Source organism: Microbacterium sp. IO18 (assembly GCF_049099505.1).
GTDB classification, from domain to species: Bacteria; Actinomycetota; Actinomycetes; order Actinomycetales; family Microbacteriaceae; genus Microbacterium; species Microbacterium aurugineum.
In genome coordinates this window covers 1,592,994-1,647,826 of the sequence record NZ_JBMJAF010000001.1, presented here as the reverse complement: position 1 = coordinate 1,647,826, position 54,833 = coordinate 1,592,994, and the positions used below count along the sequence as shown (strand labels likewise).

Below are 54,833 nucleotides of genomic sequence, written 5' to 3'. Positions count from 1 at the left end.
GGCTTCGCACACTGCTACGCGCACCTCTGGTCAGGGGCGCTCGAGGCAGATCTCGATCAAGCCCTCAACATCAGAACGATCGTGTGGCAAAGGAGCGTGTGATGCGCGTTGTAGTTGGCGGGTCGCTCACGTGGCGTCAACGCAAGTTCTCGGTCTTGTTTATTGAGAAGGATTCGGCGATGCTCCGAGATGAGGACGGAAGTGAGGTCGAAGTCGCTCTCGACGAGCTTCGACATGATGCAACACCGGTGCCTAGCGACACTTCAGGTCTGCTGAACCTTTCTCTGCAGGTGCAGGACATCACGCCGGACATGGATCCGTGGCTGCAATCGTGCATACGCATCGAGGCGACCCGAGAAGAGATCGGGGTCGGGAAGGCTGTTGAAGCAGAGCGCGAGTGGCTGGAGGTGCGCCTAAGTAGAACTGTCTCCACGCGCGCCGTGGAGCGTCGGCTTAAAGCGTTCCGAGAGCAGGGGACGACCACTGCAGGCAAAGGCTCCCCACGCAAGAGCACATGGGATCCACGCCTCGTCGAGGCCATCAACCACGTACTCGGAGGAAAGAGCCGCGCCTCGACTGTGAGTCGAACTACAGCGATCGAACAAATCATGAGGCGCGTCGAACGTCTCCACGGCGATGCGGTGAAGCTGCCGAGCCGAGCGACGTTCTTCCGACTTCTCGAAGCAGACGAGCACGGGCAATTCACCTTCGGTTCGGCCAAGACTCGCGAGTCGCTTGCGCTTCAACCCGACGGCACATTCGGCACTCGCACCGCACTGCGTCCCGGCGAACTGGTCGAGATGGACTCCACGCGGATCGATGTCATGTTGCGGATCGATGACGAAACCGTCGGCCGGCCCGAACTGACGATTCTCCTTGACGTCGCAACTCGCTCGATTCTTGCCGCGATGCTGCGCCCCGAAGGGACGAAGAGCGTCGACCTGGTGGCTGTCCTTGCACGGGCCCTGGTGCCCTATGGCCGGCGTATGGAAGGGGTTCGCGAGACCCGACAGCTGATTTCGACGGCATGGGCTGACGATCAACTGATCGATCAGGAGCGATTTGAGCGATTGCGTCTCGCGCAGCCGTATGTGTTTCCCGACACGATCACCACCGACCGCGGACGAAACTATTTGTCGCGGCATTTCCGCGCTGCGTGTGAAACCTTGAATATCTCGCTGATCACCTCGGCGCCGCACACACCAACGGACAAACCGCACGTAGAGCGAGCGTTCGGGGCAATCAACTCAATGCTGCTGCAGCACGTGAAGGGATATGTCGGCCGCAGCGTCGAACATCGCGGTCGCGACACAGACACGGAATCCGACGAATTACTGACGATCGCACAGGCCCAGGAGCTCCTAGAGGACTGGATCGCGGTCGAGTGGCAGAATCGTCCGCATGACGGACTGCGGGACCCGTTGCATCCGCGTATCAAGTTGTCGCCGAACGAGATGTGTCGCGCGTTCCGTGCTTACGTGCCCGAACTCCACGTACCGCTGACGCGAGACGACTACATCGCGCTGCTACCTGTGGACTACCGAGTTCTGAACCGCTACGGCGTGCGCATCGATAACCGCGTCTACAACTCCGAGCGGCTCAAAGGCCTGTGGAGGCGCAAGTCTCCTGACAAAGCGCGGAACGGCCGATGGCCGATCCGCGTAGACCCCTACAATCTGCACGTCGTCTGGCTCGAGCGGGACGGCGAGTTCATCCCTCTGAGATGGTCCAATCAGGTCCATGAACTCCCGATGCTGGGTGATGTCTGGCGGTACGCCCGCACGTCGCGCTCCGGTGATGTCGCTGAGCTCGATGCTGAACGTCGCGAGCTTGCGATGGCGATCAAGGCGTTCGCCGGTCAAGGGAATCCAGCCCCTCGAAGCAACGGTCAGAAGCGAAGCGGGCGAGAGCGCGCTCGATTGGCAGCGATCGCTGAAGATCCGATGAACTTCACCAGTGTGAAGAGCATCGAGGACGAGAAACGACCTGCTGACGGTGACAACTCGTCCATCGAGACCACCTCTACCGAGGAATGGCCTAACAGCGGTGGCTTCCCTCTCATCGGAGACAGGCTCGACGAGGTGCGGCGGAGGATCGACGAATGATCGAGATCGCGACCAAGGAAGGCTGGCGCGAGCACGTTGACACCGCGTATGAGCGCCCGGCGCCGGTCACATCCGAGGAGCTTCGGGCCATGAGCTTCGGGGACCGCGCGTTATACAACCAGGGACGAGCTCAATACTCGCAGGCAGGCGCCTTCGTGCGGACACCGCAGTTCGAAGCCTTCCAGCGAGCCGTTCGGGATCGCGTCATGCTCAACGCCTACCGACGAGTCGGGAAGCTAGGCCTGATCCTCTCGGGGGAGCCAGGCCAGGGCAAGACCACTTCGCTAGTCGAGATCGGTAGAGCACACGAACGCAGGCGGCGAGACACCGGCCACCCGGCTGCGGGGCCGGGCATGCTCCCAGTCGTGTATGTCGCGGTACCCGCCCAGTGCTCAGCCAAAGCTCTGATGCATGAGTTCGCCCGATTCCTTGGTCTCCCGGTTCTCGGCAGGATGACCTACGGGGACCTGCTGGAAGCGGTCTCGAACGCCCTGCGCAGATGCTCCACCGAACTCGTCTTGGTCGATGACGTGCATCACCTCGATCTGAAGTACCGGCAGAACGTCGAGGCATCCGACATGCTCAAGCAGCTTTCTGAGCGATGTGGAGGCACGTTCGTCTACGCCGGAATCGCAGTTGAGGGGACCGGACTTCTCGACGGCTCACGTGGTGGGCAGATCGGGAAGCGATTCGAAGTGCACGTGGCCTTACCATTTCCTTTGATCTCGACCGCGGAGAAGGCTCGCTGGGGTGATCTGCTTCTCGCCATGGAGAGCTCACTGTGTCTAGCAGAGCAACGGCCAGGATCGATTCTGTCCGCGGCGCCGACACTGCACGCGCTGACGGGCGGGGAGATCGGACTGCTCAAGGACCTCTTGCAGTTCGCTGCCCTGAGCGCGATGGACGACGGAACCGAGAAGCTCGATGCGGCCGCATTCGAACGCGACCTTGCCCGCCGTCAGACGGCCGCAACGCTCCACACAAGCAAGCCGCGACGATCGCGAACGCCTGCGAGTGCGGCATGACCTCGCGTCTCGGGCTTCCGATTTCCGTTCGCCTGTATCCGGGGGAAACGGCGGCGAGCTACTGGGCGCGGCTTTGCGCCGCAAATGCAATCGGCGAAAAGGACCTCTGGTTGGCGTTGCGACGCGAGGATCGAACCCTCCCAATTCGGGTGACACCGAGAAGCGCCCTCTGGAAGATCGAGGCGTTAGGTGGGCTTCCGGATGGTGCATTGTTCCGCGAAGCCGGCGGTCGCGCCTGTGAACATGGTGGCGCCACGCGTCAAGTCGAATGCCCGAGTTGTCGCATGATTCCGGCAGCTGTGGCTCTCTGCAGACGGTGCGCCGGAGGCGATCAGGTCACAGTCGCGCGTATGCACGGTCCGGTCTGCGTGCGACACCGGAGGTGGCACGGAAGCGGTCGAGATATTCCCCTGCCGGGGAGGCACAAGCACCTGCTCGCGCAACGCCTGCTGAATGGAACTCTCACTCTTCGAGGTGTGCCGTATCGGTCACCCGAAGTTGATGCGGCCGCGGAGTTGCTGCGACTGCGAAATCTCGAAGGTGGGTGCGCAGCTGAACTTCTGGATGACGAGATTCCTCAATTTCCGCGGCGAATCGCGCTCACTGCGCGGCTCACTGACGCTCGTCTCGCGAACGTTCTGATGTCGCAGGGTCTCGGTGGGTACGCACTGGCAATGCTGTTCGATCGCGTAGTCGCCGCGCACTCTCTAGGGCATCGCGCCGTGGACGGCATCTTCGACAGCCTGAGGATTCAGGGACGGGAACTCTGGATCGGCAGGTCCGCGGTCGCTACGCAAGGCGGCTGCGTGCTTACGCCCGCTGCCAGGCGCATGCTTCCGAGGGTCAAGGCGATCAGGGCGCATGTGCTGAACCATCGTGTGGAACTGAGGTCGAGGTAGGCATGCGAACTTTTCCCTGTCGTGTGATTCCGCTGCCCGGGGAGACGCCTACCGGTTTCCTAGCTAGGTTGGCCGTCGCCAACTCGCTCGATCTCAGCGCGCTCACCCACTATTTGGAGCGGACGGTTGGTGCCAACAGGTCGAGCTCGACCAACGCTCGATTCACATCTGCGACTGAGGCAATCGGTGCGCTGCCTCCCGGATACTTCGCCAAGGAGCGCGCACGCTTCCGTCTGTATCGGCGCTGCCACCACGTTCGGTGGATGCTTCGACGCTGCGCCACGTGCGAAGTTGTTGATCGCGCTCGCTCCGCGTGCTTGGTATGCAGCGACGGAAACCCGACTGAGGTGTTCAGTAGGGGAGGTGGGTTTTGCATTCGCCACCGTCGATGGCACTTCCTCGGTGAAGATGAACTCCTGTCCACCCCGTCGGCGTGCCATCGCGCCGAACAGTCGATTTCAGGAATCCTTTGGAGACGCGGGGTGACGATGCACACGGGCGAATACGACCTTGCCCTGCGCTTGATCATCGACAGCTGGCAAGAGCGACCTGACGCGCGCTGGCTCCGAGCCTCGTGCTCGTATGCGCCGGCAGTTGACCTGCTCGTGACGCTAACGCACCCTGACGTCACGCTCAGCTTGTTTGCACTCGCCGAGAGCGACTCCCAGCAGGTCGAAGGGCTTATCGGGCTCGTCGTAGGCATTGGAGGTGGAAGCCGGACGGCGGAACTGGAATCGACCGCAGCCACGGTCGTAGCGGTTCACCGCGCCGCGATGTACACCGCGATCCGAATGCCGAAATCGAGCGGGGCGACGGTATCGAAAACGCCATTTGAGAAGGGGGTCGCGGAAGCGTCCTACCGTGAGAAAGCGGTTCTCCTGCGCCACGTCACGCGCTCCGGCAGAAGAGCGGACATCGTGGAGCGTGCTGTGCGTGCGGCACCTGCATCTCGGGTCGTATCCCGGCGCATCGTTCCCGGCTGGGCTGACGATGCACCGTGGGTCACGCAGGGGACTGAACAGCGCTCAGCGACTTCGAAGATCGGGAGCGTTCCCCGGGACCAGATCGGTCAAGGTGATGCCGAGCACCTGGGTGAGAGCCAGGAGAGTTCGCAACGTCGGGTTAGCCGAGTGGCCGGGGCGTGATTCGCCCTTCTCGTACTTCTGATACGTGTACCGGGTCAGCCCGGCGCGGTAGGCCACGTCTTCCTGGCTCAGATTGGCTTTGTGGCGAGCAGTGCGAAGGGAAGTGGCGAAGCGCTGCGCGAACGCAGCCCAATCTGCTTCCAAGTCGTCGTTCCGCTGGCGCACCTTCCAAGCGTCTAGATCCGGGCGCTCATGTTTGGCCTAATCGGTATGGCATAATTTGGGAGGCCATACGAAACAATCATCATCTTCGTCGGATTGCTCCGCTACTCCCTGCACGTGTGCTGCCCATCCCGGTGACTGGCGGTCGCGCCGCGGGATCGGCCCGTGCATGCGACCGCGAAATGTGATGGTGTGCGTCATGTGTGAGGCGTTCCCGATCTGGTGGCAGGACATCACGAGTCCGCCGCCTACAGAATGGGTGTACATGTTCGAAGAGTTCACCGGCGATGACACCGCGGAGGAATGGGCACTGGCTGCCGCCATCTTCATCGCGCAGACTCGACGCCGCACGGGCCTCGGTCCGACGTTCGCCGAACTCTTCACCCACCTGCTGCCCGACACCGGTGGATTGCCGGGTCCTTTCCCAGAACTCGAGTTCATGGAGCGCCGACGGGTGGTCACGGGATTTCGAGGTCACGCCGCTATCGAGTGGCGTCGTCGAGGAATGATTAGCTTCGACAGGGCCGTGATGCGCAGTCTGCGCGTAGGGCGCGCGTTCCGTGAGCATTCTCGACTGCGGCAACAGTCCCGAGCGTCCCTAGTTGCCCGTAACGGTTCGAAGCATTCCACACTGGTCCTGCTTGCGGAGCCGCTGGAGGTGGCTGACGAAACGAACGAAGGTACGTAGGCTCCCATCGAGCCGAGGTACCCGTGAGCCACCACTAGCCCGTTCGAGTCGTCTAGAGCGTAGAACGTCGATCAGGAGGGGACGATATGACTGAGAACGCTCCGCCGGGGCTTCGGCGGATCATTGCTCGTATCGAACCTGGCTGGCCTCAGCTCATCGATGTGAGTTCCGGCTGGTACCCGCTTCTCGACCGGCTTGACAGAAAGCTCGCGGCGATCGCTCCGGGCTACGTCGTTCAGCAGGTCAAATCAAAGTTCGGCTCTCTGAGCTTTTACGCTCGGGCATCCGAAGACGTCTACGACTACAACAACGAGTTCAGCGAAGCCATCCTCGCCGCTGAGTGGGAGAGCACGACGACCTGCGAAGAATGCGGGGCGCCGGCGAGGACCTACACGATCCGAATGTGGGTGTGGGCACTCTGCGCTTCTCACGCTCGTGCCAAGGCTGAGGAAGCCGCCGAATGAAGCCCGCAGTGCCCGGCGGGTGTTCAGAGTCCGAGCTGCTCGGCTAGAAACTGATCAATTCGCCCAATATCGTCAAGGGTGACGCCCACGAACTTGTCGGGGCGGACGACCAGCGATGGGACCTCCGTCATTGCGGTTAGCCGTTGCTCAGCGTCCTCGGGAGCTTGATCGTCTGCCCACACGACTGCGTTCGGGCTCGTCTGCCGAATGTGCGAGATCAGGCTCGCCGTCCGCCATCCACGCTTGGGCCAGTTCTGCCAAGGCACGTACGGGCCGATGAGCTTGCCTCGCAACGGCTCGCGGATCAACCAGCCGACCTGATCACGCGGCCACGTCGTCAGCCAGGCGACCTGCACGCCGGGTCGCTGGGCGAGGTCGTCAAGTGCGTCCACCAGGTCATCGTCGACCGTCATCCAGGAACGCCAGCCTTCATCGTTCTGATGCAGCGCGCGCTCTTCCTCGCGGTAGATCCTGGAGATTGTGCCATCGACATCGAGCGCAAGCAGTGCAGTGCGCTGATGAGAGCGCCTATTCACGATCAGACATCTCTGCGTGAGGTTGCGTTGTCGGACGGGCTTGGTGTTCGGCCGTCTTGGTGTGACAAATGGGGGGCTCCGAGGTGGCCATAGCGCGAGCCTAGGAGCATCGTGGCTCAGGCGCGAGTCTCTCCTCGCATGGAGTATGACGGTCGCGGAGGAGGCGATAGCCGCCACGCGCAGTTGCACGCCATCGGCAACAGCAGCGGGGACTGGCTCACCCGCTGTCTGGGTGGGTCGTGCTCGTTGCCGAGGGCTGCGCGCAGCTGCTGCTTCGCTATAGAGACAGGAACCTCGTGGTCGACGGGTTCATTCGTAGGACGACTGTTGCTTCGTTCGAGCGCAGTTCACGGAATACAGTTCACCCATGACCAGAGAGTGGCCCCAATACACAGGTTCCAAGAAATCAGTGCGTCGCGCGGGCGAGGTTCTTCGGTCACCTAGTGCGTCCGTCGAGCAAAAGTCGGAAGCCCGAGAACTCGCAAAAGCGTGGCGCTCTGCACACCAGTATCCGATGAACACTTGGCAGGTGCGGGTACGGAACTACACCAGAGGCGATGGAGACGCTCTAGTCGCGCAGAGGCTGAAGCGCCTCCCGTCGATCGAACGAAAGCTCGCTCGCTTCGAGAACAGCCAACTCGACACGATGCAAGACCTCGGTGGAGTGCGCGCCGTGCTCGCGGACGTCGACCAGGTCCGTGCGGTCGAGAAACTGCTGTTGAGCAGACCGGGCAACCACGTTTTGAAGCAGCACGACGACTATTTATCGATGCCGAAGGACGACGGGTATCGTTCGGTTCACATTGCATACGCGTACGGCACGCGTCAACCAACACCCTGGGACTCCTACCGGATCGAGATCCAGCTGCGAACTCGGCTGCAGCATTTTTGGGCGACGGCAGTCGAGACCGTCGACCTGTTCTCCGGCCAAAACTTGAAGTTCGGGACCGGCGAGAACTGGTGGCGGGAGTTCTTCGCGTTGATGAGCTCGGAGATCGCCGAGCTCGAAGGAATGCCTCTCGTGCCAGGGACCCCTACGGCGCGAGAAGAGCGCCGACAACGCTTGGAAGATATCGATGCAGTGCACGAGGTGACAGCGCGTTTAGCTAGCTTCAAGCAAGTCATCCAGAGATCTACCGCCGAGGACGGGAAGTACATCCTCCTCGACCTTGACTTGGATGATGGAACGCTCGAGATGGTCGGGTACTCCGACGACGAGGCGGCGACCAATGCGTACGCCGACCTGGAAACGCGCACTCGGAGCAACCCGTTCCGGGACGTCGTGCTTGTATCCGTCGATGACGCGAGCAAATTGCAACAGGCTTACCCGAACTACTTCGTGAACATCGAGGTCTTCATCCATCTCGTGAATCGCGCCATCGCCGTCGGCTAGCGTCCGGAAGTGGGGAATCCGCGTTGCGCAGATTCTGACAACTTCGTTAGACAAACGCCCCCGCCGCAACTCACAGCTACCGCGTCATTCGCGGCTCTCGCGTCTCGTTTCGTGACCACTGTCGTGTGGTCGGACACACCTGCTCGTCCTCACGTGGTTTGTCGGATTCTCACGAAGCATTTCATGCACTGTCTGGTCAACGGTGAATCCACGGGCCCCGCCGAGAATGACCGCCGCACGCGCCGCGAGACGGATGCACGACGCCGACTGGAGAGTCGATTGCACGCGCATCGGCGCTGATGTCTGATGCAGGTCGTACATTGAAGCGTGCACGTCCTCTTCCCGACCCGAGGAGACCCGAATGGAAACCCTTCCGACGCAGTTCACCACTGCCGTCAGCAACGTCACTATCAGTGACGACAAAGAACGGCGCGCCATCGCCGCGCACACCGAGGTGCGTGAGCTTCTTGAAGCAGACGCCACGCTGAAGAGCTGGGACATAACACCGCTTCTCATTGGGTCCTATGGTCGCCAGACTGCCCGATACCCCGGCAAGGACGTGGACATCTTCCTTCGGTTCCTCAACCTGGGCATCGCCTTCGACCCTGCAGTCGTCTACGACGAAGTGTCCAGGGTCCTCCTGGCCGAGTACGGACATGTCGACGACGGCGGTCGGGTGACCCCGCAGCCGCGCAGCCTGAAGGTCGATTTCGCCTCCCCGAATGCGCAGGCTGACCTCGCGTTCAGCGTGGACGCTGTACCGGCTGTTCCGTGGGGCAGAGACTGGGCTATCCCCAATCGTGACCGCTCGACGTGGCAGAACGAAGCCGATCGCTGGGTTCGAACGAACCCTGTTGCTTTCGGTGAGGCCTCGCAGGCGCTGTCGACGAGCGACAAGAGCCCCGTCGTCAACGGTCGGAACGCATACAAGCCGATCGTGAGGCTGTTGCGACAGGTTCGCCATGTGCATCTTGGCGAAGCCAAGCCAGGCGGACTCTATGTCGAGGTAGCTGTGTACGAGGCGTGGCAGAACGGACGTGTGACCGGCGATTCATGGGCCGAGCTGTTCGCGTCCTCGCTTTACGAGGTATCCCGCATCTTTTTGACGGCGGCGGGCGACGGGCTCCTAGATCCGATTCTCCGCACGCCGCTCAAGCCTGCACTCGAGACTTCTGACTGCCTGCATGCGAGCCGGACGTTCGGTGCGCTCGCGGCTGATGCAGAGGAGGCACTTCGAGCGACTCCGTGCGCGGCAGCGAAGACCTGGCGGAACATCCTCGGCACGAACGACCGCGGTCAGGTGTTCCCGCTTCCTGACGGCTGCAGCGGGAGTGGTGTGCCCGTGCCGGCAGTAGCCGCCGTGAGCGCCAACGGGCCGACACGCGCTCGCGGTTTCGCGCTGCGATGAGACCGCCCTTCGTATACAGCCAACCCGCGTTTGAGGCCTTCTGTGCGGAACTGGTTATGGCCGGGTTCAGCCCAGTGCCTGGGACGCATCAGGCACGATGGGTGGGCCCATTGCCGGAGGCGCTTCGCCCGCTGACCGACCTCACTGAGATGCGGCTGTCCTTCCCGGACGGGTGGCCGGCGCTAGCGGTACGCGGCCATGTTCCCGGGTTCGTGTCTGACCATGTCATGCCCGACACGGGATACATCTGCCTTTGGGCCGACGATGACCCGGCGCAGGTCGTTGCGCAAACCTGGGGCGTGTACTTGGAGCGACTGGGAGCTTGGGCAGCGAGCGCGGCCCAAGACTTTCGACCGGAAGACCGCGCTCTCGATGCGTGGGTGATGTTCCCCGGGCGCGCCTCCCTCGCTGCCGAACTGGATATCCCGACACTGTTCGACACGCCACGCAACGGAAAGACCCATGTGGTCCATGGACGTGCCGACGGGGTGCTGACACTCAGCCGGCGGCCCGCCGAGAACTACCTGCTCTCAGGGCCGGTCTTCTTCCGAGACGCCGCGCTCGAGACCCCGCGCTCGCTTGACGACTTCCGAGCCGCATTGACACCTCGGCAGCGCAGCAACCTCGACAACGGTCTCCAGCGGCGACGTGACGCGAGAGAGAATCAACCGAGCGGCGGCTACGACTTCGCGGTCCTAGCTTGGCCAAAGTATGACCAGTACGAGGCGCTCGTGCTCACCTTCACCGGCGCGGAGGGCACGCTGGCGGCGTTCGCCAATCCCACCTCCCCCTCGGATACCGAGAGCCGCCTCCGTCGTGCGGGACCCGACGCTCCTCAGTTGCGCGGCAAGCGTGTCCTCATCGCTGGCGTCGGAGCGCTCGGCAGCCAGGTTGCGCGCACGTTGGCAACTAGTGGCGTCGGACGTCTCCGTCTCCACGACAACGACAGCATGCGCTCCACCAACTTGGTGCGCCACATCCTGCTTTCCCACTCCGTCGGGCACTCGAAAGCAGGGTTCACGAGCCTCTACATCGAGGACGTCGCGCCCTGGTGCAGGCCGACAATGCACGAGGACGTTCCGCTTCGGCCGGACGACATTGTTCCTTTATTGCGCGACGTCGACCTCGTCGTTGACTGCACAGGGGTCTTCGCCGCCACACTGGCTATCGCTTCGGCCTGCGATGAGACGAACGTGCCGCTCATCAGCGCGTCTCTCGCACGCGGCGGCGACGCTTTCCGCGTTCAACGCCAGACGGATGAAGATGTGCCGCTCATGCAGCGGACCGCGCCTGAGTTTCCACCCATCCCGCCTGGCGACGAATCAGAAGCGTTCGGGTTCCTCGAGCTCGGCTGCACTGCGCTTGTGCACAATGCGGCTCCGGCAAGCGTCCTGCGTGCTGCGTCCGAAACAACGCTGGCCTGCCTCGACCTCCTGCTCGGCCGGGCTGGGCGCACCGCAGATGCAGTGACCATACTCCGCCCCCTCGACGAAGCACCGTTCGATGTCGTCGGTGAACACAGATTCCCTACGGCGGCGCCATGATCGCGGAGCCGATCGTGTACGTGTCGGAATCGGCCCTGGAACGGCTGCGGGTTAGCGCCGCCCACTCTCACCCTCTCGAAACCGGCGGCATCCTGATTGGCGTGACAGCAGGCGACTCCCCCTGGGTGACCGAAGTCCGGACGTTCGATTCGCCAGGACGAGGCCCTGCCCAGTTCATCCTCCCGCGCGGCGTCACTCAGCGTGCGGTTCGCGACGCACGTCGAGCCGACGCGCGTCTCGGCTATATCGGCGACTGGCATTCCCATCCCGCCGACGTGCCGGCAAGCCGCACAGACCTCCTCACTACTCGCACGACGTCTCTGGCGATGCGTCGCTCAGTACTGCTGCTGGTTGCTCGCCACCGCGGCACAACCTATGCGCTGGACATGTCTATGGCGCGCGGCACCCGCATCGTGCCCTGCCGCATGATTCCAACCGGTGACCTTCCTCTACCTGCACATCAAACCGACACGACCAGTTAACCGAGGCATCATGAACATTCCTGTCAATGACGACGACATCGACGTCCGAGGTCCCCTGTTCCTTTCGTACCGACAGTCAGACGGAACGAAGACCGTCTCCTCGCTCGGATGGTTGCTGCGCGCGGCGGGGATCCCCGTGTGGCGGGACGTCGACGACCTCCCGCCCGGCGATACCGCGGACCGTCTGGAGCAAGCACTGGCCGACAGGTTGTCCGGCGGCGTAGTGGTCATCACGCCCGACATCGCAAACAGCCCCGTTGTGAAGTCCATTGAGGCGCCCGCACTCATCAGGCTAAATCGCGGCGACAATCGATTCCAACTGCTGGTCGCGAACGCCATTGAGCGCTCACCGGGCAAGGTCGACTACAGCGCACCAGACAGGCTCCTCGAACGCGTGCGTCGCGAACTGGAAGGGATCAACCAAAACCCCGTAACCGATGACGGGCTCTTCGAGATTGTCCGAGCGGCCGTCGCGCACCGCATGGCACAGCACCGTGCAATCGTGGAGGCGAACGGGTACTTCGAGCTCACGGTTCAAACCCGCAATATCGGGCAGGTATACGACCGTACGGGCGCGCAGCTCGACGTGCGGGTCCGACGCTCATCCCACGAGCGCCTCCCCTGCGCAGAGGGTCTCGACGACCTGCGGCGAGCCCTCACGCTTCTTCCGGACGCAGTCGTCACGACCGGGGCGCGGAATGTCCGAATCTCCGGCGGCGGACACTTTTCGGTCGGGTTCGCGCTCGGAGCCGCGCTACCGTCGTCACGCGTCGGCAGCATCACGGTCATCGACCAGCGCGACGCCGAATGGGCGAGCACGACCGAGGCCGCCGTGCCCGCAGTGCCTCAGCTCACCTTCGACGCGGTGGATGCTGAGTCCACGGTCGGGGGCCGTCCGCGAGTCGTCGCGTACGTCGACCTGCTACCTACCCGGAGCGACGCTGCGCCGCTGCGATTCCTCGACGACCACGTCGGCGAGTACGTCGCGAGCGCCACGATTGCGTACGCGAATGGAGGCCTCATCGACCCGGCCGATGCAGGCAGCATCGCCGCAGAGGCGATGGCACTCGTACGTCAGCTTTCCGCTCGGCATGGCAACGCGGCGGTCGACCTGCTGCTGAGATGCCCCTTTCCGCTGTCCGTGCTGATGGGCAGACTCTCGAACACGCTGCGCGTACGGCTATTCGAGTGGGATGACAGCGACGTGGATGGCGATTTCACACCGCGGTACGTCGCCGCGCTCGATGTACACGCCAGCGCTCCAAATGGGCCAATCACTTCCGCTCTGCTCCCAAGTGACGGAGGCAGCGTTGGGGGCACGGCTGGAATCGGCGCTGACGATGCCTAGGCGCGCCGTCTTGCGTGGCAGAGGGGAGTAGCGGCCCACCAACCGACAACTTTCGTGAGATCGGACAGCCACTATTGTCGTTTCTCACGAAACCTGTCGCATTCTCACGAAACCTGTCGCTGTTCTCATGAAAGGTGGCGGATTCTCGCGGATGTTGTCACACGGTCTTCCGGGATCGACACCTGTGTCAGCAACGCCGAGGTCGCCTACACATCAACTAGCTCTGGAGAAGCGTCGGAAGCGGCAAGCGATTTCGACAGTGCGGTGGCGTGGTTCGGCGGACGCATAGGGGATCTGCGTACAGTGCGAATGTGCCTCGAGACCCACGCTTTCGTACCGTTCGTGGTGCGGTCGGAGTCATGCTCGCTGCGGTGTTCGCGATCGGTCTGAGCGGGTGTGCGCCGGATCCCGTCAGCGATTCCTTCCTCAAGGGTGAGAACACCGGGTATGTGGCCGCCGACGGCGCGATCGTCGAGATCCCGATCGCCGAGCGGAGCGAACCGGTCGACTTCAGCGGCATTACTGAAACTGGTGATGATTTCGACAGTGCGGACAACGCCGGCAAGGTCACGGTGGTCAATTTCTGGTACGCCGGGTGCGCGCCGTGCCGCATCGAGGCGAAGGATCTCGAAGGCGTCTGGCAGGAATACGGCGGCGAGGATGTAGCTTTCATCGGCATCAATACCCGCGACCAGGCCGACACTGCCCAGGCTTTCTCTGACGAGTTCGGCATCACCTACCCGAGCCTGATCGACGTGAACACGGCCGAGGCGAAACTCGCTTTCTCCAAGGTTGTGCCAATCCAGGCGACACCGACGACTCTCGTGCTTGACAGACAGGGCCGTGTCGCCGCGCGCATCATCGGACCCATCGACGGCACCTCGATCCTCTCGACGCTCGTCAAAGACGCTCTGGCAGAGACACCATGAACGCCGACGCCATCATCGGGTCCGGTGCGCTCTGGCTCGCAGCCCCCATCGCGATGCTCGCCGGTCTCGTATCGTTCCTGTCGCCCTGCGTGCTCCCGCTGGTCCCCGGCTACCTCGGCTTCCTTGGTGGGGCGGTCGCGCCGGGCTCGAAGGGTGGCGCGACGAACGCAGTCGCGCCTGAGCGCCGTCAGCTCGTGCTTGGCGTGCTGCTGTTCATCCTCGGTTTCAGTGTCGTCTTCGTTCTCATCACTGCGCTGGGCGGCACGGCCGGCGTGTTCTTCCTACGCTGGGGCGACGTGGTCACGCGCATCCTCGGAGTCGTCGTCATCCTGATGGGGTTCGTCTTCCTCGGGTTGTTCAGTTTCGCCCAGCGGGAGGTCCGCTTCCACGTCGGCTCCCGGGCCGGGATCGTAGGGGCACCGCTACTTGGAGTGGCACTCGGTATCGGCTGGGCGCCGTGCATGGGTCCGACGCTTGCCGCGATCATCGCGCTCTCGTTCAACGCCGGCGACCCTGTCCGGGCCGGCTTCCTTGGCCTCGTGTATTCGCTTGGCCTCGGCATCCCGTTCCTGCTGGTCGCACTCGGGTTCGGTTGGGCGGCAAAGACGGTCGAGTTTCTCCGACGTCATATCCGGGTGGTGAACGTTTGCGGCGGCATACTGCTGATCGTCCTCGGCATCCTGATGGTGACCGGGCTGTGGACCGACATCATGTCGCGGCTGACGGCGGTGATGGGCAGCGTCATCCTTCCTCTCTGAGATCCCTAGCAGGGACGTCGCGAGTGCCGACTGGAGCAGTCCTCTCTACCCAACTGCTCATGTCGACGGCGCCAGTTCGTGATCCCGTGTCGGAGCCTTAGATGTAGACGCCGCGATCTTCCATGAATCGGACGGGGTTGGTGTAACCACCGTTGATATAGACCTCGAAATGCAGATGGCACCCGAAGGATCGGCCGGTGTCACCCGCGTAGGCGATGACCTGGCCGGAATTGACCCACTGCCCCCGGCCAACGGCGATGCCACCGGGTTTGATGTGGGCGTAACCGGTGCTGACGCCCCCGCCGTGTTGGATGCGGACGTAATTGCCGTAGTTGCCGTTGGCGCCGGCGTAGTCCACTGTTCCGGAGTTGGCGGCGTAGATCGCCGCTCCGCAGCCGTTGGCCATGTCCGCGCCGTAGTGGTAGCTCGAGGAGCAGCCCTGCGATCCGCAGATGGGGGTCCGCGGGCCGTAGCTTGAACTCCGGCCGCCCCCGTGGGGACGAACCCAACCGCCGCTCCCGGCGGAGCCTCCGCCGCCACCGTTGCCGCCTCCGTTGGCTGCGGCTTCGGCGGCTTCGCGTTCGCGACGGGCTCGCTCTTCGGCCTCGCGTGCGGCTACACCCGCCTGGTAGCCAGCGACAGTCTGCGTGGTGGTGTCTTTCAGCGCGGCGAGCTGCGCCTGCATCGTCTCGAGGTTCGCGGCTTGCTCGTCGAGAGCGGCTTGCGCGGCGTCGGCCGCTTCTTGTGCGGCAATCATCTTCTGCTCTGCGACCTGCTGTAGTCGGTCCCGTTCGTCGCGGGCGACCTTCGCCTGATCGGTCAGCGATTGGGCGGTGTTGCGCGCCGAGATTGCGTCATCGTAGACCGATCGGTTGTACTCGAGTAGCTTGTCCATGGTGCCCAGCCGGGACAGGAGCTCATCGGCGTTGGCCGCGGAACCGGAGAAGAACAGTTGCAGTGCTGAATCGTCTCCACCGTTGCGGTACAGCTGTGCCGCAACTTGACCGGCCCTTCGCGCAGAGGTTTCGGCAATCGCTGATTGTTCGTCGGCCTGCGCCTGCAGGCTCTCGGCTTCCGTGATCGCAGCGAAGTATTCCTGTTGTGCTGCGTAGAACTCGTCGGAGGCTGTATCGGCGGCCGCCTGAGTCTCAGCGACCTTCTGCGTCAAGGACTGGATCAGCCCTTCGATCCGGGTGATCTCGGCAGCCTTGGCAGCTTCGTTGTTCTTGGCGCGTTGGACATCGTCCCAGCTCGGGTACGACGCAGCGTACGCGGCTGAGACGCCGGAGCCGATACCGAAGGCAGCGAATGCAGCGACGCCGAGGGCGCCGAGTCCGAAAGCGCCACGTCGAGTAATACTCAGCTTCCAGAATGAGCCGCGTTCGGCGGGCGTGGGTGCACACCCGCATTCTTCAGCCGCCTCCGTAGCAGCCGCGGAGACGCTTCGTCCGTTCACTGTGCCCTCTCCTCGAGCTCGGCTTCGTGGATTCTGCTGCCAGGGGCGCATAGATTGGCGATGCTCGCGTTGCCCGCTGTCTGGTCTATCGTCCGTTCGTGGGGGCCGAAGTCGCGCCGACTCGCCCGTGATCTCTGATCTGTGCCCCATATCTGACGCACCGGGCTTGAGTTCGACTGCTCTGACACGAAGCTCACTCTTTCGGGTCCGTGTGGGCGTCGGCGCTCAACCCGTTGCGTTTCTTCTTCTTTACTTGCCGTACGACAACGGTGGCGGTGATCACCGCGGCACCTATGACAGCAACGGCGATGATGAGCGGGATCGCGATTGAATCCACCTCGTTCTCGCCTGCAGATGCCGCCGGGGGAGGGGTGTCCGCTGCTGGAGGTTCGGTGGTTGGCGCGGCGGAGGGCGACGCCTTTGCCGGTTGGATCCGTGATTGTTCGTTCCCGCATGCGGGTGTGTCCCATCCAAGTCCCGGCTCGATGCCGGTGGGAGCGTATGTGAACGTGAAGCTCTCGGAGATGGGGTGACCGTCGCTGGAGACGGCGTTCCACAGCACGGTGTAGACGCCCGGTTCTCCGAGTGCGACCGGGGTGGTGAGGATATTGCGGTCGATGGTGGAGCAGCTGGATTCGTAGAAGAGGCCGTCGGGTCCTTGCACTTGGGCGAAGCTGGCCTGGCTGAAGTCAATGAGTTCCCCGCTGAACGTGAGAGCGACGTCGTCAAGTTGGGCGACGGTTTCGTCTGCCCCGGGCACGGTGTCCAGGAGGTTGTCGTGCGCGAGAGCAGCGGGGGCAGGTGTAGCCAAGATTCCCAGTGTGATGAGGGCAAGAAGTGTGCTGGCGAGCCAGCGGGTGCGGTGGGTGGAGGTCACAGGTGTGGGTCCTTTCGTACGGCGGGCACGGGGGTGCTACCGGTAGGTCGGTTGTTGCGTTTCGTGTGGAGAACGGAGATGCCGGTGAGGATTGCGAGCGTTCCCGCGATCATCAAGGTGGCGCCTCCGGCGAGGGCCTGGTCCTGGAGGGGGGTGGGTCCCCACGTCCGCCCCATGGCGCCAAACCACTCCGCGACGATGAGGTCGGCGCGGGTGATCGTGGCGATGCCGAAGAAGGCGGCCACGCCTGTGAGCGCAATGAGTGAGGCGAAACGCCACCGCCCCTCGGGGGTCGTGGACGCATCTAGGGCGATCGATCGTGCGAAGAGGCACCCGGTGACGAGGAGCTGGCTGATCATCCATTCCGCTCCGAGCTGGTCGTAGAGCGACCATCGGAACAGGTCGGAGTAGTGGATCAACCACAGCGATGTGGCGAAAAGAGACGCCGCGACGACGGGGCGCAGAGTAAACCGTGCCAGCGGGCTGTGGGCGGCCCAGAGAAGCCATTCCCGCGGTCCTCGGCTTCCATCCTCCCGTGGATGGGTGACCAAGGTTGCGAGGGTGACGGGCGCCGCGAAGACAAGGAGCAGGGGGATTGCGAGACTGAGGAGAGCGAAGGAGAGGAATCGCAGACTGATGAGCGCGTCGTCGTAGGCGGCGAGCGGTCCACTGGTCGTCCACAGAAGCACCCCCATCCCCGCAATCCAGCTGATCGTCCGCCTGGCTGGCCACGGATACCCGCGGCGCCGTGCGCGTTGGACGCCGACGAGGTAGAAGAAGATTCCGAAACCCGCGACGAGCACCCAGAGGAGGTCGGGGCTCCACGCCGTGAACCATCTCTGCAGGGTGATTTCGATCGGGACAGGTGCGTCGGTGAGGATCTCCGCGGCGGTGGTCTGCGGGAGTGTGACCGTATCGGCGGGGGCGGCGGTGCGGGCGAGAGCTGCGGCGGCCCCGCTCGCGATACCCATGAAACCAAGTTCGACACACACGATCATCCAGAAGGCGCCACGGCCCTCGCTGGCTTTCGCGATGAGTCGACGGCGGTAGGCGGCACCCAGGATGCCCATGATCAGAAGCGCGCCGATCTTTGTGCAGAGGATGAGGCCGTACGGTGAGGCCAGGTCCTCCCACCGTCCGAGGGCAGTGAGCGTCCGCGCGTATCCCGAGATGGCGACGCCGAGGAACGCGATGAGCGCCACCGTAGAGTACCGGCGGAGCACACTTTCGAGTTCGTGCGGAGAGCTAATCGGTCGCACGACGACGAGCAGGATGAGACCCCCGAGCCATATTGCCGCTGAAATGACATGCAGGACGAGGGACATGACCGCGGGATCGTGGTTGGCGAGCTCACCCGAATGGCCCTGGGTGGCCATGGGTATCAGGCTGATGACCGCAAGCACGGTCGTGAACAGCACCGCCCCATAGCTGCGCACAGCGAATGCGAGGACTGTCACGACTGAGGCGAGGATCGCGGTGATAAGCCATGATCGTCCCAGCTCCGTGTCGAGGAGAAAGCGGCCGAGCTGCGCACCGAACTCGGCGCCCAAGCTCACTTGCGGATTGAATGACGACAGGAAGGTGAGAAAAGCCACCACCCCGCTGGTGATGGTGAGGGTCGCGGCGCCGGCAGAGGCAATATTTAGCGCGACGATGAAGGGTTTCCCCCCTGAGGGGAGAGCGAACACCGCCAGCACCAGGGGCCCGAGCATCGCCGCACCGGAAAGATTGACGAACAGCTTCGCGGCTGGGAGTCCCCATCGCACGAGCGCTCCAGGGTCACTGGTGAGTCTCGGTGCAGCTCCTCCACCGATTGCGAGCCCGACCACCACAGCGATGAGTGCGGCGACAACGAGAATCGTTGGTCCAACGATCCGGAGAACGACGGGATTCATGGAGTGGTATCTCCCGTCCCAGTGCCAGGAGCGTCCGGGTCTTCCGTCACAGGTGCCGTGCATTCACCGGTCTTGGGGAGCTGCTGGATCGCCCCGGCGAGAGATTCAAGAACCGCGTCCGCCGACAGGGTGGTCGTGTCTACGTACACCTGGGCAGCCGGCTCCCGGCCGTAGGTTGTGAGCCGCAGATTCGGGGTCTCCTCCTCGTCGACGATCCAGTCGACGCCCCCCAAGCTGACACATTGCAGCGTGGTGGGGGCCGGGGGTTCCAACCCGCAGGTGAGGAGCACGCTACTGGGGGTGCCCCATGCTGCGGTGGCCTGAGCGTCCGTCCACACGCGAGCCTGGTCGCCAATCGAGTCCGGTAGTCGCACGGTGACCTCTGCGCACAGCGGGTCATTCGCGTTTGCTGCGGGCTCGAGGTGGACGGTGGGTGCGCAGCTGCTGAGTAGAAGCAGTGCGCACAGTGCCGCGACAGAGGTCAGAATCTTGAGCTTCACAACTTCATCCATCCGTCTTCTTGGGCGTCAGCATGCGACCGCCGCTGTCGGATCGACATGATGAGCAGCGCTAGTACGGTTCCGATACTGAGTGTCCAGTCGAGCCACGGCATCAGCACGACGGCGAGGGTCGTGCCGGTGCGGAGAGGGACCTCGGTGATCTTCGCCGCGGTCGTGTCCACCGCAACCTGAGCCAACACCTGTCCATCGCGGCCGATGACTTGACTGGTCCCGGTGGTGGAGACGTTCACGGCAGTTCTCCCTGTTTCGATCGCGCGCATGCGGGCGATGGCCAGCTGTTGGAGGTTCTCGTCGGTGCCTCTGAAGTCCGCGTTGTTGGTTTGAAACACGAACATCTGCGCGCCAGAGGCCGCGCTTTGGTGGATGACGTCGTCGTAGATGACGTCGAAACAGATCGCCAGACCGATGGGCACATCGCCAACGTTCACGAGGGGTGTGTTGGAGCCGGGCGTGTACTCGCGTTGTATCAATCCGATGAGGTCGGGGGCGATCGCTTCGTAAAACCAACGATCCGGAACGTATTCGCCGAAAGGGACGGGGTTGGCCTTGTCGTGGAGCTGCTGCGGCCCGGCGCTGGTCCACAGCATCGAGGTGTTGAACGTATCGGCTCCACGAGTGGTCGCCGCATTCACCAGTGCCGGAGCACCAGCACCCTGCACGAGTCGATCAAGGCGGCCTGCGACGGCGACATCGCGCAGGGGATCTGCGTCAACGGCCCCTTCTGGCCAGACGAGAAGGTCCATCTCACGGTCCAGAAGAGGAGCGGTCGCTTCTTCCTGCGCGCGCATGATGTCACCTGTTGTCCTGGTGTCGAAGTAGCCGCTAGGGCCGTTGCCCTGCACCCATCCGACGCGCATCATTCCCGCTTGCTCGGTGGGGAACAGAGGGACGACTGTCGCGGCAACGACGATGACCGCCGCTGCTGCTGCTGGCTCCCATCGGCGGAGGATGAGGGCCTCCACGACGCTCGCGCAGACGAGAACCGTCAGGAAGGACAGCCCGGTGGTCCCCACCCATGAAGCGGCCTCCGCGAGCGGGCTCTCGGCGAGGCTGAAACCGACGCGCGCCCACGGGAAACCGGTGTACGGCGTACTCCCCATCAGCGTTTCTCGCAGCACCCACACCCCGGCGACGAGCACGGGAGTGATCGCGCGATACCCGTGTCGCGCCCGGGTGGTGGCGACACGATAGGCGAGTGCGATCAGCGCGCCGCCGGCACCGAACAGCAGGGATTCCAAGCCAGCCAGCGCGACCCACGGGATGGGGCCCAGAAACCGTGACACCCATACCAAGTGGGTGAAGTAGAAGGCCGCGCCGTAGACGAGGGAGATCAGGAACGCCCTGGGGAGAGAACGTCCGCGGAGCGTCCACAGCCCGATGGTTACGCTCACGAACGTTGCAGGCCACCACCCGTATGCGGGGTAGCCGAGATCCAGCATTCCTCCTGCGATGGCGGACGCGACAATCGCTACGGGGAAGGGCACCGCAGCTGACAGGCGCGCATCGTGCTCTCTGGGGTTACCGCGCCTTGTTCGGCCGGAGAGGGCGTTTCTCACTAACGGGTCAGCGGTCACGGTCATGAGAGCTCAGTTTTTTGAGGTAGGCGTTGTAGGTGTCGAGGTCGGTGTTCCCGTGCACGTCGGCGTACCGGTCGTCCGCGGCAGCACGAGCGGTGTCGCTGCGGAACCAACGATGCATCACGTAGATCAGCATCAGCACGGTCGGGGCTTCACCGTAGGACCATGCCAGAGCGCCGGCTAGCTGCTGGTCGGCGAGGGGATCGATGCCCAGCGCCTCTGTGGGGGCGACGAATGAGCCGACCAGGATCGTACTGGCCATCATGAGGAACACCCCGAAGAACGCGTGCAGCGCGGCTTCAGCAAACACGTCCAGTGCACGCGCACCATGACCCAACCTGACCGGCAGAGGATCGGAGGACAGGATGGGGATGGTGAACAGCATGCCGGCGAGAAGGAATCCGACCTCGAGCGCGACGTGACCTCCGGGCGCGGTGAGGATGACATCGGCAGCACCCGCAAGGTAGATGCCGTAGAACGCGAACAGGTAGAGCGGGACAGTGGCCCACGGACTGAGCACCCACTTCGCGGCGGGGTTTCGAAGAGCGCCGTGCGCTGTTTTCAGGACTACCCGTCCCGCTCCGTGATGCGGTGTTGCTCGCAGAAGAAGGGTTCCGGGTGAGCCGAGGACCAGCAGCGGCGGCACCATCATCATCAGAGTGAGCTGCTGGAACATGAAAACGGACACCAGCGCCTGGCCATACGTTTCAACGCCCAGACCGGTGACCGCCGCGAGGAGAATGCACCCGAGCAGAAAGCTGACCGTCCGCCACACAGGCCAACGACGCCCGTGCGTCCACAATCGGATCGCTCCGACGAGATACAGCGCAGCGAGAATCCCCGCGACGATGGGTAGCACCGGAAGCGGGATGTCGGCTGGTGCGAGGAACGTCTGCAGAGACGGGGGACTGCTGGGGATCTCGCCGCTCACACGCATGGTCGTGACACGAAGCTCATGCCGCTCACTTCCGGATCACCTTGATCGTCGCACCCGCTGCCAGGAACACCACGGCCGCGATGGGCTGTGCTGTAGTCCACACGACACCGGAGAAGGGGAATGGCATTACCGGATTCCAGAGCACGGCGATCGCGAGGAAGACCGGGATCCACCACCAGTGGCGTGCCTGCAGCGCAAACCACGCGACGATCAGCCCGAAAATTGAGGCGATGAAGAGGACGAGGGGTGCCCAGTTCGCCTGGAAGAGCACCGGAGCCAGGAACAGGATCGCGGCGGCGACGAGGCTGGGGGCCAGGGCGTTCCGCTGGTAAGTGGAGGGGACGCGTTCTTTTGGACTCATGGGTGAACCGTTTCTTCGGTGGGTGCAGGGCCGACGGGATCGGGGTCTGGCCGTCGACGGCTTGTGCGCAGACCCGCGACGATGAGGAATACGGCACCGATGCCGAGAGCGACGTCGGCGAGGTTGCCGATGAACAGGTTTCCGTAGGCGAGGAAGTCGGTGACGTGCCCGATCCCGAACGTGGGCGGCGAGAACAAGCGGTCGATGAGGTTTCCGATCGCACCGCCCACGATGAAACCGAAACCAACCGCCGACCACACGTTCCGGGCTCGGGTGGCGGCACCGATGAGGAGCGCAGTGACAGCGACCCCGATGACGGTGATGACCCATGTGGAGCCTTCCCCGAGCGAGAAGATCGCCCCGGGGTTGAAGGCCAGTTGAAGACCGAGCCAGTCACCGATCAGCGGTATACGCGCATCTTGCCGCAACGTGTTCAGAGCAAGAGTCTTGGTGCCTTGATCGATCAGGATGACGATGGCGGTGACGATGAGCATCACGGCCGACCGGCGGACTCGATCACGCATCGGCGTCTTTCTCCGTAGCTGCGGCATCCTTGGCGGCCTGTGCGCGGTCGCGCTGGTGACGCTGGCGCCCGGCCATAACCACTCCCACGACGCCGATCCCCAGAATCAGTGCCAGACCCGAGAGGAAGAACAGGGGCAGCAGTTCGAAAGCACCGCCGCCGGATGCCGTGCCACCGTATGTTTGCGCGGGTCGGGCCGGTTCCGGCTCCTCGGTTGGGGAGGTTTCAGGGGTGGGGCTTGTGGTCGCAGTGCTGGGTTCCGTGTCCATCGCGGACGTGACCGTGTACACATACTCCCCGTTGATCGGGTGTCCGTCGGCGGAGACGGTCTTCCAGCGGACGGTGAAGATGCCGGTTGCGGCGTCGGGGGAGAGGTGTTGGGTGATCGAGTCACCGCTCACCGTTGGCGGGTCGACGGCGACGTTTGCTCCGCTTTCATCGATAACCTCGACGACCGTTGCGTCGTCATCACCGGTGAGGGTCCCGGTGAACATCAGAGAGATCTCATCGGGGGAGCCGTTGATGGTCGAGTCGGCGGTGGGGTACGACGAAACGAAGTCATCATGAGCGGCGGCCGGAGATGCAGTCCCAAGTACGACGGATGCCGACAACAACAGGGTGGTGAGGACGGCAGTGGTGCGTGCCGAGAGGCGTTTATGCATGGGTGTCGTGCTCTCCGGGGTGGGATTCGGGTTCGATCTGAAAGGTGGAGTGTTCGATGCTCACGGCGAAATGTTCGCTGACGCATTGCTGAAGTGATGTCAGCAGTGCGGCGGAAGCTTCCATCGTGACGGTGTCATCGACCACGACGTGGGCAGTGAGCGTGGGGAGGTCGGTCGAGACCTGGGTCGCGTGGAGGTCGTGCACAGCGACCACGTGCGGAAGGGCAAGGATGTGGCGGCGGACGTCCTCGAGGTCGAGGCCGGCGGGTGTGGACTCCATCAACACCCGGCCGGATGCTCGCAACAGGATGAGGGTGCGGGGAATGATGAGCAGCGCGATCAAGACGCCCGCGACGGCGTCCGCCTGATACCAACCGAAAACGGCGATGAGGATGGCGCTGGCGATGACGCCGACGGAACCGAGGGCATCATTGACGACCTCGAGGAACGCGGCGCGCATGTTGAGATTGCGTCCGCGGCCGCTGAACAATACGAGCATGGAGGCGATGTTGGCGACGAGACCGACGATGCCGAAGAACAGCAGACTTCCCGAAGCGATCTCAGGGGGCTCGAACAGCCGCCGTACGCCTTCCACGAGCGCGAAGATGCCCACTCCGAGCAGCAGAGCTGCTTGAGCGAGCGCACCGAGCACCTCCGTGCGTTGAAGACCGAAGGTGTATTTGGGAGTCGGGGGACGGTTCATCAGATGCGCAGCGGTGACGGCCATCGCCAACCCGATGACATCGGTGAGCATGTGTGCAGCATCAACGAGCAGTGCGAGGCTGCCTGTGATGATCGCGCCGATCACTTCGACGATGAAGACCGAGGAGGTGATCGCGAACGCGATGACCAGGCGATTGCGGGGAGTGGCGTCACCAATACCGTGACTGTGCCCTGTTTCTGTCATGGTGCTCCTTTACGGCCGTCCAACGATGAGCCGGGCGACGGTCGCCGCATCGCGACTCGCCCCAGCGAGGGTGTCAGCGTCCGCGCGGGAGTATCGCGGCATGCCAACAGTGAACAGTCCGGGGATGCGTGCACTGACGTGCAATGGCTGCCCGGGCGGCTCCGAATCGGGCAGCCATGTGTCTGCCGGCCTGTATCCGGTCGCAAGGACCACGGAATACGGCTTCATGGACGCCCCATCGGCGAACATCACGGTGTCTCCGCGAATCTCCGTTACGGCGGCGGCATGAGTGACGTCTGTCGAAGCTACGCGGGGGCGTGCCTCGGACATCGGACCCTTACGCCGCAGCCTTGACCAGATGGGCCGCTCTGATACTCGTGAGGGTTCCGCTCGAGTGGAGAGGGTGACGTCGTGGGAGGACGCGAGTTCTTCAGCAATCTCCACTCCGCTGTATCCGCCGCCAACAACCAACACGGGGCCGGGGGGTACCTGCGCGGGGTAGAGGTACTGGCTGGAATGCAGCACAAAACCGGGTACTGCTAGTTCCTGGCGCCACCCCGGTATGCGCGGCACGGCGGCAGCTCCCGTTGCGCAGACCACATTTCGGGTTTGCACTTCCCCGGCGGAGGTCGACAGATGCAGCGTGGATCCGTCGCCCAACCGGTTGACTCCAAGAGCTCGTGTGCTCCACACGGTTTTCACACCGATGGCTTTCTCCACCGAAGACAGGTAGTCGGACATCTCATCCGCACTCGGATGACGGTCTTCATCGCCCGGGAAAGGGAACCCGCGGACGACACTGTGGCGTGCCGCACTGCGTAGTTTCATCGACTGCCGCCGTGTGACCCAGCTTCGTTGACCGGGGGGTGCAGAATCGATGATCACGAAGTCTTTCTGTGGCTCAAACCCGGAGGACCTGAGCGCGGCGGCTGTCGCCAATCCGGAGTGCCCGGCGCCAACGATGATGACGCGACGGTGCGATAGCGAATGCGCCATCATTCAGCACCGTTCACCGCGGCTTCAATGCTGTCCTCCAGATCGGTCCACGTCTCCAGTACGACAGGCTCCCCATCGATGAAGAACGAGGGGGTACTGCTGACACCGAGCTGCTCACCCTCGTCTAGATCAAATTGAACCCGTTCTGCTGTCGCAGGATCAGCGACAGCCTCATCGAACGCGGCCATGTCCAATCCGAGTTCCTCCGCAAACCCCCGGAACAGGTCCGCCCGCGACTCTTGAGCCTCACCCCATTGAGGCTGCGTCTCGAACAGGCGGTGATACATGTCTTCGAGGCGGCCCTGCTGCGCTGCGGCTTCGGCAGCGATCGCGGCGTTCTTCGAGTTGAGGTGACCCGGCAGCGGGAAGTAGCGGATCACGTAAGTGATCTCGCCATCGAACTTGCCGCGGAGATCCTCGACGAGGGGATAGAAAGCACCGCAGGCCTCGCACTCGAAATCGAGGAACTCGACAACCGTCACCGCCCCTTCCCCTCCGTCATCGAGGACATGCGAGTTCTCACGGACGACCTGTGGACCATCAGCGGGCCCCGTCTCGGGTGCGGCAGCTTGATTCTGATTGATGAGGACGAAGACCAGCGCGACGACCAGCAACACCACGGCAAAAGCCACGGTGACAAGTACCGCTTTCACGGAAGATTTCATAGACACTCCAAACACACACAACGAACGAGGACGACCAGTGGAGCGCCATCGAAAAGATGGCGCCGCCAGGGTCAGGTCCGCGACAGAGAAAGCTGTGTGAGAGAAGGAGGCAATGCGAACAGGCGCCCCGTCATGGCCGCCAGTGATGGTGCGCGCGGCAAACGTTCGCGAATGCGAGAAGAGGGGACGTGACGGAGGAAGGTCCGCGTGACGATGAGCACCAAGAAGCAGCAGATGATACCCAAGAGGCACCCGGCAACACCGATCATGATGTCGTTTGCTGTGTCCCCGGTCACGAATTGTTCGGCGGTCGCGCCGGCAACGCTTTCACCCGAACCCGCCGAGACATGGCCGGCGGAAGGCGTTCCTAGTGACGACGAGGATGTCGTGCTCAGATACGGAGTCGCGTCCGTCGCGTCACGGTGGCCGCCCGGCCATGCTCCGACAACGAGAAGAAGCGCCAGCCCGAGGGCTGTAATGATCTTCGTTATCAGGAAATCGTCGGCGCGGCTGGCGCAGTTGCGAGTGCGACCGTAGACGACCATGACCTCAGGATGCTACCAGCCCCACCAATCAAGATTCCTTGCGAACTCGTGAGCCACGCGCTGGTTCTACCGGCGAAACGAGGAAGTCTTGGGACGTCCGCTGAGCCAGCCCATCGCCCATTCAACTGGGCCAGTTCCGGCGAAGCGCCACCACAGCCAACCCACCACGATCATGCCCGGAACGATCACCAGCCAGCCCAAGTAGAAGTTCTCTGCAGAGCGGCCATACGCGTTACTCCAGAGCGCGATGAGGCCGCCATGCAGCAAGTACAGGGACAACGCCACCCGACCGCACGCGCACAGGGGAACAAAAGGGGTCTGCTGCTCGGCGCGCAGCTCGTCGGCACCCGCGGTGCGGAGATCTCCAAGCGCGTCGACACCTACGCCACGGCTCTGCACCACGGCATGACCGTCGCAACGATGAGTGACCTCGACCTCTCCTGCACGCCCCCGCTCGGCTCCCCATGGGACGCCGTGCAGCTCGCAACGCAGGCATGGGAGCGCCAAACTCGGACGAGCACTTTGGTGTAAGTAACCCCTGGGATCGGCTACCTCAGCCCAAGTCGTTGCTGCGATCCGAACCCGGGAAAGATTGTGACCGTTCGGGGCGGCCTAGCGGGGCAGCGCAGTGAGTCCGCTCTGATCGAAGACCAAGATGTCGCCGCCGTTCGTGATGGTGATCGCTTGTGCGGAGCCGTGGGTTGTGCCGGCGGGAACCCACTCCGCGCCTGATGCGGGTCTGACCCAGATCTGTCCGCCGTTGCCGACACCGACGAGGCGCTTGCTATCGGGTGAAGCGGCGAGGAGGTAGAGCAGCGGTGCATCGTTCACGGTGGTGAACGTGGCGCCCTCATCCGCGCTGACTTGCAGCCCGTCGGGTGTGGCGGCGAACAGTTGCCCTGCGGCGTCGATGGCGAGGTTGACCGCGACGACTTCCCCGGCGGGCGACCATGTCTGTCCGGTGTCGTCGCTGCGGAGCAGTTCGATGGAGTCTGACGCAAGCCCGTACAGGCTCTCGTCCGGGCCGGCGGCGAGAGCGTGGAAGTCCTTCTCTCCGGTGAGCGAGACCGGTGACCAGGATCGGGCGCTGTCGTCGCTTCGGATGATTCCGAGGTTGGGGGAACCGAGTTCGGGGGCAGTCGTTCGCCCGGGGTGTCCAGACGCGATGAGGGTATCCCCGATGGCGGTGAGGCCCATCGCGTCAAAGTCGGTGTTCTGGACGCGGTCGCCAATTTCGCCGTCAAGCGTGGCCGTGTAGATCCCGTCGTGGGCGCCCAGTAGGTAGCCGTCTCCTGAGGGGTCAGGCACGATCGCGTGGACGTGTTCGATGGTGGTGGCGTGGTCGTGTCCGGTGGTCGGCTCGGCAGGTGCTGTGCACCCGGCGAGCACGATGCTGGCCGCGATTGTCGTAGCGATCGTGAGTGCTCCGCGACGTCGCAGGCGGGAAGTAGGCAGGGTGAAGTTCTTGAGGGTTCGCATGATGGTGTCCGCAAACAGATCTATGGGTGGGGTGCGGGAGTCCCGCACCCCACCCGTGGATCACGGAGTTGCGAGGATCTCCTTCATGGTGGCGATCTCTTCCGTTTGCGTGTCGATGATGGTCTCGGCCAGTGCGACGGCGTCGCTGTTCTGACCGTTGTCGACTTCGTCTTGCGCCATGTCGACGGCACCCTCGTGGTGCTGGATCATCTGCTCGAGGAACAGACGCCCCGCATCGGGACCGGCGGCATCTTCGAGGGCCTGCATGTCCTCTTCGGACATCATGCCGCTGCCGTGATCCATGCCCTCCATGCTGTCCATCTCCGCGCCCCAGTCTTCGAGCCACTGGTCCATCTGCTGGATCTCGGGCTCCTGAGCGGCTTTGATTTCTTCGGCGAGAGAGACGACGCGCTCGTCAACGCCGTCCTTGCTGAGGAGGACGTCGGACATCTCGATGGCCTGTGCGTGGTGTTCCTTCATCATGCTGGCGAACATGATGTCGGCGTCATTCGCATCTGCTGTCTCTGCGGGCGCGGACGAGCTGCCGCCGTGGTCCATGCCTTCCATGCCGTTGTCGGATCCGGTGGTTCCCGCGCAGCCGGCGAGGGCGAGCAGTGCGGTGAGGGTGAGTGCGGCGATCGCCGCGGGTCGAATCTTCATGAGGGTTCTCCAAGGGTCAGTGATGGGGCCCGGCGGCTGCCGGTGCCCGAGTGTGCGTTGCCCGCCAGAGCGGGCTAGCGCGTGATCACGTGCGACTGATGCAGAGAACCGTGAGAGATGGAGGCGGGGGAAGGGCGTGAGCGCGGGCGGGCCCGCGTGTTGTCGCGGGCGCGCGGGTCGCAACCAAGAGGGTGTGCCGCCAGCCGAGCCCGATCCGCCTGAGAAGGACGGTGGCCACCAGGAGCGCGAGGACGCACGCCATCCACGTCATCGAATCTCCGGCCCCACACGTCGCGCATCCCGCCTCCTGTGTCGGCGCGGCTGGCACGAGGGCGGTCGCGGAGGCGTCGGGGTGATGGGCGGATACTTCGGCCTGAGTGCTGACGGTGACGGTGTCATGGTGACCGGCGGCCGTCGCATGCGAGTTGAAGGAGTGCATCGCCAGTAGGCCGGCGATAATGCCCACGGCGATCGCGAGGACGGCCAGGGCGGTGTGGGTGAGCGTGCGCGGTCCGCGCACCTGTTGTGAGACCTTGATCAGCGACATACTCACCTCCCGTTCCCCCCAGCCTACGTCCGTCGACCTAACTGTTTCTCGCTACTTACCGGCCACGGCGTCCGGGCGCAGATCCAGTCGGCGCAGCAGCTGCGCGTTGAGCGCGACGACGATGGTTGACAGGGACATCAGCAGCGCGCCCACGGACATCGGGAGCACGAACCCGATCGGGGCGAGCACTCCGGCGGCGAGGGGGACGGAGAGCAGGTTGTAGCCGGCGGCCCACCAGAGGTTCTGCTTCATCTTCCGGTAGCTGGCCCGCGACAGTTCGATCACCGAGAGCACCGACCGGGGGTCGTCGCTGGCGAGGATGACGCCCGCGGACGCGATCGCAACATCCGTCCCGGCGCCGATGGCGATGCCGACGTCGGCCTGCGCGAGCGCGGGGGCGTCGTTGACACCGTCTCCGACCATCGCGACCTTGCGCCCTTCGCCTTGCAGCTCTTTCACCTTCGAGGCCTTGTCTTCGGGTCGGACCCCGGCGAAGTACCGGTCGATGCCGAGCTCGCCCGCGACGGAGGCTGCGACCGCGTCGGCGTCACCGGTGATCATGACCACCTGCACGCCACGCTCGTGGAGGGCCTCGACGGCGTGACGCGACTCCGAGCGGATCTCATCCGCCAAGCGCAGGGCACCCGCGACCTGTCCGTCGACGAGCACGTGGAGGATGATCGCACCCTCACGGCGCCACTCGTCGGCGACCGGTAGCTCGGAGGCGTGTTCCTGCTCGAGCATGTACGGGCCACCGACCTGCACCACGCGCCCATCGACACGTGCACGGACCCCGACCGCCGGGGACGATTCGAAATCGGCTGACGAGGGGACCGTGAGGGTCTTCTCTTTCGCCGCGTTGACGATCGCGCGGGCGAGGGGGTGTTCGGAGTCTGCTTCCGCGGCCGCGGCCCAGGCCAGCAGCTGGTCAGGGTCGGTCCCGGAGACGGGGTCGATCGCGGTCACGGCGGGGGTGCCCTTGGTGAGCGTGCCGGTCTTGTCGAACAGGACGGTGTCGACGGTGCGCATGCTCTCCAGCGCGAGACGGTCCTTGATCAGCACGCCTCCGCGAGCGGCACGCTCGGTGGCGATCGACACGACGAGCGGGATCGCCAGACCGAGCGCGTGCGGGCAGGCGATCACCAGCACGGTGATCGTGCGGATCACGGCGGCGTCGGGCATGCCGACGATCGTCCAGACGATGGCGGTGATCGCGGCGGCGCCGAGCGCGAACCAGAACAGCCACCCGGCGGCCTTGTCTGCGAGCCGCTGCGCGCGCGAGGATGAATTCTGCGCTTCGGTCACCAGCTTTTGGATCCCCGCGAGAGCGGTGTCGTCGCCGATCGCGGTGATCTCGACCCGCACCCCGGAATCGGTGGCGACGGTGCCGGCGATGACCTGGTCGCCGTCGCTGCGGCGCACGGGCCGGGACTCGCCGGTGATCATCGACTCGTCCATGCTGGCCGAGCCCTGCACGATCCGCCCGTCAGCGGGCACCCGCCCGCCTGGGCGCACCACCACCACGTCACCCACCAGCAGATCGGACGGGGCGACCGTCACGGTCGTGTCGCCTTCGATCTTTTCCGCCTCGTCGGGCAGCAGTGCAGCGAGGGAATCCAGTGCTGAGGTGGTCTGTGCGAGGGAGCGCATCTCGATCCAGTGGCCGAGCAGCATGATCACGATCAGCAGCGCCAGCTCCCACCAGAAGTCCAGCTCATGATGGAGGAGGCCGAGGCTCGCGCCCCAGGATGCGAGGAACGCGACCGTGATCGCGAGGGCGATCAGGAGCATCATTCCGGGCTTGCGGGCACGAAGTTCACTCACCGCGCCGGTGAGGAACGGGGCCCCACCCCAGATGTACATGACCGTCCCGAGAACCGGGGACACCCACCCAACCCAGGCGGCTTCCGGCAACGGGTACCCGAGCAGCATCGAGAACATCCCCGAGAACCCGACAACCGGGACCGCAAGGACCAGCATGATCCAGAACAACCGCCGGAACTGGCCCACGTGATCGCCGTGGCCCGCGTGACCGCCGTGGCCCGCGTGACCTTGAGGAGCGCCGTGGTCGTGGCTCATCGCCGCGTGGTCATGCTGCGCCGTCGGCGCGGTGCCGGGATTCTCGTGTGCGATGTGATGGGTGTGCTCGTCGTGCTGGCTCATCAGAACTCCTTGTTCGATGCGCCCGGGGTCGAGCCGGGTGCGGACGGATAAGTGAATCAGGCCTGGCTGGTCGCGAGGCTGTAACCGGCCTCTTCGACCGCAGCCCTCACGGCAGCGGGATCGACAGGGGCTGCGCTGTGGATCGTCACGCGGGACGAGCCGCCGGCGTTCAGGTCGACAGCGACGAACGCGACACCGTCAAGCGCGCTCAGTTCCTCACTGACGCTCGACACACAGTGCGAGCACGTCATTCCCGTGACCAGTACCTCTTCCGAGACCGGGGCCGCCACAGGAGCGGATGCCTCGATGTTCGATGGGGCTGCGCAGCATGCGCAACCAGCGTTTGCGTCCTTCAGTCCGAGTTCGATGCGGTCAGTCATAGTGAATTTCTCCAGATCGTTAGACGTGTGGTTATGAACGGACCAGGCGAGCGATGGCGTCGTTAGCTTCGCGGACCTTCTCCGCCGCAACCTCGCCACCCTCAGCGCTTGCCTGAGCGACGCAATGGCTCAGATGGTCACCCAGGAGCGACAAGGCCACCGTTTCGAGCGCCTTCGTGGCCGCAGCGACCTGCGTCAGGATGTCGATGCAGTACTTGTCCTCATCGACCATCCGCGAGATACCTCGCACCTGACCCTCAACCCGACTCAATCGCTTGCGCAGATCCGCCTTGTTGTCGGTGTAACCGTTCATACCCACAACATACCCCCTGGGGGTATGTAACTCAACAGGCACCGGCCTATTCCCGAACGACAGCCTCCGGCTGCAGTTTCGCGGGACGATCGCTATCGAGCGCCCGGCGGCATGCGGCGTCGTCCACCACAGCAGGATCGCGCACCTCACGACTGGTTGACGCGGCGACGAACAGAACGCCATAACATTCGATCGAATTGATAACCAGTCAGCGGTCACTGTATAGTTCAGTGCATGCTGACCATTGCTTCCCGTCTTGATGTGATGAACCGACTCGGCCGGGCCATGGCTGATCCGACCCGTTCCCGGATCTTAATGACGTTGCTCGACGGACCGAGCTATCCCGCTGTGCTCTCGCGCGAACTGGAGCTGACGCGCTCGAACGTGTCGAACCACCTCACCTGTCTACGCGATTGCGGCATCGTCGTTGCCGAGCCGGAGGGCCGTCAGACCCGATACGAAATCGCCGACCCACACCTAGCTGCTGCCCTCGTCGCACTGGTGGACGTGACGCTGGCTGTCGACGAGCACGCCCCGTGCGTGGACTCGGCGTGCACGGTGGCGGGCTGCTGCGGAGCGGGAGCTGACGCGTGAGCGCGGCGTGTGGCTGCGAGCACGAGCCTGCCGCCACGGCGGGAGAGGAACACGAAGAGGCTGAGCGGCCCTGGTGGAAAGACCGCGGGATCATGGTGCCGATCTTCTCGGGTGTCGCGTTCCTGGGGGGTCTGATCCTCGAATGGTCCGGCTTCGAGATCCCGGCGTTGGTGCTGTTCTGGGTCGGACTACTGCTGGGTGCGTCGACGTTCACGCCGAGCGCGATCCGGAAACTATTCAAGGGCAAGCTCGGCATCGGGTTGCTGATGACGATCAGCGCGATCGGCGCAGTCATCCTCGGGTACGTGGAGGAGGCTGCAGCTCTGGCATTCTTGTACTCGATCGCTGAGGCGCTCGAGGACAAGGCGATGGACCGCGCCCGCGGCGGGCTAAGGGCACTGCTGAAGCTCGTGCCGGAAACAGCGACGGTGCTGCAGGGCGGCACCGTCGCGCAGGTACCGGCGAGAGAGTTGACGGTTGGCCAGGTCATGGTGGTCCGCCCGGGTGAGCGGATCGCGACCGATGGGATCGTGCGTTCTGGGCGCTCCAGCCTGGACACCTCGGCGATCACCGGGGAGTCGATCCCGGTCGAGGTCGAGCCCGGCGATGCGGTGTCGGCCGGCGCGATCAACAATGCCGGCGTGCTGGAGGTTGAGGCGACGGCTGCGGGTACCGATAACTCGCTCACGACGATCGTGGAGCTGGTCGAGAAAGCGCAGACCGAAAAGGGCGAGCGTGCCCGTCTCGCGGACAGGATCGCCCGTCCACTGGTGCCCGGCGTTCTGATCCTCGCGGCGCTTGTCGCGATCATCGGTTCGCTGCTGGGTGACCCCGAGGTGTGGATCACCCGCGCGCTCGTCGTGCTCGTCGCGGCCTCCCCGTGTGCGCTGGCGATCTCGGTGCCGCTGACGGTCGTCGCTGCGATCGGTGCCGCGAGCAAGTTCGGTGTGATCATCAAGTCCGGCGCCGTTTTCGAGCGCTTCGGTACGGTCCGGCACGTCGCCGTCGACAAGACCGGAACCCTTACCCGCAACGAACCCGTGGTCACCGCCGTGCTCACCGCGAACGGTGTAACCGAGGTCCAGGCGTTGGCGTGGGCGGCTGCGCTGGAGCAGCACAGCACACATCCTCTTGCCTCAGCGATCACCGCCGCAGCTCCGGGGACACCGGCAGCTGCAGATGTGACCGAGCAGGCCGGCCACGGTATTGACGGCACCGTCGACGGATCGAGAATCACCGTCGGCAGTCCCCGCTGGCTGGACGCCGGCGACCTCGTTGAGCGGGTCGCAACGCTGGAAGAGCAGGGCATGACCGTCGTCATCGTGCACCGAGACGGGTCACCGGTCGCCGCGATCGGCGTCCGCGACGAGCTGCGCCCTGAAGTCCCCCAGGTAGTCCGGACACTCACCGGCCAGGGCGTCGGGGTGACGATGCTCACCGGCGACAACGCCCGGACCGCTCGTGCACTGGCTGCGCAGGCCGGGATCAGCGATGTGCGAGCGGAGCTGCGCCCGGAGGACAAGGCGACCGCGATCGGGGAACTGTCGAAGGCGGGACCGGTCGCGATGATCGGCGATGGCATCAACGATGCCCCCGCCCTCGCTGGCGCAGACGTCGGCATCGCGATGGGCGCGACCGGCTCCGACGCAGCGATCGAATCCGCCGACGTGGCCTTCACCGGCCATGATCTACGCCTCATCCCGCGGGCGTTCGATCACGCCCGCCGCGGTCGACGGATCATCAACCAGAACATCATCCTGTCGCTGCTGATCATCACCGCCCTGCTCCCGCTCGCGCTCTTCGGCGTCCTGGGGCTCGCGGCTGTCGTCCTGGTCCACGAGGTCGCCGAGGTCATCGTGATCCTCAACGGCCTGCGGGCCGCCCGCACCCGCACGCCACGACTGGGACGCTGATGCTCGCCACCATTGGATCAGCGATCGGCCTGTTCGCGGCAACCAACATCGACGACATCGTCGTGCTCACCGTGCTTTTCCTCGCCTCCAGCCGAGGGAAACCCCGGCCGTGGCAGATCGTCGCAGGCCAGTACCTCGGGTTCATCACCCTCGTCGTCATCAGCGTGATCGCCGCGCTCGGCCTCACCATCGTCCCGGACGAATGGGTCGGCTTCCTTGGCCTGATCCCGCTCGGCATCGGCATCTGGACGCTCATTCGCGGCCTGCGCCGCAACGGCGATGACGATGACGACGACTCCAAGATCACCGCGGTCGGACTGTGGGGCGTCGCTGGTATCACGATCGCCAACGGGGCGGACAACATCTCCCTCTACACGCCGATCTTCCGCACCAGCACGCCCGGCGACGTCGCGATCATGATCGTCGTGTTCCTCATCCTCGTTGCCGTCTGGTGCGCGGCCGGCCGGCTCATCGGCACTAACAAGGCAGTCACCGAGGGGTTGGAGCGCGTCGAGCACTGGCTTGTACCGGCAGTTTTCATCGGTCTGGGCCTGTTCATCCTGATCGAATCCGGGGTCATCGTCCGTCTGATCGAGGTCCTCGCATGATCCCTTCCGAAACAGAAGCTCACCCGCCCGCTGTGCGCGAGCGGTCGTCGGCGCGGCGGTGGCAGCTCACTGGTGGAGCGCTCCTGATCGCCGTGATTGTCGTGTTGATTGATCAGGGAACGAAGGTGTGGGCTGAAGCGACCCTCACTGAGCGTGAGCGCATCCCGCTGATCGGTGACCTGTTGGGTTTGCAGCTCGCCTACAACCCCGGAGCGGCATTCTCCTTCGGGGAAAGCTTCACCTGGGTGTTCGCACTGCTAGCCGTCGCCGCCACCGTCACAGCAATCGTGTTCGCGTTCCGAGTACAACGCCTGGGGTGGGCAATTGTCATCGGCGCGCTCGGAGGAGCTGCCGCCTCACACGCAGGCGACCGCCTTTTCCGCGATCCGGGATTCGCCCGCGGACACGTCGTGGACTTTCTCGCCTACGGAAACTGGTTCATCGGGAACGTCGCCGACATCGTGATCTTCGCCGCAGCGATCACCGGAGCGCTCCTCATGATCCGCGCCGGCGATGAGACCACAAAGTAAACCCCTTGAGAAGCGGGGGACAACCCATCAACTTGCCCTCTACATCGGCGCTATTGCTCGAGGTGAAACGCGCATTCCGTGACATCTACGCTTATGGGCACGACGTGAGGAGGAGACATGGCGGCTGTGCGCCTGATCTACAAGCGGCCCGACGGTAAGTGGGCATGGAAGCTCACATCCCAGGGCCACGTCATCGCCACCGACGGGGGGCGAGGCTATAGAAACGAAGCGGATTGCCGACGCATCGCCGACGCCGTCACCGGGGGAGCCTTTGCCGACGCTAAGACGAGAGTTCTCAACTAGCTCACATCAGGCAGACATCCTCGGTGGCACTCAACGTGGGGCGTGCGCGAACTGCAGCATGTCCGATGAACTCGCCGCAAACGATCGTTTATGGCGGGTGCACCGAGTCGTCGGCCGACTACACGACACGACGGTCGCACACCTGCCAAAACCCCCTGCCGGAACCAGTTGCGCCGAAAAAGGTCCGCCCGACGTTTTAGGCAGGGTGGGAGCGAAACGCGATTACCGACAAGTTTCGTGAGACAACCGGCAGTTCCGGCAGCGCACTACCTACCCGTCTTTCCGGGGTGATCTGTCTCACTAACCGACAACCTTCGTGAGATCGGACAGAGGCTCGTTGTCTCTCCTATCTGCAGATCGCTGAGGACCAGCTGGCTGCAGGCGATCGATTGCGCGGGCCGGCTCCGCGGTCCGGCTACTAAGCTCACAGCGTGGACTCGGCTACGCCCTTCGATCAAGCCGCGTGGGTGGCGAACCAGAGAGCGGCCAAGCGGCGACGGGTGATGTGGACCGCGCTCATCGTCGCGGCAGCGCTGCTGGCATTGTTCTACGGCGGACGCGTCGCGTGGCTGACCGTGATGGCGACGGAAGGCGACGTGCCACCGGCGTCGTCGGTTCCGCTGCCGGAGGGGGCGGAGATCCTCGGCGACAGCATCGGCTGTGGAAGCGGCGGATGCTCGGTGACCTTCACCGTGCGACCTCCCTCGGGGCAGTCCCCGCAGGCGCTCGCAGAAGAGATGGGCGCCACCCCGCAGGTGTCGATACCCGGCACGTTCTGGGATCCTCGCACCGTCTGGGTGTCAGCGCGACCGGCGGGCAGCGTCCTGAACCTCGTCGTCGACTACTGGTCCACGGAGTGGATTCCGTAGAGCTCCGCGCTCACGACGCTCCCGCGAGATCGGACGAGATCCAGAAGCCGTCGAATCCGGGGCCGAGGTCTTCGATCTCATCTCGATACCGAGGTGCCACGGGGAGTGCAACATTGAAGTTGCAGTTCAGTTCGCCAAGAACCGTTCGATCGCTGCGATCGTCGTGGCGTTGTCGCGGTGGAGAACCGCGCGGATCCCGCAACTCTCTGCTCCCCGCGCCGGGGCGTCGTTGTCATCGATGAAGAGGACGTCCTCCGCACGCGCTCCCATCCGTCCGAGGGCGGTGAGGTACGCTCCGGCGTCCGGCTTGGCCACCCCCTGCTCGTGGCTGTAACAGATCGGATCGAAGATGGACGAGAGCTGGAAACGTCGTTCTTCCTCCTCGCGCGCTCCATCGCCGGAGTTGGAGAGGATGGCGAGGCCGGCGCGTCCGCGCAGCGAGCGCGCATGCTCGAGGAGCTCGACATTCGCCTCGCCGCAGTATGCGTCCCACAACTGGGCTCGCATGGCCGCGACTTCCGCGTCATCGAGTGCCAGCGCGGCGGCGAACTTCCGCCAGAACTCGCCTTCGACGCCCGCCTGCAGCGTCGTGTCCGGGAGGTCGGCGGCATCGAGACGAGCGCGCAGGGCTTCGACCGATAGCCCGACGCGAACGCTCCACCTCTTCTCCAAGATCTGCGGCCAACGGTCATCGTCGACGAGCTCGAGGACGCCGCCGATGTCGTAGAGGATCCACTTCATCCCGGCACCCTATCCCGGGCGCTTTCCTCGTTCACCGAGAGAGCTCCGCGGGTGTCACGGTCACTCACGCGACCGCGGCACCGATGTTCCGCTGTTCGACGAGTGGGCAGGTGAACACGTCGCGCTCGCCGAGCCCGACGCGGTTGATGTAGCGCACCACGATCGCATAGGAGGTGAACAGGCCGACCTGCGTGTAGGGAACGCCATGAGCTCGGCAGTACTCGGCGATGACGGGTGCGGCGCGGCGCAGGTGTGGGCGCGGCATCGACGGGAACAGGTGGTGCTCGACCTGGAAATTCAGTCCGCCCATCGCGATGTCGAGGAAGCGACTGCCCCGGACGTTCCTGCTCATCATCACCTGGCGTCGGAGGAAGTCCAGGGTCATGTCCCGCGGGACCACCGGCATCCCCTTGTGGTTCGGGGCGAACGCGATGCCCATGTAGAACCCGAACAGTCCCAACTGGACCGCGAGGAACACGAAGGCGACCCCCGGGGAGAGCACGATGAACACGAGCACCAGGTAGCCGATCATGCGGACGCTGAGGAAAGCGATCTCGGCCCACCGGCGTTCGAGCCGCCCAGACACGACCACGCGGCGAAGACTCGACGCGTGCAGCGAGAGACCCTCGAAGAGCAGGATCGGGAAGAACAGCACTCCCTGGTGTCCACGAAGCCAGGTGAGGACGACCCCGTGGTGTCGCCTCGCCGCCTCGGGTGAGACCGCGATCACCGGTAGTTCGATGTCGGGGTCGGATCCGATCCTGTTCGGGTTGGCGTGGTGACGCGTGTGCTTGTGCTGCCACCACCCATAGCTCATGCCGACGAGGAGGTCGCCGAGGATCAGGCTGACCCAGTCGTTCCACCGTCCGGACACGAAGATCTGTCGATGCGCGGCATCGTGCCCGAGAAAGGCGATCTGGGTGAAGACGACCGCCAGGACTGCTGCCGTGAACAGCTGCCACCAGGTGTCGCCGATCCACGCGAACGCGAACAGGCACCCTGCCACGATGAGGGGGGCGGCGATGAGCTTGGTCCAGTAGTAGCCGTACCGGCGATGCAGCAAGCCGAGCCCGCGCACCTGCTGTGACAGTTCGGTGAAGGTGCTCGATGGGCGCGACGCATTGTCCGGGGGGCGCGTGCGGGTGGTCGGACGGATGCCGTCCATGATGACCTCTTCTCCGACGCCGACCTCTGCGGCGGCGCCGTGTTCTGCGACCCCGTCGTCGATAGCCGGACGTCGCCGGAGACGGCCTTCGCCAGCGGGGGTTCGTCTGTGACGCTACGCTCCCAACCTGCACGTGCTCACAGCCTCACGCGCTTCCGATAGCCGCGACTCCGATGGCGTTCGGCTTCGCCGCGGGATATCGAATCTCCGCCTGACCGGCACAAAGCAATGCGATATATTGCACAGCGGGTAGAACGTCAGGTTCTACGTTCTTTCTCTCTCGCTGGAGGACATGTGGCACTGTCGGGTGGACCGCTCGAGCGCAGGTCCATGAGCGACGAGGCCTATGCGCGCTTGCAGGACGCGATCATCTCAGGCGAACTGCCCCCGGGCGAACGTCTGCGCGACTATGACCTCGCCGAGCGCCTGGGCACGTCGAAGACTCCGATCCGCCACGCGCTCGACCGTCTGGCCGATCACGGCCTCGTCGAGATGCAGCGCAACCGCTACACGCGGGTGGCCCCGATCGATCTCGAAGGAGTCCGCAACGCCGTCGACCTCTTCGGTGACATCTGGATCGGTTCCCTCCGTCATGCGAAGGCGGTGATCGAGGCCGATGACCTCGCTCACCTCACCGCCCTCACGGACGAGGTGGTCGCGGCCGCCCACGTGCGTGACGTGGCCGGCTTCGGTATCGCGCTCCGGTCCCTCGCGACCGGGTTCGCCCGCATCGAAGGCAACGCTGCGCGCACAGCCGCCATCGAGCGTCTCGACCCTCAGATCCGCCGATTCGCTCAGCACGCTCGTGATGCCTTCGATGCGGAGGCCGTCTCCGCGTGCGTCGAAGCACTTCGCGTGGCGCTGATAGAGCGTGACGTGGTGGAGACCAGAAGCGTGCTCGTGACTCTCTTCGACGATGTGCTCAGCGGCATGATCGACCGCGCGGAAGAGCGGGGTCTCGTCCGCTCCGACCCGGAGTAGCCGCCCCTCCGCCGCATTCCCGGCCAATCCACAGGAACCGCAAAGGGTGTCCTCGTACTCTGGGATCTCCCAAGGGGAGTACTCCGACACGGTGGGATCGTCATTACGGATGCACGTCGCATCCCGGGCCACCGGTTCCTGTTTCACGGAATGGAGAAGACTTTGGCGGTACGGTCGTACCCCGAGTCTGGAGCCCTCATTTGGATATCACCCCGCTGATCTGGATCATCACGATCGCGATCACGATCGCTTTCTTCGTGTACGAGTTCTTCTCCCACGTTCGCACCCCGCACGAGCCGACGATCGCGGAGTCGGCGCGCTGGTCGATCTTCTACATCAGCCTCGCGCTGCTGTTCGGCGTCGGGATCGGCGTCTTCTCCGGCTGGACGTTCGGCGGCGAGTACTTCGCCGGCTACCTCACCGAGAAGGCGCTGTCGATCGACAACCTCTTCGTCTTCCTGATCGTGATGACCGGCTTCGCCGTGCCGAAGAAGTACCAGCAGAAGGTGCTGATGATCGGCATCGTGATCGCGCTGATCCTGCGAGGGATCTTCATCGCCATCGGCGCGACGCTCATCGAGAACTTCTCGTGGATCTTCTACCTGTTCGGCGCCCTGCTCCTCGTGCTCGCGTATCGCCAGGCGTTCAGCAACCATGAGAGCAACCCCGCGAACGGACGGTTCATGACGTTCGTCCGCCGTCATCTGCCCGTCAGCGACGAGTACAACGGCGACCGGCTCACAGTGGTGAAGAACGGCAAGCGCTTCGTCACGCCGATGCTGCTCACGATCATCGCCATCGGGTTCATCGACCTCGTGTTCGCCGTCGACTCGATCCCCGCGATCTACGGTCTCACCGACCAGGCCTACATCGTCTTCACAGCGAATGCCTTCGCGCTCATGGGTCTGCGCCAGCTGTACTTCCTCATCGGAGGACTGCTGGAGCGTCTGGTGTACCTGGCTCAGGGCCTCGCCGTCATCCTCGGATTCATCGGCGTCAAGCTCGTCCTGCACGCGCTGCACGTCAACGAGCTGCCGTTCATCAACGGCGGCCAGGGCGTCGAGTGGGCGCCGGAGATCCCCATCTGGTTCTCCCTGCTGTTCATCGGCGCGACCATCGCGGTGGCCACCGCCGCGAGCCTCCTCAAGACCCGTCGCACCCCCGGCGAGGTCACCTCTTCCACCGGCACCACCCCTACCCACAAGGAGCACTCTTGAGCGCGCAGCGCTGTTCTGACTCTTCGGACTCTGACAGTACGAGCGCCCGGTTCATTCCGGGCGCTCATCCCACCACAGACGAGGCGGCCCGCTGATGGGCGACCTGCTCTGGAACATCGCCCTCGTCTTCGCGTTCGTGCTGATCGGCGGTGTCTTCGCTGCGACGGAGATGGCCCTGGTCACGCTCCGCGAGAGCCAGATCAACGCGATCGGGCAACGGGGCCGCCGTGGGGCGAAGGTCGCGGCACTCGCCCGCAACCCCAACACCTTCCTCTCGGCTGTGCAGATCGGCGTGACGGTCGCGGGCTTCGCCTCGGCCGCGTACGGCGCTACATCGATCGCACCGTCCTTGGCGCCGTTGCTGGAGTCGTGGGGCCTCGCCCCCGCACTCGCCCTCACGATCGCAACTGTCATCCTCACTCTCGTGATCGCCTACCTGTCGCTCGTGCTCGGAGAACTCGTGCCCAAGCGGCTCGCGATCCAGCGCAACGCCCAGTTCGCATACGCCGTGGCTCCCGCTCTCAACGGGTTCGCGGTGATCATGCGTCCCGTGATCTGGCTGCTCTCCGTGTCGACCGACGCGCTGGTGCGACTGCTCGGCGGTGATCCCCGCAAGATGGGCGACGAGATGACCGACGAGGAGGTGCGCGACATCGTTGCGAGCCACCAGGGTCTGCCCGAAGATGAACGCCGCATCCTCGACGATGTGCTGTCCTTGCGGGGACGCCAGGTCAGCGAGGTCATGCGACCGCGGCCGGAGGTCGTGGCCCTCGACGAAGATGCCAACGTCGGTGATGTGCTGGCCCAGGTGCGGGACCTCCCGTATTCGCGCTACCCCGTCTCGAACACGTCCATCGACGACATCGCGGGGTTCGTCCACGTGCGGGACCTGTTCGAGGCGTCATCCGACGACCCAGCGCGTCCGCTCCGTGCGCTCGTCCGCGACATCCCGTACATCCCCTCCAGCGCGCGCGTTCTGCCCACGCTGACGCGGATGCGGGCCGAAGGGCACCACATCGCGGTCGTCGTCGACGAGTACGGCGGCACGGACGGTCTCGTCACGTTGGAGGACCTCGTCGAGGAGGTCGTCGGCGAGATCTTCGACGAGTACGACGCCGAGGAGTACTTCTCCGCGGAAGAGGGACTCGACGGGCGGCTCAACCTGCAGGACTTCGAGGAGGCGACCGGGCTGGCGATGCCGCGGGGCTCGTCCGACACGATCGCAGGTTTCGTGACCGAGCAGTTGGGTCGCCTCGCGGTCGTCGGCGACACGGTCGAGGTGCCCGGTGCCTCGATTCAGGTCATGGCCCTGGATCGTCGTCGCATCTCCCGTGTGCGGGTCACACCGCAGGAGAGCCCGGAGCCCGTCGAGGACTGATGCCGACGGGTGAGCCTTCTCGTCAGGGGCGCACGCCGATGAGACGCTCGGCGGCTGCCCACACCGCGGCTCCGGTCGTGGGGGAGCGGACCTCGTCCGAGGCTGTCACTCGTCGTGGTGCCCCACGGAACTCGAGCAGTCCACCCGGACCCCAGTAGTCGCCGTTCACGACCTCCGCGGAGGTCGCTGCGTGCACGATGGGCAGCGCTCCGCCGTCCTTGCCCTGCACGAGCATCCGAGTGGGCGCCGTCAGGGCGCGGAGGAAACCGGAGACCTGGGCGAGGCCGGGGCGCGGGGGAGTGAGCGGGTCGACGGCATAGCCCGGGTGCGCGACGACCGCCGACCGCGAAGAGTCCGACCAACGCCGTGAGAGCTCGAAAGCGAAGGCCATCAACAGGGCCTTCGAGCGTCCGTACTGGCGGAGCGAGGAACCGCTCCACGGGGCGTCGAGGGTCGCGGGGTCGAGCCGCGCGAAACGGTGTGCGATCGAGCCCACCGCGACCACGCGGGCATCCGGTGTGAAGAGCGGTTCGAGCTGCGCCACGAGGGCGAAGTGGCCGAGGAAGTTGGTGCCCACCATGAGGTCGAAGCCGTCGCTCGTACGCGCCGCAGGGTCGGCCGCCTTCACCCCCGCGTTGCAGATCACCACATCGATCCGCTCGCCCACCTCCGCAGCGGCGTGAGTGATGCTGTCGAGCGAGCCGAGGTCGAGCGCCAGCACGTGCAGCTCGGCATCCGGCACGCGGCTCCGGATCGCCGAGGCCGCCGTCTGCGCGCGCTCCGATGAGCGGCAGCCCAACAACACGCGGGCTCCGCGAGCGGCCAGCTGCTCGGCGCACCAGTAGCCGATGCCCGCGTTCGCCCCGGTGACCAGCACCGTGCGTCCGCGCAGGTCTCCGGCAGGCGTGAGAGGAGCGGCATCCATCTCCCCAACCTAGGCGCTGTGGGCGCCGGCAGTCAGTGGCCGTGGCCGTGGTCGTCGTCGTTCTCGTGGTCGTCCTCGTTCTCGAGGAGCATTCCGATCGAGGTGGCGCAGGCGTCGCCCTTCCAGGCCTCGATGCCCTCGCGCACGGCGAAGGCGGCGATCACGAGTCCGGCGAAGGCATCGGCCCACCACCACCCCAGCAGCGAGTTGACGACCAAGCCGATCAGCACGGCGGCGGAGAGGTACGTGCAGATGAGAGTCTGCTTCGAGTCCGCGACCGCCGTCGCCGATCCGAGCTCCCGGCCCGCGCGACGTTCGGCGAACGACAGGAACGGCATGACCGCGACGCTGACCGCCGTGAGGATGATGCCGATCGTGCTGTGCTCCGGACGCTCGGCCGTGACCAGTGCGGTCACGGAGGTCGCGGTGACATAGGCGGCGAGGGCGAAGAACGCCACGGCGATCACGCGCAAGGTGGGTTTCTCCCAGCGCTCCGGATCGCGGCGGGTGAACTGCCAGGCGACGGCGGCCGCGGACAGCACCTCGATCGTCGAGTCCAGCCCGAAGCCGATGAGAGCCGCGGACGATGCGACCGTCCCCGCCGTGATCGCGATGATCGCCTCGACCACGTTGTAGCCGATCGTGACGCCGACGAGGAGGCGGATGCGACGATGCAGGGTCTCCCGACGCGCGTCGGTGAGCGTCGACGACATCAGCAGGTGCATCCTTCACCCGAACAGCAGTCCGGTTCGACGATGAGGGTGACCCGCAGGAGCATGTCGAGGGCCGGTGCGAGGTGACGGTCGGCGAGACGATAGCTGCTGCGACGGCCATCGGGCACGCTCTCGACGAGCCCACAGCCGCGGAGACAGGCGAGGTGGTTCGACAGGGCCTGGCGGGAGACGCCGAGGGCTTCGGCCAGATCAGCGGGGTAGCCGGGGGCTTCGCGCAGAGCGAGGAGCACGCCGGCGCGAGTCGGGTCGGAGAGTGCATGCCCCAGACGCGCGACAGCGGATGTGTGGGTCAGCGATGCGAGAGCGGTCGTCACGCACTCGATGATACAGAAAATGCTGAATTCAGGTATTCCTGAATTCAACAAGAGGGGGCGCGACGACGTCTCGCGCCCCCGGATGATCAGCGGATCGCGTACACCGCGCTGCCGATGATCACGGCGACGACGGTCGTCCAGCCGATGATGGCGATGGCCTGCCAGAAGAGGATGCGCGCCTTCCTGATGCCGGAGGCGGCGAGCATCGTCGCGGTGAACTGTGTCGGCAGCAGGAGCGGGCCGAGCAGGCTGACGCCGGGTACGCCGTAGCGTTCGAAGGCGCGCTGGAACTTCTCCTTCCGGGCGGAACCGCGCCCGGAGTCGACGGCTTCCGCTGCCGGTGCTGTGTCCGTCGTGCCGCCGCCGGCGAGGACAGCGTTCCTGGCACGCGAGCGGTTCACGACCGCCTGACGCGCACCGGAGCTCGCCAGCACCAGCACCGCGACGCACAGGAAGTTGCCGACCATCGCGGCGATCGCCGCGACCACCGGAGGGATGCCGCCGAGGACCCCGATGCTCACCGCGCCCTCGCCCTCGATGAAGGGGATCGCGCCGGCGAGGGCGACGATGAGCGGCTGCACGAGCTCGGGGACCTGGGCGACCAGGTTCTGGAAGGTCTCGATGAGGTTCATGGGGTGCTCCCTGCTGTCGGTGCGAGCGGCGTCTCCGCTGCGATGACTCCAGTCCAGCCGAGGAGCAGCCGTGGCGGCAGTGTCGGCCCGTCACCTGTTCCCCTGCGGTTCGCACGGTGATCCCGTGACATGTGTCACGCCTCTATCGTGGGAGCGTGAGTTCCGTCCCGCCCCTCCCCGTCGCCGATCCGACGCCCGGCTCCCGCCAGCTCGCCCGGGGCATCACCGCCACCTGGTGGTACACCGCGAGCGCCGTGGTGTTCTTCGAGCTGATGCTGGTCGTCGCGTGGACCGGCATCACCGCCGCCGTCGATCTGCGCGGCGGCGCGATCCTCGTCGTCGCGATCGGTGGCGTGCTCTGGTGTGCGTCGACCATGCTGCTGCTCGCCGATTACCGCAGCCGTATCGACGCGGGTCCCGGCATCGCCTGGGGGCGCCTGGCCGTGCCCTTCCTGGTTGCGGTCGCATACGGATTGGTGGCGGGGTCGGCGGTCGGGAGCTGGGCGCTCGCGGCCATGCCGGTCGCGCAGTTCTTCGTGCTCCTGCGATGGCCACGCGGAATCCGGATGCGTGTGGCCGCGACGGCGACCCTGCTGCTCGTGGCCCTGACGGTGGTGGACTCGACCGCGAGAGGCCTCGACACGGGCCTCCCGTTCTGGCTGCCCGCTGTGTATGCCGTCCTGCTGCCGGCGATGACCGTGAGCTCGCTCTGGTGGTGGGATGTCCTGGTCACACTCGACCGCGCCCGCGCTTCCGAGGCCAAGCTCGCCGCGACGCAGGAGCGCCTGCGGGTGGCGACCGACGTGCACGACCTGCAGGGGCATCATCTCCAGGTCATCGCGTTGCAGCTGGAACTCGCGGAGCGGCTCCTGCCGACCGATGCGGAGGCCGGGATGGAACAGCTCCGGGCCGCGCGACTCAGTGTCGACGAGGCGCGGCAGGGGACCAGAGACCTCGCGACCCGCTTCCGGTCCGTTCCGCTCGGCGATGAGCTCGCCAACGCGCGAGATCTCCTGACCGCAGCGGGTCTCACCGTGGAGGCCGTGATCGATCCGGATGCCGATGCCGCACCGGGGACTGCGCTGGGGCCGGTGATCCGGGAGACCACGACGAATGTGCTGCGCCACGGGGGTGGCCGTCGAGCGCGGCTGGTGCTGGCACGGATCGGTGATTCCTGGCGATACGAGATCGCGAACGACAGGATGCCCGGCGCGCCGCTCGATCACGACGGATCCGGCCTCGAGGGGGTTCGGCGACGGATCGAGGAGGCGCACGGTTCTCTGGCGGTGCGGCGCGATGCCGATGAGTTCGCGGTCGTCGTGACCGTTCCGTCGCAGCCGGAGGAGGGGCGTTGATCCGCGTGCTGCTCGCCGACGACGAGGCGATGATCCGCTCTGCGCTCGCCGCACTGCTGCGACTCGAAGCCGACATCGACGTCGTCGCGGAGTGCGCCGACGGCGAGCAGGCCGTCGCCGAGGCGCTGCGCCTGCAACCCGACGTGTGTCTGCTGGACCTGGAGATGCCCGGACTGGATGGGGTGCAGGTCGCGGAGAAACTGCACCGGGCGATCGCGACGCGCTGCGTGGTGGTCACCCGTCATGCGCGTCCGGGGGTGCTGCGGCGAGCCCTGGCATCCGGCGTCTCCGGTTTCCTGCCCAAGTCCCGGGGTGCGGACGAGGTCGCCGCCGTCATCCGCCGTGTCGCGGCAGGAGCCCGCTATGTCGATCCGGAGATCGCGGCGGATGCTCTGAGCGATGAGCGCTCGCCCCTCACCGATCGCGAGCTCGATGTGCTGCGCGCGGGGCGGCGCGGGGAGACGACCGGTCAGATCGCGCGGGCTCTCGCTCTCGCGCCCGGCACCGTGCGCAACCACATCTCCGTCATCCTCGGCAAACTCGCCGTCGACACCCGCCAGCAGGCTGTGCTCACCGCCGAGGAACGCGGCTGGATCTGAGCGCCGATATGCTGGCACGCATGGGAACAATATGCGCCGCGCCCGTGATGGGGCGCACCCTCGTGTTCCGCGACCGCCGCGCCTGACGGCGCGCTCGCTCACCGCACGCATCTGCGCGCCGTCCACCGAGATGTCATCGCACCTCGGGACGGGCAGCACTCGCTGACGCCTCTTCGCGTCCTCCCTCCTTCCGAGGTGCTCCGATTCTTCTTCTGGAGCGCACTCATGCCTCGTTCACCCCATGGCGGCCGTCACGAACTCGGCCAGAACTTCCTCACCCACCGTCCGACCCTCGCCCGGATCACGGCTCTCGTCGACCGCACGTCCGGACCGATCCTCGAATTGGGGTGCGGCGATGGCGCCCTCACGCGCCGACTCGCGGGGCTCGGCCGACCGCTCACGGCTATCGACATCGACGAGCACCGGGTGCGGCGGTTGCGCGCGGCCCTGCCCGGGGTCCGCATCGAGTTCGGGGACGCGACCCGTCATCCCCTTGCTGCCGCCGTGGTCGTCGGCAACATCCCGTTCCACGTGACCACCCCCATCCTCCGGCGTCTTCTGTCGCGGAAGGAGTGGAGGGAGGCCGTGCTGCTGACCCAGTGGGAGGTGGCGCGCAAGCGTGCGGGCGTCGGTGGCGGCACCATGATGACCGCGCAGTCGGCTCCATGGTTCGCCTTCTCCCTCGAGGGGAGGGTCCCGGCCTGGGGCTTCTCCCCGCAACCGAGCGTCGACGGGGGCGTGCTCACGATCACACGACGGGCCTCACCGCTCGTTCCGGTGTCCGACCGGCGGGGGTACGAGGCGTTCGTCCGGGCGATGTTCACGGGGAGAGGGGCCACACTTCCCGCGGTGCTGGCGGCGGCGACTCGCGCTCCGATGTCGCGCGCGCGGCGCGCCGTGATGGCAGCCGACGCGACCAGCTGTCGATGGCCGCGGGATCTGCGTCCGGAGCACTGGGCGGCGCTCTGGCGTGAGGTCTCCCGCGGATGAGGCGCGGGATCGTGACTCCGCTGTCGGACGGCGGAGGTACTCTCGACGCATGTCCGCCTTCGGCACGCTCGCCACCCCGGTCGGCGTCATCGGGGTCGTGAGCGACGGTGCGGCCGTCACCCGGGTCACGTGGCGAACCACTCCGCCCGGCGGCGGTGTCGTCGTGCCCGACGCCGGGTCCGATCCCTTGCTGGTCGAGGCGCTCGCACAGGTGGCGGCCTACTTCGACGGCACACTGCGTCGCTTCGATCTGCCGGTCGATCTCGGCCCGCAGACCGAGGCCACGCGTGCTGTCCTCACCGCACTCCATGAGACCGTGGCCCACGGAGAGACGATCACGTACGGCGGTCTCGCCACGCGCAGTGGCACCGACGTGCCGGCCCGGGGGATCGGCTCGATCATGGGCGCGAACCCGGTTCCCCTGATCGTGCCGTGTCACCGCGTCGTCGCCGGCGATGGGCTGGGCGGCTATTCCGGCGCAGAAGAGGGGCACGGCCTCGAGACGAAGCGGTGGCTGTTGGAGCATGAAGGGGCGCTCCCGACCTCCCTGTTCTGACGGCGAGCGGTGGTGTCCGTCATCCCGTCACTCGGACCGGGAACACCCTGCGAGAATGGACGTGCCGAGTCCCGAGCCGAGGAGCCAACGTGCAGTTCATCTCCACCCGCGGCGGCATGCAGCCGCAGTCGTTCAGCGAGACGCTGTTGGAGGGCCTCGCGCCCGATGGTGGGCTGGCGGTGCCGGAGACCATGCCGGTCGTCGACGGTGAGACGCTCGAGCGCTGGCGGGCCCTGACCTATCCACAGCTCGCGACAGAGGTGCTCGGACTGTTCGCGACCGACATCCCTCGCGCAGACCTGGCCCGGATGACCGCCGCCGCGTACGCCGACTTCCCTGACGGCGTCGTGCCGCTGCGGGCGATCGATGACGAACTCACCCTCGTCGGGCTCTCCGAGGGGCCGACGCTCGCGTTCAAGGACATGGCCATGCAGTTCCTCGGCCAGGTGCTCGAGTACACGTTGGAGCGCAAGGGATCGGTGCTCAACATCCTCGGCGCGACCTCGGGAGACACCGGGTCGGCGGCCGAGCACGCGCTGCGGGGCAAGGAGCGCGTCGCGGTGTTCATGCTGTCACCGCAAGGGCGCATGAGCGCGTTCCAGCGCGCGCAGATGTTCTCCCTCGACGACGCGAACGTGCACAACATCGCCGTCGAGGGTGTCTTCGACGACTGTCAGAACCTCGTCAAGAAGCTCGCCGGCGACCTCGACTTCAAGCGTGCCCACCACCTCGGTGCCGTGAACTCCATCAATCTGGCACGCATCACCGCGCAGACGGTCTACTACTTCTGGGCGTGGCTGCGGGCGACCGATGCAGGCGGCTGGACCGAGCTGTCGTTCACCGTTCCGTCGGGCAACTTCGGCAACATCCTCTCCGGGTTCTTCGCGAAGCAGATGGGCCTGCCGATCCGTCGCCTGGTGCTCGCCGCGAACGAGAACAACGTGCTGGACGAGTTCTTCCGCACGGGTGTCTACCGCCCGCGCAGCGCCGCCCAGACGCTCGCGACCTCCAGTCCGTCGATGGACATCTCGAAGGCGTCGAACCTGGAGCGTTTCATCTTCGAGCTGGTCGGCCGTGACGCGGAGCGCGTCGTCGGTGCCTGGCGTGAGCTCGACGAGAGCGGCTTCTTCGACTTCTCCGCGGAGCAGGAGCGCTTCGTCGAGGAGTTCGGGATCGTCAGCGGCACCTCGACGCACGAGGACCGGTTGGCGACGATCCGCTCGGTGTACGAGACGACGGGAGAGGTCATCGACCCGCACACGGCCGACGGCGTCAAGGTCGCGCGAGAGTACGTCGAGCCCGGTGTGCCCATGCTCGTGCTCGAGACGGCGAAGCCCGAGAAGTTCGCTGAGACGATCCACGAGGCGCTCGGAGTGGAGCTCGGCTACGCACCCGAGCTGCAGGAGATGCTGGACGCACCGCAGCACGTGACCGAGATGCCCGACGACGAGCACGCACTCCGTGAGTTCATCGCCGCGAACGCTGTGAGCTGAGCGCACCCGCGCCTCCCGCGTCCCCGCATCCACACCCCCTCCGCCCGTCGGCACCCCCTCCGCCCGTCGATACCCCCTCTGCGTGCCGCGAACCGGAGGGGGTGTCGACGCGGGGAGGGGGCGTCGACGGGCGAGGGTCTGGACGCGGGGAGGGGTGTCGACGCGGGGCCGGGGGTGTCCACGTGGGGAGGGGGCGTCGACGAGACGGACAGAGGAACGGGAGGCAGACGATCGGGATGATGTGCGATCTGCACATCCGTGCGGGATGTTCGTGCGATCTGCACATGTAGGCCGGGCGCAGGGCATCGCTACTGTGGCGCACAACCCGTTCCCTCTCCCGAAGGACCCTCATGGCACGCACGGCGCACCCCGACGACTTCGCGCTCTCCCGAGTGACTCCTGAGGCCCGCAAACCCTGGTTCGGAATCGCTGTGCAGCGGTTCGGTCAGGTCTCGGCCCTCTCGCAGTTCCTCCTCGGCGCGACCCTCGGCTACAGCATGACTTTCGGCGAGGCCGTCCTCGCCTTCCTCTTCGGCTCGATCATCCTCGAGGTGATCATGTGCGTGGTCGGCTTCATCGGCCAGCGCGAGGGCCTCAACACCGCACTGCTCGCCCGGTGGACCGGCTTCGGGGAGATCGGTGCCTCGCTGGTCGGGCTCGCGATCGGGATCAGCCTCATCGGCTGGTTCGGCATCCAGTCGGCCATCTCGGCACAGTCCCTCGACGCCCTGATGCCCGGTGCGCTGCCGGTCTGGGCGTGGAGCCTCATCTTCGGTCTCGCCGTCACCGCGATCGTCGCCTTCGGCTTCGTGGGCATGCAGTGGCTCGCGAACATCACGGTGCCGCTCTTCCTCATCCTGGTCGGCTGGTCGGTCATCACCGAGCTGAGCCGTCACGACATCGGCGAGCTGCTCACGGGGCCGGCACCCGGACCCACGATGAGCGTCTGGGCCGGTACGGGTATCGTCGCGGGTGGTCTCATCGTCGGCGCGATCATCACGGGTGACATGACCCGCTTCAACCGTTCTCGCGCCGACGTCGTCAAGCAGACCGTGCTCGGAGTCTCGCTCGGTGAGTTCGTGATCGGACTCGCCGGTGTCCTGCTGGCACACGCGGCCGCCACCGGTGACATCGTCGCGATCGTGACGTCGTCCGTCGGCTTCATCGGCCTCTTCATCGTGCTCACCGGCACCCTGAAGATCAACGACTGGAACCTATACTCGTCGACCCTGGGCCTGGTGAACTTCATCTCGACGGCGTTCGGCAAGAACCTGCACCGCGTCACCACGACGATCGTGCTGGGCGTCGTCGGATCCATCCTGGCCGCGGTCGGCATCCTCGGACAGTTCACCGAGTTCCTGATCGTGCTCAGCGTCGCCTTCCCGCCGATCGCCGGCATCATGGTCGCCGAGTACTACGTGGTGCGCCGCTGGCGTCCTGAGCTCGACGCGACCCGTGAGGCCGGCACCCTTCCGGCCACCGCGCCACGCATCGTTCCCGCGACGATCGTCGTGTGGCTGGTGTCCGCGCTCGTCGGCTACTTCGTGACCTGGGGCATCCCGTCGTTGCTCAGTCTCTTCCTCTCGATGGCGCTCTACATCGTGGCGGGCAAGCTCGGCTGGGTCCGCGGTGTCGGAGTCGCGAACACGCGGCAGGCGAGCCCGGTCGAAGAGACAGCCGCGGCCTGAGCCGCCCCGAGTCAGAACCTCCTCACAGGAAAGCGAGAATCATGCACATCGGCATCGACGTCGGCGGCACCAACACCGACGCAGTCCTCATGGACGGCACCCGCACGCTCGCGGGCGTGAAGCACTCGACCACCCCCGATGTCACCAGTGGCATCATCCAGGCGATCGAGGATCTGCGGGCCGGACACGCGTTCGAGGGCGCCGACGTCGACGCCGTCATGATCGGCACGACGCACTTCATCAACGCACTCGTGCAGGCGAGCCGTCTGGCGCCGGTCGCGGCACTCCGCCTCGGGCTCCCGGCGACGCGAGCTCTACCGCCGCTGATCGACTGGCCCGACGTGCTGGTCGAGGCGACGCAGGCCCGCAGCTATCTCGCCCACGGGGGCTACGAGTTCGACGGCCGACCGATCTCACCCCTCGACCCGGACGAGATCCGGGCGCACGCCGAAGACATGAAGTCGCACAGCATCCGCTCGGTCGCGATCTCGTCGGTGTTCAGCCCGGTCAACCACGACCTCGAGGCACGGGCGGCAGAGATCGTCGCAGAGGTGCTGGGGGCGGATGCCGCCATCTCGCTCTCCCACGAGATCGGACGCATCGGACTGCTGGAGCGCGAGAACGCGACGATCATCAACGCCGCGCTGCGCGAGCTCGCGTCCGAGATCGTCGATGGGCTGACCTCCGCCGTGCGCGCCCAGGGCATCGAGGCGCCGATCTTCCTCAGCCAGAACGACGGCACGCTCATGGACGAGGAGTACGTGCGTCGCTACCCGGTCGCGACTTTCGCCTCCGGTCCGACGAACTCGATGCGCGGAGCAGCCGCGACGAGCGGTCTGGACGACTGCGCCGTGATCGATGTGGGCGGCACCACGGCCGACATCGGGTTGCTGATCAACGGCTTCCCGCGGGAGACCGCGAACGAGGTCAAGGTCGCCGGCATCCGCACCAATTTCCGGATGCCGGACGTCCTCTCGCTCGGCATCGGTGGCGGCAGCATCGTCGATGAGGAGACCGCCGAGGTCGGACCGGCATCCGTCGGGTACAAGCTGACCACGGAAGCGCTGGTGTTCGGTGGATCGACCCTGACCGCCACGGACATCGCGGTCGCGGCCGGCCGCGCCCACGTGGGCGACGCGAGCAAGGTCGCGCACCTCGACCCCGTGTTCGTCGAGCGGGTGCTCGCCCGCATCGCCGAGCGTGTGTCGGAGGCGGTCGACCGCATGCGCACGTCACCCGAGCCCATCGCGGTGGTCGCCGTCGGCGGAGGCTCGATCCTGCTCCCCGACGAGTTGCCGCTGTTCGGCACCGTGCACCGACCTGAGAACTACGCGGTCGCGAACGCCATCGGTGCCTCGATCGCGCAGGTCGGCGGTGAGATCGACAAGGTCTACGCGATCGAGCCCGGTCGTCGTGACGAGACACTCGCGGAGGTGCGCGCCGAGGCGGTCGACAAGGCGATCGCGGCGGGTGCCAAGCCCTCGACCGTGTCGATCATCGACTTCGACGAGGTGCCCATCCCGTATCTGCCCGGCAACGCCACGCGCATCCGCGTCAAGGCGGTCGGCGACCTCGACATGGGGGCGTGACATGAGCTGGACGATCACGCCCGCCCACATCGACGGGCTCGCTCGCGGTGCCGCGGTGCTCGGCACGGGAGGCGGAGGGGATCCGTACATCGGTGCCCTCCTCGCGCGTCAGGCCCTGACCTCCGGCGACGTCACGGTCGTCGGACTCGACGAGGTGCCCGACGATGCGCTCGTGCTGTTCGTCGCGATGATGGGCGCGCCGACCGTCATGGTCGAGAAGCTCCCCAGCCTCGCCGAGGTCATCGAACCGGTCAAAGCGCTCAGCGTCCACCTGGGCCGTCCGGTGACCCACATCGCGTGCGCGGAGGTGGGCGGAGTCAACTCCACCATCCCGATCGCCGCCGCGGCCGCACTCGGACTGCCGCTGGTCGATGCCGACGGCATGGGGCGCGCATTCCCGGAGCTGCAGATGGTGCTGCCGACGCTGTACGGCGTGACCGCATCGCCCCTCGCGTTCAGCGACGAGAAGGGCAACACGGGGGTGCTGCAGACGGCCGACAACTCGTGGACCGAACGCATCGCTCGCGTGGCCTGCGTCGAGATGGGCTGCTCGGTCATGATCTCCGGGTTCTCCATGTCCGGCTCGGCGGCGCGCGAGTCACTCGTCGCGGATTCGCTGTCCCGCTGCATCGAGATCGGGCAGCGCATCGCGACGGCACGCGAGGAGAAGTCCGATCCGGTCGACGCGGTCGTCCGGCTCCTCGGCGGACGCGAGCTGTTCGATGGGAAGGTCGTCGACGTGCACCGCGCCACCACCACGGGCTTCGCGCGTGGCCGTGCTCGCATCGACGGGGACGCCGACCGCTCGCTGACGCTGCAGTTCCAGAACGAGCACCTGGTGGCCGAAGCCGACGGCACGGTCCTGGCGACCACACCCGATCTGATCATGGTGCTCGACGGCGAGTCCGGTGAGCCGATCACGACCGAGGGACTGCGTTACGGACAGCGGGTCCGGGTGATCGCGGCTCCGGCCGATGAGCGCTGGCATTCGGACGCCGCCCTCGCGATGGTCGGCCCGGGGTACTTCGGGTACGACATGGCGGCCCACCGCTTCGACGGCAGCATCTCCACCGGAACCGTGTCGGCGGGAGCGACGGCATGAGCTGGCAGCTCACCGCGGCTGACCTTCCCGATCTCGCTCGCGGCGCGACCTTGCTCGGGACCGGTGGGGGCGGTGACCCGTACATCGGCAAGATGCTCGTCGAGCGCGTGCTGGGCGAGGGGAGCATCACGATCCTGGATCCGGACGAGCTCGCCGACGATCTGTTCGTGATCCCGACCGCCCAGATGGGTGCGCCCACCGTCATGG

At 65.4% G+C, this 54,833-nt stretch carries 58 protein-coding genes and 1 pseudogene (2 of these 59 cut by a window edge); 32 read left to right on the top strand and 27 right to left on the bottom strand.

Features of this window, described 5'->3' with window-relative positions; all coding sequences use genetic code 11:
- The 5 genes from ACLF6J_RS07990 to ACLF6J_RS07970 form a co-directional block, all read left to right on the top strand.
- Positions 1 to 102, top strand: partial view of a TnsA-like heteromeric transposase endonuclease subunit gene (locus ACLF6J_RS07990; RefSeq protein ID WP_058631474.1) — the final stretch only. It extends 636 nt beyond the left edge of the window; only the last 102 of its 738 coding nucleotides appear in the window; the start codon falls outside the window, past its left edge; the stop codon is at positions 100 to 102.
- Complete coding sequence (locus tag ACLF6J_RS07985) at positions 102 to 2,105, top strand: Mu transposase C-terminal domain-containing protein (RefSeq protein WP_082682575.1); 2,004 nt, start codon at positions 102 to 104, stop codon at positions 2,103 to 2,105. Before ACLF6J_RS07990 ends, ACLF6J_RS07985 begins: the two co-directional genes overlap by 1 nt.
- The gene (locus tag ACLF6J_RS07980) at positions 2,102 to 3,130 is read left to right on the top strand and encodes an ATP-binding protein (RefSeq protein ID WP_058631472.1); all 1,029 of its coding nucleotides are present in this window, start codon (positions 2,102 to 2,104) and stop codon (positions 3,128 to 3,130) included. The genes ACLF6J_RS07985 and ACLF6J_RS07980 overlap by 4 nt, the downstream gene beginning before the upstream one ends.
- On the top strand, positions 3,127 to 4,029 hold the full coding sequence (locus ACLF6J_RS07975) for a TniQ family protein (RefSeq protein ID WP_421076851.1): 903 nt from the start codon (positions 3,127 to 3,129) through the stop codon (positions 4,027 to 4,029). The genes ACLF6J_RS07980 and ACLF6J_RS07975 overlap by 4 nt, the downstream gene beginning before the upstream one ends.
- 482 nt (positions 4,030 to 4,511) lie before the next feature.
- Entirely contained in the window at positions 4,512 to 5,174 is a 663-nt protein-coding gene (locus tag ACLF6J_RS07970; RefSeq protein WP_164743609.1) for a hypothetical protein, read from the top strand.
- On the opposite strand, the gene ACLF6J_RS07965 is transcribed toward ACLF6J_RS07970, so the two are convergent.
- Positions 5,055 to 5,339 carry a helix-turn-helix domain-containing protein gene (locus ACLF6J_RS07965; protein ID WP_205802387.1) on the bottom strand — a complete coding sequence of 95 codons (285 nt, stop codon included), beginning with the start codon at positions 5,337 to 5,339 and terminating at the stop codon, positions 5,055 to 5,057. The two genes, ACLF6J_RS07970 and ACLF6J_RS07965, sit on opposite strands and share 120 nt — an antisense overlap.
- A 262-nt stretch (positions 5,340 to 5,601) precedes the next feature.
- Here ACLF6J_RS07965 and ACLF6J_RS07960 point away from each other — a divergent pair, with 262 nt between their 5' ends.
- Both ACLF6J_RS07960 and ACLF6J_RS07955 read left to right on the top strand, forming a co-directional pair.
- Entirely contained in the window at positions 5,602 to 6,024 is a 423-nt protein-coding gene (locus ACLF6J_RS07960) for a hypothetical protein (RefSeq protein ID WP_127481838.1), read from the top strand.
- Positions 6,025 to 6,110: 86 nt separating this feature from the next.
- On the top strand, positions 6,111 to 6,488 hold the full coding sequence (locus ACLF6J_RS07955) for a hypothetical protein (RefSeq protein WP_058631468.1): 378 nt from the start codon (positions 6,111 to 6,113) through the stop codon (positions 6,486 to 6,488).
- Between the two features lie 23 nt (positions 6,489 to 6,511).
- On the opposite strand, the gene ACLF6J_RS07950 is transcribed toward ACLF6J_RS07955, so the two are convergent.
- A complete protein-coding gene (locus ACLF6J_RS07950) occupies positions 6,512 to 7,024 on the bottom strand; it encodes an HAD domain-containing protein (protein WP_127481839.1) in 513 nt (170 codons plus the stop codon).
- A 367-nt stretch (positions 7,025 to 7,391) separates the two neighbouring features.
- Between ACLF6J_RS07950 and ACLF6J_RS07945 the strand changes: the two genes are divergently transcribed.
- From ACLF6J_RS07945 to ACLF6J_RS07915, 7 genes are all read left to right on the top strand, one after another.
- Complete coding sequence (locus tag ACLF6J_RS07945; RefSeq protein ID WP_127481840.1) at positions 7,392 to 8,417, top strand: RelA/SpoT domain-containing protein; 1,026 nt, start codon at positions 7,392 to 7,394, stop codon at positions 8,415 to 8,417.
- A gap of 361 nt (positions 8,418 to 8,778) precedes the next feature.
- Positions 8,779 to 9,825: a nucleotidyltransferase domain-containing protein gene (locus tag ACLF6J_RS07940; RefSeq protein WP_058631465.1), complete on the top strand. Its 1,047-nt coding sequence runs from the start codon at positions 8,779 to 8,781 to the stop codon at positions 9,823 to 9,825.
- A gap of 227 nt (positions 9,826 to 10,052) precedes the next feature.
- Positions 10,053 to 11,369 carry a HesA/MoeB/ThiF family protein gene (locus ACLF6J_RS07935; RefSeq protein WP_164743634.1) on the top strand — a complete coding sequence of 439 codons (1,317 nt, stop codon included), beginning with the start codon at positions 10,053 to 10,055 and terminating at the stop codon, positions 11,367 to 11,369.
- Complete coding sequence (locus ACLF6J_RS07930) at positions 11,366 to 11,851, top strand: Mov34/MPN/PAD-1 family protein (RefSeq protein ID WP_082682572.1); 486 nt, start codon at positions 11,366 to 11,368, stop codon at positions 11,849 to 11,851. The genes ACLF6J_RS07935 and ACLF6J_RS07930 overlap by 4 nt, the downstream gene beginning before the upstream one ends.
- Before the next feature lie 10 nt (positions 11,852 to 11,861).
- Positions 11,862 to 13,199: an SAVED domain-containing protein gene (locus tag ACLF6J_RS07925; protein WP_127481842.1), complete on the top strand. Its 1,338-nt coding sequence runs from the start codon at positions 11,862 to 11,864 to the stop codon at positions 13,197 to 13,199.
- A gap of 359 nt (positions 13,200 to 13,558) precedes the next feature.
- Entirely contained in the window at positions 13,559 to 14,128 is a 570-nt protein-coding gene (locus ACLF6J_RS07920) for a TlpA family protein disulfide reductase (RefSeq protein WP_127481843.1), read from the top strand.
- Positions 14,125 to 14,886 carry a cytochrome c biogenesis CcdA family protein gene (locus ACLF6J_RS07915; RefSeq protein WP_127481844.1) on the top strand — a complete coding sequence of 254 codons (762 nt, stop codon included), beginning with the start codon at positions 14,125 to 14,127 and terminating at the stop codon, positions 14,884 to 14,886. Before ACLF6J_RS07920 ends, ACLF6J_RS07915 begins: the two co-directional genes overlap by 4 nt.
- A 97-nt stretch (positions 14,887 to 14,983) precedes the next feature.
- Here ACLF6J_RS07915 and ACLF6J_RS07910 read toward each other — a convergent pair whose 3' ends face one another.
- From ACLF6J_RS07910 to ACLF6J_RS07850, 13 genes are all read right to left on the bottom strand, one after another.
- Complete coding sequence (locus tag ACLF6J_RS07910; RefSeq protein ID WP_134352969.1) at positions 14,984 to 16,342, bottom strand: M23 family metallopeptidase; 1,359 nt, start codon at positions 16,340 to 16,342, stop codon at positions 14,984 to 14,986.
- A gap of 193 nt (positions 16,343 to 16,535) precedes the next feature.
- Entirely contained in the window at positions 16,536 to 17,219 is a 684-nt protein-coding gene (locus ACLF6J_RS07905; protein WP_051671007.1) for a copper resistance CopC family protein, read from the bottom strand.
- Positions 17,216 to 18,931 carry a cytochrome c oxidase assembly protein gene (locus ACLF6J_RS07900; protein WP_164743635.1) on the bottom strand — a complete coding sequence of 572 codons (1,716 nt, stop codon included), beginning with the start codon at positions 18,929 to 18,931 and terminating at the stop codon, positions 17,216 to 17,218. Before ACLF6J_RS07900 ends, ACLF6J_RS07905 begins: the two co-directional genes overlap by 4 nt.
- A gap of 179 nt (positions 18,932 to 19,110) precedes the next feature.
- Complete coding sequence (locus tag ACLF6J_RS07895) at positions 19,111 to 19,626, bottom strand: DUF3515 family protein (RefSeq protein ID WP_055876958.1); 516 nt, start codon at positions 19,624 to 19,626, stop codon at positions 19,111 to 19,113.
- Positions 19,611 to 21,215: an apolipoprotein N-acyltransferase gene (gene lnt / locus ACLF6J_RS07890; RefSeq protein WP_206516662.1), complete on the bottom strand. Its 1,605-nt coding sequence runs from the start codon at positions 21,213 to 21,215 to the stop codon at positions 19,611 to 19,613. Before lnt ends, ACLF6J_RS07895 begins: the two co-directional genes overlap by 16 nt.
- Positions 21,199 to 22,149: a cytochrome c oxidase assembly protein gene (locus ACLF6J_RS07885; protein ID WP_055876961.1), complete on the bottom strand. Its 951-nt coding sequence runs from the start codon at positions 22,147 to 22,149 to the stop codon at positions 21,199 to 21,201. Before ACLF6J_RS07885 ends, lnt begins: the two co-directional genes overlap by 17 nt.
- A gap of 25 nt (positions 22,150 to 22,174) precedes the next feature.
- The gene (locus ACLF6J_RS07880) at positions 22,175 to 22,510 is read right to left on the bottom strand and encodes a DUF6804 family protein (RefSeq protein WP_055876964.1); all 336 of its coding nucleotides are present in this window, start codon (positions 22,508 to 22,510) and stop codon (positions 22,175 to 22,177) included.
- Entirely contained in the window at positions 22,507 to 23,034 is a 528-nt protein-coding gene (gene lspA / locus ACLF6J_RS07875; protein WP_134352970.1) for a signal peptidase II, read from the bottom strand. Before lspA ends, ACLF6J_RS07880 begins: the two co-directional genes overlap by 4 nt.
- Positions 23,027 to 23,695, bottom strand: a complete 669-nt coding sequence (locus tag ACLF6J_RS07870) for a copper resistance CopC family protein (protein ID WP_055876971.1) — start codon at positions 23,693 to 23,695, stop codon at positions 23,027 to 23,029. The genes lspA and ACLF6J_RS07870 overlap by 8 nt, the downstream gene beginning before the upstream one ends.
- The gene (locus ACLF6J_RS07865; protein WP_029259133.1) at positions 23,688 to 24,602 is read right to left on the bottom strand and encodes a cation diffusion facilitator family transporter; all 915 of its coding nucleotides are present in this window, start codon (positions 24,600 to 24,602) and stop codon (positions 23,688 to 23,690) included. Before ACLF6J_RS07865 ends, ACLF6J_RS07870 begins: the two co-directional genes overlap by 8 nt.
- Positions 24,603 to 24,611: 9 nt before the next feature.
- The gene (locus tag ACLF6J_RS07860; protein WP_029259134.1) at positions 24,612 to 25,598 is read right to left on the bottom strand and encodes a flavin-containing monooxygenase; all 987 of its coding nucleotides are present in this window, start codon (positions 25,596 to 25,598) and stop codon (positions 24,612 to 24,614) included.
- Entirely contained in the window at positions 25,598 to 26,263 is a 666-nt protein-coding gene (locus tag ACLF6J_RS07855) for a DsbA family protein (RefSeq protein ID WP_134352971.1), read from the bottom strand. Before ACLF6J_RS07855 ends, ACLF6J_RS07860 begins: the two co-directional genes overlap by 1 nt.
- A gap of 71 nt (positions 26,264 to 26,334) precedes the next feature.
- A complete protein-coding gene (locus ACLF6J_RS07850) occupies positions 26,335 to 26,808 on the bottom strand; it encodes a hypothetical protein (protein WP_029259136.1) in 474 nt (157 codons plus the stop codon).
- Between the two features lie 312 nt (positions 26,809 to 27,120).
- Between ACLF6J_RS07850 and ACLF6J_RS07845 the strand changes: the two are divergent.
- Positions 27,121 to 27,339, top strand: a pseudogene (locus ACLF6J_RS07845) (CoA-disulfide reductase); the annotation flags it as partial.
- Positions 27,340 to 27,420: 81 nt separating this feature from the next.
- On the opposite strand, the gene ACLF6J_RS07840 reads toward ACLF6J_RS07845, so the two are convergent.
- The 6 genes from ACLF6J_RS07840 to ACLF6J_RS07815 form a co-directional block, all read right to left on the bottom strand.
- Entirely contained in the window at positions 27,421 to 28,287 is an 867-nt protein-coding gene (locus ACLF6J_RS07840) for a F510_1955 family glycosylhydrolase (RefSeq protein WP_045278977.1), read from the bottom strand.
- A gap of 60 nt (positions 28,288 to 28,347) precedes the next feature.
- A complete protein-coding gene (locus ACLF6J_RS07835; protein ID WP_029259139.1) occupies positions 28,348 to 28,947 on the bottom strand; it encodes a DUF305 domain-containing protein in 600 nt (199 codons plus the stop codon).
- An 85-nt stretch (positions 28,948 to 29,032) separates the two neighbouring features.
- Positions 29,033 to 29,500 (bottom strand): DUF6153 family protein, encoded by a 468-nt coding sequence (locus tag ACLF6J_RS07830; protein ID WP_134352972.1) that lies wholly within the window; start codon positions 29,498 to 29,500, stop codon positions 29,033 to 29,035.
- Positions 29,501 to 29,545: 45 nt separating this feature from the next.
- Positions 29,546 to 31,657, bottom strand: a complete 2,112-nt coding sequence (locus tag ACLF6J_RS07825) for a heavy metal translocating P-type ATPase (RefSeq protein ID WP_200935185.1) — start codon at positions 31,655 to 31,657, stop codon at positions 29,546 to 29,548.
- A 56-nt stretch (positions 31,658 to 31,713) separates the two neighbouring features.
- Complete coding sequence (locus ACLF6J_RS07820; RefSeq protein ID WP_029259143.1) at positions 31,714 to 32,037, bottom strand: heavy-metal-associated domain-containing protein; 324 nt, start codon at positions 32,035 to 32,037, stop codon at positions 31,714 to 31,716.
- A gap of 31 nt (positions 32,038 to 32,068) precedes the next feature.
- The gene (locus ACLF6J_RS07815) at positions 32,069 to 32,350 is read right to left on the bottom strand and encodes a metal-sensitive transcriptional regulator (RefSeq protein ID WP_029259144.1); all 282 of its coding nucleotides are present in this window, start codon (positions 32,348 to 32,350) and stop codon (positions 32,069 to 32,071) included.
- Positions 32,351 to 32,584: 234 nt separating this feature from the next.
- Here ACLF6J_RS07815 and cmtR point away from each other — a divergent pair, with 234 nt between their 5' ends.
- The 5 genes from cmtR to ACLF6J_RS07790 all read left to right on the top strand — a co-directional run bounded on the left by cmtR (position 32,585) and on the right by ACLF6J_RS07790 (position 37,167).
- Entirely contained in the window at positions 32,585 to 32,944 is a 360-nt protein-coding gene (cmtR, locus tag ACLF6J_RS07810) for a Cd(II)/Pb(II)-sensing metalloregulatory transcriptional regulator CmtR (protein ID WP_134352973.1), read from the top strand.
- Positions 32,941 to 34,857, top strand: coding sequence for a heavy metal translocating P-type ATPase (locus tag ACLF6J_RS07805; protein WP_134352974.1), 1,917 nt, complete (start codon positions 32,941 to 32,943; stop codon positions 34,855 to 34,857). Before cmtR ends, ACLF6J_RS07805 begins: the two co-directional genes overlap by 4 nt.
- The gene (locus ACLF6J_RS07800) at positions 34,857 to 35,465 is read left to right on the top strand and encodes a cadmium resistance transporter (protein ID WP_029259147.1); all 609 of its coding nucleotides are present in this window, start codon (positions 34,857 to 34,859) and stop codon (positions 35,463 to 35,465) included. Before ACLF6J_RS07805 ends, ACLF6J_RS07800 begins: the two co-directional genes overlap by 1 nt.
- Positions 35,462 to 35,995: a signal peptidase II gene (locus tag ACLF6J_RS07795; protein WP_244093594.1), complete on the top strand. Its 534-nt coding sequence runs from the start codon at positions 35,462 to 35,464 to the stop codon at positions 35,993 to 35,995. The genes ACLF6J_RS07800 and ACLF6J_RS07795 overlap by 4 nt, the downstream gene beginning before the upstream one ends.
- A 734-nt stretch (positions 35,996 to 36,729) precedes the next feature.
- Entirely contained in the window at positions 36,730 to 37,167 is a 438-nt protein-coding gene (locus tag ACLF6J_RS07790) for a hypothetical protein (protein WP_134352975.1), read from the top strand.
- Between the two features lie 126 nt (positions 37,168 to 37,293).
- Here ACLF6J_RS07790 and ACLF6J_RS07785 read toward each other — a convergent pair whose 3' ends face one another.
- Positions 37,294 to 37,908, bottom strand: a complete 615-nt coding sequence (locus tag ACLF6J_RS07785) for an HAD family hydrolase (RefSeq protein WP_244093595.1) — start codon at positions 37,906 to 37,908, stop codon at positions 37,294 to 37,296.
- A gap of 64 nt (positions 37,909 to 37,972) precedes the next feature.
- On the bottom strand, positions 37,973 to 39,073 hold the full coding sequence (locus ACLF6J_RS07780; protein WP_134352976.1) for a fatty acid desaturase family protein: 1,101 nt from the start codon (positions 39,071 to 39,073) through the stop codon (positions 37,973 to 37,975).
- Between the two features lie 330 nt (positions 39,074 to 39,403).
- On the opposite strand from ACLF6J_RS07780, the gene ACLF6J_RS07775 reads away from it, so the two are divergent.
- The 3 genes from ACLF6J_RS07775 to ACLF6J_RS07765 all read left to right on the top strand — a co-directional run bounded on the left by ACLF6J_RS07775 (position 39,404) and on the right by ACLF6J_RS07765 (position 42,649).
- Complete coding sequence (locus ACLF6J_RS07775) at positions 39,404 to 40,054, top strand: GntR family transcriptional regulator (protein WP_134352977.1); 651 nt, start codon at positions 39,404 to 39,406, stop codon at positions 40,052 to 40,054.
- A 200-nt stretch (positions 40,055 to 40,254) separates the two neighbouring features.
- Positions 40,255 to 41,271 carry a TerC family protein gene (locus tag ACLF6J_RS07770; protein WP_134352978.1) on the top strand — a complete coding sequence of 339 codons (1,017 nt, stop codon included), beginning with the start codon at positions 40,255 to 40,257 and terminating at the stop codon, positions 41,269 to 41,271.
- Positions 41,272 to 41,365: 94 nt separating this feature from the next.
- Complete coding sequence (locus ACLF6J_RS07765) at positions 41,366 to 42,649, top strand: hemolysin family protein (protein WP_131494481.1); 1,284 nt, start codon at positions 41,366 to 41,368, stop codon at positions 42,647 to 42,649.
- A 22-nt stretch (positions 42,650 to 42,671) separates the two neighbouring features.
- On the opposite strand, the gene ACLF6J_RS07760 is transcribed toward ACLF6J_RS07765, so the two are convergent.
- The 4 genes from ACLF6J_RS07760 to ACLF6J_RS07745 form a co-directional block, all read right to left on the bottom strand.
- A complete protein-coding gene (locus ACLF6J_RS07760; protein ID WP_421076850.1) occupies positions 42,672 to 43,574 on the bottom strand; it encodes an SDR family NAD(P)-dependent oxidoreductase in 903 nt (300 codons plus the stop codon).
- A 32-nt stretch (positions 43,575 to 43,606) separates the two neighbouring features.
- Positions 43,607 to 44,287, bottom strand: a complete 681-nt coding sequence (locus tag ACLF6J_RS07755) for a cation diffusion facilitator family transporter (protein WP_421076849.1) — start codon at positions 44,285 to 44,287, stop codon at positions 43,607 to 43,609.
- Positions 44,287 to 44,622 carry an ArsR/SmtB family transcription factor gene (locus ACLF6J_RS07750; RefSeq protein WP_134352982.1) on the bottom strand — a complete coding sequence of 112 codons (336 nt, stop codon included), beginning with the start codon at positions 44,620 to 44,622 and terminating at the stop codon, positions 44,287 to 44,289. The genes ACLF6J_RS07755 and ACLF6J_RS07750 overlap by 1 nt, the downstream gene beginning before the upstream one ends.
- Before the next feature lie 86 nt (positions 44,623 to 44,708).
- On the bottom strand, positions 44,709 to 45,254 hold the full coding sequence (locus ACLF6J_RS07745; RefSeq protein WP_134352984.1) for a small multidrug efflux protein: 546 nt from the start codon (positions 45,252 to 45,254) through the stop codon (positions 44,709 to 44,711).
- A gap of 155 nt (positions 45,255 to 45,409) precedes the next feature.
- On the opposite strand from ACLF6J_RS07745, the gene ACLF6J_RS07740 reads away from it, so the two are divergent.
- The 9 genes from ACLF6J_RS07740 to ACLF6J_RS07700 form a co-directional block, all read left to right on the top strand.
- Positions 45,410 to 46,609: a sensor histidine kinase gene (locus tag ACLF6J_RS07740; protein ID WP_134352986.1), complete on the top strand. Its 1,200-nt coding sequence runs from the start codon at positions 45,410 to 45,412 to the stop codon at positions 46,607 to 46,609.
- Positions 46,606 to 47,208, top strand: a complete 603-nt coding sequence (locus ACLF6J_RS07735; protein WP_047521181.1) for a response regulator transcription factor — start codon at positions 46,606 to 46,608, stop codon at positions 47,206 to 47,208. The genes ACLF6J_RS07740 and ACLF6J_RS07735 overlap by 4 nt, the downstream gene beginning before the upstream one ends.
- 225 nt (positions 47,209 to 47,433) lie before the next feature.
- Positions 47,434 to 48,198, top strand: a complete 765-nt coding sequence (gene erm / locus ACLF6J_RS07730; RefSeq protein WP_134352988.1) for a 23S ribosomal RNA methyltransferase Erm — start codon at positions 47,434 to 47,436, stop codon at positions 48,196 to 48,198.
- Between the two features lie 49 nt (positions 48,199 to 48,247).
- Positions 48,248 to 48,754 carry a methylated-DNA--[protein]-cysteine S-methyltransferase gene (locus ACLF6J_RS07725; RefSeq protein WP_134352990.1) on the top strand — a complete coding sequence of 169 codons (507 nt, stop codon included), beginning with the start codon at positions 48,248 to 48,250 and terminating at the stop codon, positions 48,752 to 48,754.
- A gap of 89 nt (positions 48,755 to 48,843) precedes the next feature.
- Positions 48,844 to 50,247 carry a threonine synthase gene (thrC, locus tag ACLF6J_RS07720; protein WP_134352992.1) on the top strand — a complete coding sequence of 468 codons (1,404 nt, stop codon included), beginning with the start codon at positions 48,844 to 48,846 and terminating at the stop codon, positions 50,245 to 50,247.
- A 350-nt stretch (positions 50,248 to 50,597) separates the two neighbouring features.
- Positions 50,598 to 51,935, top strand: coding sequence for a purine-cytosine permease family protein (locus tag ACLF6J_RS07715; protein ID WP_047520504.1), 1,338 nt, complete (start codon positions 50,598 to 50,600; stop codon positions 51,933 to 51,935).
- A 41-nt stretch (positions 51,936 to 51,976) separates the two neighbouring features.
- Positions 51,977 to 53,524, top strand: a complete 1,548-nt coding sequence (locus tag ACLF6J_RS07710; protein WP_134352994.1) for a hydantoinase/oxoprolinase N-terminal domain-containing protein — start codon at positions 51,977 to 51,979, stop codon at positions 53,522 to 53,524.
- A 1-nt stretch (position 53,525) separates the two neighbouring features.
- The gene (locus ACLF6J_RS07705) at positions 53,526 to 54,626 is read left to right on the top strand and encodes a DUF917 domain-containing protein (protein WP_134352996.1); all 1,101 of its coding nucleotides are present in this window, start codon (positions 53,526 to 53,528) and stop codon (positions 54,624 to 54,626) included.
- Positions 54,623 to 54,833 carry the 5' end (the start) of a DUF917 domain-containing protein gene (locus ACLF6J_RS07700; RefSeq protein ID WP_047520508.1) on the top strand. It continues 908 nt past the right edge of the window, so the window shows 211 of its 1,119 coding nt (coding positions 1-211); the start codon lies at positions 54,623 to 54,625; the stop codon falls past the right edge of the window. The genes ACLF6J_RS07705 and ACLF6J_RS07700 overlap by 4 nt, the downstream gene beginning before the upstream one ends.

What these genes read in the sequence shown, in the direction of transcription:
- ACLF6J_RS07985 (WP_082682575.1), top strand. Translation starts at nt 102, where the DNA reads ATGCGCGTTGTAGTTGGCGGGTCGCTCACGTGGCGTCAACGCAAGTTC.
- ACLF6J_RS07980 (WP_058631472.1), top strand. Translation starts at nt 2,102, where the DNA reads ATGATCGAGATCGCGACCAAGGAAGGCTGGCGCGAGCACGTTGACACC.
- ACLF6J_RS07975 (WP_421076851.1), top strand. Translation starts at nt 3,127, where the DNA reads ATGACCTCGCGTCTCGGGCTTCCGATTTCCGTTCGCCTGTATCCGGGG.
- ACLF6J_RS07960 (WP_127481838.1), top strand. Translation starts at nt 5,602, where the DNA reads ATGTTCGAAGAGTTCACCGGCGATGACACCGCGGAGGAATGGGCACTG.
- ACLF6J_RS07955 (WP_058631468.1), top strand. Translation starts at nt 6,111, where the DNA reads ATGACTGAGAACGCTCCGCCGGGGCTTCGGCGGATCATTGCTCGTATC.
- ACLF6J_RS07945 (WP_127481840.1), top strand. Translation starts at nt 7,392, where the DNA reads ATGACCAGAGAGTGGCCCCAATACACAGGTTCCAAGAAATCAGTGCGT.
- ACLF6J_RS07940 (WP_058631465.1), top strand. Translation starts at nt 8,779, where the DNA reads ATGGAAACCCTTCCGACGCAGTTCACCACTGCCGTCAGCAACGTCACT.
- ACLF6J_RS07935 (WP_164743634.1), top strand. Translation starts at nt 10,053, where the DNA reads ATGCCCGACACGGGATACATCTGCCTTTGGGCCGACGATGACCCGGCG.
- ACLF6J_RS07930 (WP_082682572.1), top strand. Translation starts at nt 11,366, where the DNA reads ATGATCGCGGAGCCGATCGTGTACGTGTCGGAATCGGCCCTGGAACGG.
- ACLF6J_RS07925 (WP_127481842.1), top strand. Translation starts at nt 11,862, where the DNA reads ATGAACATTCCTGTCAATGACGACGACATCGACGTCCGAGGTCCCCTG.
- ACLF6J_RS07920 (WP_127481843.1), top strand. Translation starts at nt 13,559, where the DNA reads ATGCTCGCTGCGGTGTTCGCGATCGGTCTGAGCGGGTGTGCGCCGGAT.
- ACLF6J_RS07915 (WP_127481844.1), top strand. Translation starts at nt 14,125, where the DNA reads ATGAACGCCGACGCCATCATCGGGTCCGGTGCGCTCTGGCTCGCAGCC.
- ACLF6J_RS07900 (WP_164743635.1), bottom strand. Translation starts at nt 18,931, where the DNA reads ATGCTCGGGCCCCTGGTGCTGGCGGTGTTCGCTCTCCCCTCAGGGGGG.
- ACLF6J_RS07895 (WP_055876958.1), bottom strand. Translation starts at nt 19,626, where the DNA reads ATGGATGAAGTTGTGAAGCTCAAGATTCTGACCTCTGTCGCGGCACTG.
- lnt (WP_206516662.1), bottom strand. Translation starts at nt 21,215, where the DNA reads ATGACCGTGACCGCTGACCCGTTAGTGAGAAACGCCCTCTCCGGCCGA.
- ACLF6J_RS07885 (WP_055876961.1), bottom strand. Translation starts at nt 22,149, where the DNA reads ATGCGTGTGAGCGGCGAGATCCCCAGCAGTCCCCCGTCTCTGCAGACG.
- ACLF6J_RS07880 (WP_055876964.1), bottom strand. Translation starts at nt 22,510, where the DNA reads ATGAGTCCAAAAGAACGCGTCCCCTCCACTTACCAGCGGAACGCCCTG.
- lspA (WP_134352970.1), bottom strand. Translation starts at nt 23,034, where the DNA reads ATGCGTGATCGAGTCCGCCGGTCGGCCGTGATGCTCATCGTCACCGCC.
- ACLF6J_RS07870 (WP_055876971.1), bottom strand. Translation starts at nt 23,695, where the DNA reads ATGCATAAACGCCTCTCGGCACGCACCACTGCCGTCCTCACCACCCTG.
- ACLF6J_RS07865 (WP_029259133.1), bottom strand. Translation starts at nt 24,602, where the DNA reads ATGACAGAAACAGGGCACAGTCACGGTATTGGTGACGCCACTCCCCGC.
- ACLF6J_RS07860 (WP_029259134.1), bottom strand. Translation starts at nt 25,598, where the DNA reads ATGGCGCATTCGCTATCGCACCGTCGCGTCATCATCGTTGGCGCCGGG.
- ACLF6J_RS07855 (WP_134352971.1), bottom strand. Translation starts at nt 26,263, where the DNA reads ATGAAATCTTCCGTGAAAGCGGTACTTGTCACCGTGGCTTTTGCCGTG.
- ACLF6J_RS07850 (WP_029259136.1), bottom strand. Translation starts at nt 26,808, where the DNA reads ATGGTCGTCTACGGTCGCACTCGCAACTGCGCCAGCCGCGCCGACGAT.
- ACLF6J_RS07840 (WP_045278977.1), bottom strand. Translation starts at nt 28,287, where the DNA reads ATGCGAACCCTCAAGAACTTCACCCTGCCTACTTCCCGCCTGCGACGT.
- ACLF6J_RS07835 (WP_029259139.1), bottom strand. Translation starts at nt 28,947, where the DNA reads ATGAAGATTCGACCCGCGGCGATCGCCGCACTCACCCTCACCGCACTG.
- ACLF6J_RS07825 (WP_200935185.1), bottom strand. Translation starts at nt 31,657, where the DNA reads ATGAGCCAGCACGACGAGCACACCCATCACATCGCACACGAGAATCCC.
- ACLF6J_RS07820 (WP_029259143.1), bottom strand. Translation starts at nt 32,037, where the DNA reads ATGACTGACCGCATCGAACTCGGACTGAAGGACGCAAACGCTGGTTGC.
- ACLF6J_RS07815 (WP_029259144.1), bottom strand. Translation starts at nt 32,350, where the DNA reads ATGAACGGTTACACCGACAACAAGGCGGATCTGCGCAAGCGATTGAGT.
- cmtR (WP_134352973.1), top strand. Translation starts at nt 32,585, where the DNA reads ATGCTGACCATTGCTTCCCGTCTTGATGTGATGAACCGACTCGGCCGG.
- ACLF6J_RS07800 (WP_029259147.1), top strand. Translation starts at nt 34,857, where the DNA reads ATGCTCGCCACCATTGGATCAGCGATCGGCCTGTTCGCGGCAACCAAC.
- ACLF6J_RS07795 (WP_244093594.1), top strand. Translation starts at nt 35,462, where the DNA reads ATGATCCCTTCCGAAACAGAAGCTCACCCGCCCGCTGTGCGCGAGCGG.
- ACLF6J_RS07785 (WP_244093595.1), bottom strand. Translation starts at nt 37,908, where the DNA reads ATGAAGTGGATCCTCTACGACATCGGCGGCGTCCTCGAGCTCGTCGAC.
- ACLF6J_RS07780 (WP_134352976.1), bottom strand. Translation starts at nt 39,073, where the DNA reads ATGGACGGCATCCGTCCGACCACCCGCACGCGCCCCCCGGACAATGCG.
- ACLF6J_RS07775 (WP_134352977.1), top strand. Translation starts at nt 39,404, where the DNA reads ATGAGCGACGAGGCCTATGCGCGCTTGCAGGACGCGATCATCTCAGGC.
- ACLF6J_RS07765 (WP_131494481.1), top strand. Translation starts at nt 41,366, where the DNA reads ATGGGCGACCTGCTCTGGAACATCGCCCTCGTCTTCGCGTTCGTGCTG.
- ACLF6J_RS07760 (WP_421076850.1), bottom strand. Translation starts at nt 43,574, where the DNA reads ATGGATGCCGCTCCTCTCACGCCTGCCGGAGACCTGCGCGGACGCACG.
- ACLF6J_RS07755 (WP_421076849.1), bottom strand. Translation starts at nt 44,287, where the DNA reads ATGTCGTCGACGCTCACCGACGCGCGTCGGGAGACCCTGCATCGTCGC.
- ACLF6J_RS07745 (WP_134352984.1), bottom strand. Translation starts at nt 45,254, where the DNA reads ATGAACCTCATCGAGACCTTCCAGAACCTGGTCGCCCAGGTCCCCGAG.
- erm (WP_134352988.1), top strand. Translation starts at nt 47,434, where the DNA reads ATGCCTCGTTCACCCCATGGCGGCCGTCACGAACTCGGCCAGAACTTC.
- ACLF6J_RS07725 (WP_134352990.1), top strand. Translation starts at nt 48,248, where the DNA reads ATGTCCGCCTTCGGCACGCTCGCCACCCCGGTCGGCGTCATCGGGGTC.
- ACLF6J_RS07715 (WP_047520504.1), top strand. Translation starts at nt 50,598, where the DNA reads ATGGCACGCACGGCGCACCCCGACGACTTCGCGCTCTCCCGAGTGACT.
- ACLF6J_RS07710 (WP_134352994.1), top strand. Translation starts at nt 51,977, where the DNA reads ATGCACATCGGCATCGACGTCGGCGGCACCAACACCGACGCAGTCCTC.
- ACLF6J_RS07705 (WP_134352996.1), top strand. Translation starts at nt 53,526, where the DNA reads ATGAGCTGGACGATCACGCCCGCCCACATCGACGGGCTCGCTCGCGGT.